This is a genomic window from Psychrobacter sp. SZ93C1 (assembly GCF_015864635.1).
Taxonomy (GTDB): domain Bacteria; phylum Pseudomonadota; class Gammaproteobacteria; order Pseudomonadales; family Moraxellaceae; genus Psychrobacter; species Psychrobacter fozii.
This window is the reverse complement of record NZ_JADYWY010000007.1, coordinates 173,015-226,024: the sequence shown is the minus strand read 5'-3', so window position 1 is coordinate 226,024 and position 53,010 is coordinate 173,015. Positions and strand designations below refer to the sequence as shown.

Below are 53,010 nucleotides of genomic sequence, written 5' to 3'. Positions count from 1 at the left end.
CCAGCAGTGAAGCCAGTACCTTGGTCAAACATCAACGATGCACCAAAACCACTATCACGGTCATCATCATCAGATACAAAAGATTCATCAGCACCATACTGAAGTGCAAGTTCTAATGGTAGACCATTGTATTTAGGTGCAATCCATACGATTGAGTTATTAACACGACCACCATCAGCCATGGTTACTGCATCAAGGATATCGTCTTCCATGTCAAGGTTACTAACACCTAGATTGTCCCAAAAACCTTCAGTAACAGTTACGTTATTGATGTAGTCAGTCACTGAGTAGTTACGACCGAAACGGAACTGACCTAAGGTTTTGTTGTCTAGACCAAGGTAAGTATCACGGCTTCTTAAAGCAACATTATCATCACCACTGTCATCGATAGCAATGCCATACTCTAACTGATAGATAACATCAGTGTTAGCAGTCATTGCTTCAGAGCCTTTGAAACCAAGACGTGAGATGTTTGAGTTGATTTGTACTGAATCGCTATCTACATCATATTCTGGAAGTGATGAGTCACGCTCAGCATTTACATAGTCAGCAGTAACGAATGCTTTACCATAAATAGTAGGGGCTGCATTGGCTGCAGATACAGATAAAGCAGCAACTGCTGTAGCTAAAAGTAGTTTTTTCATGGGTGTATCTCCACTTTACAATTTTAGTAATAAGCTAGCTATTATTAGCTGGTGCTCATAATGGTATCGTCACAAATCCTCAAAGATATAATGTGTAACTGGCTACCGAGATTAGTCAGGAACAAGTGTGGCGAATTGCTATTGCAGTAAGATCAAAAACCATGACTCACATGACTGGGATTAAAACAACGTAACTGCCATGTAACCTTTGGTATTTATTGCTCCTTGCGTAACATCCGTTACCAAACTCATACTTCGAGTACAAGCATAACAACTTTGACATAATTTGCAACATGTTTTTTTGCTTTTTCGATACATCCATTATCAAATAAAAAATGCTTGGCTGTATTTGAGCGATCACTAAAAAAAATTCTATTGACTCAACAAGATACAGAAAACATTGATTAATATCATTACTGATAATCTTAAATAGCAATAACGAATATCAAGTATTTAGCCAAAAAAAGCGCTATTTATTTAACAATAAATAGCGCTTATAAAATACTGCTTGTCTTATTTTTGTCACATTTGACAGTCACAAACGAGCAAGATAGTACAATATACCATCCTGCTCATTAGCTTAAGCCTGCCTAAAAAATGATACTTAATTTATCATTTTAGGTGTTTGCTTTTAGATCAAGACGTGCCTGATGCAACAATGGTTCAGTGTAGCCACTAGGCTGCTCACGTCCTTTAAACACTAAATCACAGGCTGCCTTAAACGCATAAGAGTTTTCAAAATCGCTAGCCATTGGTTGATAATCACTATCACCAGCATTTTGTTCATCAACGACTTTTGCCATACGCTTCATGGTCTCAAGCACTTGCTCCTCAGTGATCACATTATGATGCAGCCAGTTAGCGATATGTTGACTGGAAATACGTAGCGTGGCACGATCTTCCATAAGACCAACATCATCGATATCAGGTACTTTAGAGCAACCAACGCCTTGGTTTACCCAGCGTACGACATAACCTAGGATACCCTGCGCATTGTTCTCTAATTCTTGCTGCTTTTCTTCTTTAGACCAGTTGGTGTCTTTCGCTAATGGAATGGTCAAGATATCATCCAAGCTTGCACGCTCACGTGATTTTAGGCTGTCTTGTACTTCTGTCACATTTACTTGATGATAGTGCATGCTGTGCAAGGTTGCCCCTGTTGGTGACGGTACCCATGCCGTACTAGCACCAGACTTAGGATGCGCGGCCTTGGTGTCCATCATCTCTTTCATTTCATCAGGCTTCGCCCACATGCCTTTACCAATCTGAGCAACACCCTGTAGACCTGTCTCAAGGCCAACATCTACGTTCCACTGCTCATAGGCTGGCTGCCATGCTTGTGACTTCATCTCACCTTTTGGTACAAATGGGCCTGCATTCATACTGGTATGCATCTCATCACCTGTACGGTCGAGGAAACCAGTATTGATAAAGATCACTCGCTCTTTGGCTTGGCGAATGGCTTCTTTTAAGTTGACCGTCATGCGACGTTCTTCATCCATGATGCCGATTTTAAGGCTATTGCGCTCAAGCCCTAGCAAGTCTTCTGAAGCGTTAAACAAGTCATTGGCCATTTTGACTTCTTCAGGGCCATGCATTTTTGGCTTAACGATATACATTGAGCCTTTGCGTGAATTCGATAGTGGGTTTTTACCTTTTAAATCATTTAAAGACAATAATGGCGTGATTAAGCCATCCATCAATCCTTCGAAGATTTGTTCTTGACCATTACCCAAATCTACTAAGATTGCTGGGTTTTGCATCAAGTGACCGACGTTACGAATGAGTAGTAACGAACGACCCGGTAGGATAAGTTTGCCACCATCTGGCCTAGTGTATTCGCGGTCTGGATTTTGTTGACGAGTACGCGTCTTGCCACCTTTTTCGAAGGTTTCTTGCAGGTCAGCATTCATCAAACCAAGCCAGTTGCGATAGACTTCAACTTTTTCTTCAGCGTCAACCGCAGCGACTGAATCTTCACAATCTTGAATGGCTGTAATCGCTGACTCAAGTAAGACGTCTTTGATATTTGCAGGATCATCTTTACCAACTGGATGATTGGCATCGATTTGGATTTCGGCATGCAGATTGTTGTTCTTTAATAAAATACCTGTTGGTGCTGCGGCATCACCCACAAAACCGACAAATTTTTCAGTGTCTTTTAGCGAAGTGCTGCTATCACCTTGGATAACTGAAAGCGTGCCATCAACCACTGCAAAGCCTGTCGCGTCATTGTATGAGCCTGATGCTAGCGCAAAGTTTTCATCTAAGAATGCTTTTGCATAAGCGACGACAGCAGCACCACGAGTCGGATTATAGCCACCTGTTGCTTCTTGACCATTATCATCACTGATGACATCGGTACCATATAAGGCATCATACAAACTACCCCAACGTGCATTGGTTGCGTTCAGTGCGTAACGAGCATTGCGCACTGGTACGACCAGCTGTGGCCCTGCGATATGAGCAATCTCATCATCGACGTTTTGTGTGCTAACTTTGAAGTCATCGCCTTCTGGTAATAGATACCCAATCTCTTGTAAAAATGCCTTATATGTAGGGTAATCGATTTCGCCGTCTTTGGCAGGGTTGTCTAAATGCCACTGATCAATCTGTGCTTGAATTTTGTCACGAGTCGCAAGCAATGCCTTGTTGCGCGGGGTAAACTCTTTGATGACTTTTTCGAAACCTGACCAATAACTGTCTGAGTCAACACCGACTTTCGGTAGAACTTCGTTTTCAATAAAGTCATACAATTGCTGGTCGATGGCAAGGATGCCTTTTTGAATACGATTGGCGTTAGAAGACTGGCTCATGTTGTTATCCTTATCTGTTCGTGAGAGTGTAAATACGAAGTTGCTACCGCAATGATTGGACATTGTCGGTCTTAGACATCTATTCCAAGTTTAGATGCAGTACGAATCAAACCTGTTGTTCTATCATATAAGTTTGTCATGAATAGCGCTTTAAACATTTGTGCTATGCTACTAACATACATTTTTTGCTGCGTTGAAGCACGCTTGCTAATAACATTATAGAAAACGATACAGATCATAAATATAGCCATTTATTTCAAACGGTCTATACCTGTGTATCAATAGCTTTATGTCATATTGGCATGAGTTATAATGCTCACTATCCATCACTAAGCGATGACTGATATATCAATAGTAAGAAAGATTCTGCTTTAGCAAAATCTTATCCTACTATCAAATAAAGAAATAAACAAGAAAACACCATTCACTAAGTAAATGTTGGGGTTGTATAATTATGATGACCTATAAGCTGTCGAGCCTAAAGTCTATTCTCAGTGATTTTATATGCACAGATAATTAGACCCAGATAAACAGTAAGTAATCATTACTGTATCGACTTATAGTTATTAGTTATCTATCCCATTTTTATGTTTAGCCAATACGTATCAAATACTTAACCATGACAGAGACTATGAACAAAGAAAATATGAAACCTATTAACAGCAGTGATAACGCCTTAAACGATGAACTTATGAACGACAATGCTATGGTAAAAGACAGCATAGAAAAAGACAGTGTTGATATCACTCAGCTACGTACGCCCATCAAGGTAGACCTATCGCCTATTTATAATTTCTTGGGTGCTCGAACCACACAGGCTTGGGTAGATGCGGCGATTAATAACTTGCCATTAATCATTCAGGATCATGCCAATTGCGAAAAAAAAGCAGCAGGCACCGCCATGAATCTCATATTCCGCTATGAGTTTTCCTATGATTTACAGTGTAAGCTGGCGCAGTTGATACGTGAAGAGATGCTACATTACGAGCAGGTACTAGGCATCATGAATGACCGTGGTCTGGAGTGGAAATATCTCAGTGCTGGGCGCTATGCAAAAGGCATGTTGAAGCACAAGCGCACTTACGAGCCAGCAGCGATGATCGATGTGCTAATCATTGGGGCATTCATTGAAGCACGCTCTTGCGAACGATTTGCGTCGTTGGCTGAGGTTATCAATGATGAGCGCTTGGCAAAGTACTATCGTTACTTACTTAAGTCAGAAAGTCGTCATTTCGAAGATTATTTGGCCTTGGCTCAATCACTGTCTGAAGACAATATTGATGAAAGAGTGGCTTTCTTTAAAGAAGTGGAATCAGAGTTGATATCCAGTCCAGATGCCGAATTGCGCTTTCATAGCGGTACACCTGCTTAGATATCGCTAGCAATCGTTTAGACAAATAAAAAAGGTTCTACTAGAGTTCAAGATATTTAGCTTGAACTCTAGTAACACCTTTTCTGATTCTGATTAGATCTGTCTATTGACGTTTTTGCTTATGACACTCTTTGTAGAATCCAGAACCATCACAATAAATAACTATTTATCGTCTTTCATTAGCGGACTGTCATACTGTTTACGGTTTTTGGCAATATTATGTGGGTCGTGATCGTCCGTCGCTCTTTCTGCAGCAGCAGGATTGGCTTTCTGTAAGGCATCATCAGCGACAATGCCATTGTTATCATCTGCATCTTTTAGTTTATGATTCTGATTCACTGCCTTATCGTCTGGCATGCTCATAATGACACCTCACTCTCGTCGTTATTATTATTGTCTTATCTACATATAAATTACTAAGTAAATACTATCTGTCTTTTTCATCAGGGTTCAACACACGTGATTGCGCATTATCAGCATTTGCATAACGGTTTAGATTATTGATACCTTCACTTTTAGAAGGCTCACTGCCAACTGTATGCTCATTAATACCGTCATCAAAAGCATTGCCCTCTTGGTCACGGCGATCAGGCTGACGAGCAGGATTATCGTTGTCATTTACGTGTTCTGAACGAACAACCCCTTCTTCAAACGTGTCCGTTCCTTTGTTCTCAGTGATATTCTTTTCTATCTGGCCAGCTGATAATGCTGATTTTTTATTTTCCATGGTCATATCCTTATTATTTTTATTCGTCTCTTTTTAACGGCTATGTTGCCTATTATTAATAGGCTATTTGTCATTAAAAGCTGTTTATCATCAAAGATTGCTAATTAACAAAGCTACTTATCGGATTCATTCGACATCAGCCAATCTTTACTCGTTACCTTTTTGGCTCAAGTCTTGGACATTCAAGTCCGCAACATTTTTGCCACCCGCTGGTAAGTCTTCTTCTTTTCGGGGATCAGCATATATTTCATCTGTTTCTTGTGAGTCTTGCTGTGGACCATCAATGTCTGGCTCATGCTTGCGCCCTTCATAACTGTCCTGCACATTATTTGGATGTGATGCTGCCAAATCATTGACTACTACTTTTTCTTCATTGTTTGACTGACTATCAATTGTCATAGCATGTTCCTCTCGTTGATATGTTAAACGTTAAATAAAAGCATTTATTACCATAACTATTTATCAGTGCGTAGTTCATCTTCGATAAAAGAGGTTTGCTCTTCTTCACTCAACGATTCAGGTGCATCTATTTTTTTATCACTCTTGAGATTTTGTACAATTTGTTTGCTGTCAGCGTTTTCTGCTGCTTGTTTGATATCTGAGCTGTCGTTGTTTGTCGTACTCATAATGATTTTCCTATTTTTATAATTCATTGGTTTTACTTGTTTTTTATATAGCTACTTATCTATTAGGACTGATATTGATTATAAGTAGAACGTTGTGCACCTCACCAGTGTACTGCCGTATCAATATGTGAATAAATGTGAGGTTACAAGACAGTTTGTAACTTGTATCTTGTAACTTATGTCAATCATTTGCCCAAATAAAAACCAAGCGCCAGTACTTACCAGCGCTTGGTTTTGTTAACTCGTTTAAAACTATTTACAACATCAAAAATATATCTACAAGAGTGCGCTAGACTGAATCTCCCACCCCATTGATAACCTTTAATAGGTGTTCTTGGGCGATATACGGCGTTTCACCCGCTACTGGTTGCAGATGTGTCCACACACCATTGCCATCCAGTGTCCAAGCTTGAGTATTGTCTTTTAGGTAACTGAGCAATCCATCTTGATAGACTTGCTTAAACAGTTTTTTGTCTTCAATAGGAAATGCCACTTCTACGCGATGGAATAGATTGCGATCCATCCAGTCAGCACTGCCGCAATATAGACGCTCATCACCATTGTTATAAAAATAATAAACACGTGTGTGCTCTAAAAACCGGCCAATCACAGAGCGTACAGTAATATTTTCAGACAGACCTTTTACTTGTGGACGTAAGCAACATATAGAGCGCAAAATCAGCTCGATTTTGACGCCTACTTGTGAGGCATCATACAACTTAGCAATTAGACGACGCTCAGTCAGGGCATTAACTTTCACGATAATGTGAGCCTTCTTGCCTGCTTTTGCATGTGCGATTTCAGCATCGATAAAGCGTATTAATTTATCATGTAGCGTAAATGGGGCATGCAGTAGCTTTTTGAGATTGGCAGGCTTGCCCATCCCTGTCAGCTCTTGGAATATTTTATGGACGTCTTCTGAGATGTCAGGATCTGCGCTAAACAAACCATAGTCGGTATAGACTTTTGCGTTGGCAGCATGATAGTTACCTGTACCCAAATGCACGTAACGGCGGATACGGTCATCCTCACGGCGAACGATGAGCATGAGCTTGGCATGGGTTTTATAACCGACGATACCATAGACCACGACTGCGCCCGCTTCTTGCAGATAATTAGCAACGGCAATATTAGAGGCTTCGTCGAAACGCGCTCTCAGCTCGATAACAGCGGTCACTTCTTTACCATTACGGGCAGCAGCGGCAAGTGCTTTGACGATTTCTGAATTGGTACCTGAACGATATAGCGTTTGCTTAATCGCTAGCACTTTTGGATCACTGGCGGCTTGCCATAATAAATTGATAATTGGCGAAAATGCATGAAAAGGGTGATGTACGAGCACATCCTTTTTGCGCATCGCGGCAAACATACTGGTCGCTTTGTCCAGTTTGTCCATCTCACGGCGGAACTCTTTCGGTATCACATGAGTGAACGGCTCATAGCGCAGCGCTGGAATATTAAAATCAAACAGCAACCGTGTTAAGTTAACTGGACCATTGACACGATATAGCTGATTATCATGTAGCTCAAACTCATTGAGTAGATAATCACTGATATGCGTCGGACAGTCCATGGTGACCTCCAAACGAACCTTGTCACCAAAGCGGCGGTTTTCTAACTCACCCTCTAGCGCTTTGGCAATATCTTCGACATCATCAGCCAGATCTAAATCGGCATTACGGGTCAGCCTGAACTGATGACACCCTGTCACATTCATACCAGGGAATAGCTCTCCAATATGCTCATGAATGATGGCAGATAGCATGACGTGATGCTCTTTACCGCCTGTCAATTCATCAGGTAGACGAATCACACGTGGCAGACTGCGCGGCGCTGGCACAATCGCAAGATTGATATCACGACCAAACGCATCTTTGCCTTCTAAGGTAGCGATGAAATTTAAGCTTTTATTAACCAAACGCGGGAACGGATGCGCAGGATCAATACTAATCGGCGTCAACACTGGCGATACTTGCTCAGTGAAATAGCGCTTCATCCAAGCCGACTGCTCTGCATTCAGCTCATCGCGTTTTAGATAACGGATGTCTTCCTTAGCAAGCGCGGGCAAGACATCTTCGTTAAGAATGCGATACTGCTCATCGATAGCATCATGCATGACCGTGGATATCTCATTCAGTACCTCACTAGGGCGCATACCGTGGACACTGGTCGAGACATCACCGATATTGAGCTTTTGCATCAGGCCTGCGACCCGAATCTCAAAAAACTCATCGATGTTTGATGAGAAAATAATCAAGAAAAATAGGCGCTCAAGTAGCGGATGGCGGGGACTGGCCGCCTGCGCTAATACACGTAAATGAAACTGCAATAAAGACAGGTCACGATTAATATAGCTGCTCGGCGAGTAGCTACCGTCTTCTGAACGCTGCCATGCCACTGTGGTCAAATTCTCATGGTTACCCTCTGTATGGGTTTTATTATCAACAGCCACAACGTCATTCACATTGCTATCACTACTTTGCTCTTTATTCACATCTAACACGTCATTAGTCCTTTTACTGTATCGATACGCCATCATCTGTTATAGGGTCATTAAACTCGGGCGACTATGGTAACACTGCGTTTTTCATACGCTTTTTAACGATGCTCTGTTTGTTACGTAATCGTCTATCGCCTTGATTGTCTTCGTAATATTTTGGGTTGGTCAACATAGAAATAAGCAAAGCTGACTCATCACGGTTGAGGTTGGCAGCCGACTTATCAAAATAATGATGCGCTGCCGCGTCGATACCATAAATACCATTACCAAACTCTGCCACATTGAGATACGCAGCCAAGATACGCTGCTTGTCCCATAGCGTCTCAATCATCACGGTAATTATAGCTTCTTCGCCTTTACGCGCGTACGAGCGATGCGAGGTCAAAAATAAGTTTTTTGCGAGCTGCTGAGTAATCGTTGAGCCGCCAGCAGACGCCTTACCTGTCTCTTCATTTTTCTTACGTGCAGCTTTAATACCTTTGAAATCAAAACCACTATGTTGGCTGAACGTCGAGTCCTCACTTACTATCGCCGCTTGTTTGGCAGATTTTGCAATGGCATCATAATTAGCCCACGTCTGAGTGACCGTGCCACCCGTTAGGCGATGCGACAACATAAACATACTGTTATTGATCGGCTGCGTTTTCCAAATTAACAGCAGTCCAGCGACTAGCACGTGAAATGCCACGACTAACAGTATCAATACCAATAATAGTCGTTTGAGAAATTTGCCAAAACTTGCCATGCGCGATATCCAAATGTTAAAAAAGGTAATAAGATGAAGTAATAAGTCAGTAATGAAAAGCAGCAGGTCATCTTACCTAATCTCACAATCGCTGTCATTATTTACCCTACTTCTTTATCATGTCATAACAGTGAAACACTATGTTAATTTTTGACTAAAATTCTAAGACAAGCTTTTTGTGACAAGTATTAAAACAAGAGAACAACTATGTACGATGATAATAATATAAAAGAACTACGAGCACGGATCATTGAAAAGTCCCCTAGCCTTAATGCCTATCAGGATAAATGGTGGTTGCTAGGCACGTCTGGCTGTCATCTATGTGATGTCGCCGCGCAACTGCTGACACAGTTTCAAGCAGTACAGCCCGTTACCTATCATGATGTCGATATCGCTGATTTTGATGAATCCCTGATGATGGAATTTGCCACCACGATTCCTGTTATCTTGACGCCGTCAAAGCGATTAAATTATCCGTTTTCGGTACTGGACTTACAGCAACTACTCAGTCAATAATATTAAAACAGTCATAAAAACCAGATAGTGGGAACGCCATGAAAGATCTAAAGCCTATTTTAAAAAAGATTACTGAAATCGAAGACTTGCGCCGAATCGCCGAACGCAAAGTACCACGTATGTTTTATGATTATGTCGATTCAGGCTCATGGACCGAAACCACTTATCGTAGTAATGAAACCGACTTTGACCGTATCAAGTTACGCCAGCGGGTCTTGGTCGATATGGACAACCGCAGTCTGGCCACACAAATGATTGGCGAATCCGTCAAGATGCCAGTCGCCATTGCTCCAACAGGGTTTACCGGTATGATGTGGGCAGACGGTGAAATTAAGGCCGCACAGGCTGCTGAAAAATTCGGCGTGCCCTTCTCACTCTCAACCATGAGTATCTGCTCAATCGAGGACGTCGCTGAAAACACCAGTGCGCCGTTTTGGTTTCAGTTATATGTAATGCGCGATCAAGACTACGTCGCTAATCTGATTCAGCGGGCGAAAGATGCTAACTGCTCAGCACTGATTCTGACTGCTGATTTACAAGTACTTGGACAACGTCATAAAGATATTAAAAACGGTTTGTCCGCACCGCCTAGACCAACTTTTGCCAATATCGTCAATCTCATGACCAAACCGCAATGGTGTAAAAATATGCTCGGCACCAAACGTCACAGCTTTGGCAATATCGTTGGTCATGCAAAAGGCGTAGACGATCTGTCCTCACTAACCGCTTGGACAGAAGAGCAGTTTGATCCGCGGCTGAGCTGGGACGATGTCGCCCGTATCAAAGATGCATGGGGTGGCAAGCTCATTATAAAAGGCATCATGGAACCTGAAGATGCCATCATGGCCGCTCGTAGTGGCGCTGATGCACTGGTCGTCTCCAATCACGGAGGCCGTCAATTGGATGGTGCGCTGTCTTCCATCTCTGCGCTGTCTGACATCGTGCAAGCTGTCCATGCCGAAAATAGCGATATAGAGGTCTGGTTAGACAGTGGCATTCGCTCTGGTCAAGATGTATTAAAGGCTATATCGCTTGGTGCAAAAGGCACAATGATTGGACGAGCATTCTTGTACGGGCTTGGTGCTTATGGTGAAGAGGGCGTACGCCGTGCACTTGAGCTCATCTATAACGAATGTGATATTAGTATGGCGTTCTGTGGTCATACCGATATCAATAACGTCACAGATGATATCTTGGTAAAAGGCACTTATGAAAACCTCAAAATTCCTAATTATTAGAAACACCATCTTTATCACTAAAACTGTCAGTCATTCACTTGCCAAGCTTTAAAACGCGCTGGCAGGTTGATGCATAACATTATCTGACCATACCCTTTATACTCTACTCACAACCTTTCATTAATAGTTAGCTTTTATGACCATTCAACAGTTATTCAAAACAGCGCCCGTCACCACGTTATTGTTAGTCAGCTTTATTGGCTTATTTATTGTGCAAGTGCTGACAGGCGTCGATGCCAATAATCCCTCCACTGAGGCCTTGCTAAAATGGGGCGCGAATGCGTTGCCTTACACCATGCAAGAACAACCATGGCGGCTGGTGAGCAGTGCATTTTTGCATATTGGCTTGATGCATTTGTTGTTTAATGGCTTTGCCATGTATTTCTTTGGGCAAGTTGCCGAGCCGATGTTTGGTTCAGCCAAGTTTTTGGCATTGTTTTTATTGTCCGCAATCGGTGGCAATTTACTCAATAGTTATGTGACATGGCAGAGTCTTTTGGATGGTACGGGACAGCCTGGACTGTCGGCTGGTGCCTCTGGTGGTATTATGGGTATTGGCGCGGCATTATTAATCGCTGCACTGTTTAAAATATCAGTGAATGGCATGGTGCTCAATCTCAAAAGCTTGATATTTATCATGGGCATTAACTTGGTTTATGGTTTTGCCGTACCGGGTATAGATAACGCGGGTCATATCGGTGGTGCTATTACCGGACTAATCATCGCACTGTCTTTCGCGATTGCTTACCGTCAGCGTTTGGCTGTTACGCTACAAAACGCGGCTATCTATCAAAACCAAAATTTACACCGTTATCAAACGACCTACATCAATCAACCGCCTAGCATCGATAGTTACTCAGCTCGTCAGGCTACTGATTTAGATACGACCGATTCACGTAGCGATGATACTTATGCTCAAAGTAATACTGGAACGGATGCAGGGTCAGATATCAACACTGCTCATACCAGCAGCATCCCATCAAAAACACCTATCAAACCCTCGTTTATCTGGCAGTTATTGCCATGGCTAGCGATGTTATTGATCAGTATTGGCTTTGTCTGGTGGTGGCAAGATATTCACTATCAGATACTACAAATATTAAAAGCTATTGAGTAAACGTCCATACTTATCTATCATGGCTCAACGGCTTCTTAGTTTGGTTTTCCCTACTCGCTTATTGCTACCTAATTGTTTTATCTTATGACGACCACTCCTTTACGAGATTCTCTTATGTTTACACTTGCAGCGCTACCTCATATCTCTACGCGTACTATGTTCAATGCGTTAACCGCTACTGCGCTACTCAGTGTGGCTAGCCTGTCTAACGCTGCGATTTTTAATGACAACTTACCGACTGACAAAGATGCTGTACTAAGCGTCGGCGTCAACGTCATGGCGGTCAAATCAGCTTATGATCTGGAAGATGATACCGAGGTAAATGTGTTACCAGGTGCATTTTATGACAATAACAGATTTTATATACGCGGCGCGCAAGCGGGTGTCTACGCGATCAATGATGGTGTCAATCAGTTGTCTGCCTATGCCAAACTCGCTGGTTCTGAGTTTGATCCTGATGATGCCAATGGTGCGCTTCAAGGTCTAGATAAACGCAAATCATCAGCAGAAGCGGGTCTGAGCTATCAGCGTCGTACGTCTGTTGGCGGCATCCGTGCTCAGATAGGGACTGATGTGTTAGATCGTAGTGGCGGCAACACGGCTCGCTTGACGTATCTTGCTAGAATCACTAAAGGCAAGCTGACGGTCTATCCGAGCATTGGTTTTGAGTATCATGATGCTGACTACAATGAATACTATTATGGCGTCAGTGATGAAGAATCAGCGGAAACAGGCGTTGACGCTTATAAATCTAATTCGAGTGTGAACCCGTATATTAATATTAGTGCCAACTATGACTTCAATGATCGTTGGGCAGGGTTTGCCAATCAAAGCGTGAGCTATGTCCCAAATGAGCAGTACGATAGTCCAATGGTCGACTCACGTACTGAAGCGGCGACAACGCTTGGTTTGCTTTATAAGTTCTAGTTAGGGTTAGATATTTGATTTGATGTGAAAAAGCTGAGCATTTTGCTCGGCTTTTTTTGGTTTAAGTCGAGCTGTTATAAACTCAAACGCTCTGCTGGCTTTTTTATCGTACTTTATTTAAGTTTTGCTCTAAATAGAAGCGCCAAACCGTACTTATGAATAATAATATGTATGAGCCAATCCAACACCCGAATCCCCAAACTTTCAGTTCGATTTCTGAATCATGAATTCCTTTATCGCCTGTTGCTACTATGGTTGTGATAAAAAAAGTAGATAACCCAAGCATAAAAGTAAAAGCGGCAAGGTTAATCGGGTTTTTATGGCGAAACGTCAGGTATATAGCTAGCAAAAAAGTGAGGTTACTATAAGCTTGGAATACTAAACCGACCCAACCAAATAGAATACCCATTACTAAAGTCTCATAACCAAAATAGGTTTCACCATCGTAATGTAGCGCAGGTAAACATAGAGATAGTAGCCACACGTACAGAGCTATTTTAGACAGTGTTGGAGGGTTGGGACAAGTATGATCAAGGCTCATGAGTTATCCTTACCTATTCTACTGGAGCAATGGTTGTTTGATCTAATAGCTCCTAATATACCTATCTAACACTCCTTACTTTGCGTAAAAGCTATGTTTTTGTCGCATCCTCTTCATCAAAAATTCATAAGCATAAAAAAACCTTGTCGCGTGATGTGGTAAGGTCTTTTTTTATAATACTTTATTTTTGACAATCGTCATGGTATTAGTCCTTAGTGATATTGGAAGTAGAGTTAGTGGTATTAGAGAAGCGGATGGTATTGCCAAAATCACCTAAATAGTTGTAAATATAAATCTCGCGTCCTATCAGTAAAGGAAATTCTATATATTTTACGGGATGGCAGTCTCGTCGATGTGCTTCCATATAATCAATAAACCCCTTATATGTCTTCCCTTCCCAGTTTTGATTTCGACGAAAACTTCTCGCAAAGATTGAAATATGTTTATCTTTATAGCCATCTATAGATACAGTCAAAATCTTCATATTTATTTTTTTATCAATAAACGTACTTTCATAATACATACATCCTTGTTTGAAGTTACTTGGGTCCTCCGCTAACTTGTCGGCTATCAAGCGATATCCCCAAATTTTCATAAACAAACCCAGATAAATTAAAAAAAATATTATATAGATGCCAACTTGTTGAGATTTGGTGTATTGCTTTATATAGTTACGTAGATTTACTATCATTTTATATTCGCTTAAAAATATGTTGCTGTAATTCGTACACTATATTCACTGGCATCTTGTCTAGTAGACCTCTTGCAAAAGTACCGTTTCACTGACTTCCCCCAATATACTTTTAGAGGGTAGCGATTACTTATGCAAGGTCTTTTTTTTAATACTCTATTTTTAACAATCGTCATAGTATCAGTCTTTGGTGATATTGGAGGGACTCATGGTGTCACCAAAATCACCTAAATAATTGTAGATATAAATCTCGCGTCCTATCAATAAAGGGAATTCTATGTATTCTACAGGGTGGCAGTCTCGTCGATGTGCTTCTGCATAATCAATAAACCTCTTATACGTTTTCCCTTTCCAGTTTTTATTACTAGGAAAGCTATTCGCAAAAATATGAATGTGTTCACTTTTATAGCCATCTATAGATACAGTCAAAATCTTCATATTTATTTTTTTATCTATAAACGTACTTTCATAATACATACATCCTTGTTTGAAATTACTTGGATCTTCCGCTAACTTATCAGCTATCATATTAAATCCCCAAATTTTCATAAACAAACCCAGATAAATTAAAAAAATATTATATAGATGCCAACTTGTTGAGATTTGGTGTATTGCTTTATATAGTCACGCAGATTTACTATCATTTTATATTCGCTCAAAAATATGTCATCGTAACTTGTATATTATATTCACTGTTGTCTTGTCTAGTTTATTAAATATAAAAGGGGTCTAATATAGCTCTAACTGCAGTGGTATCCTACTGGTTTAGATGAATAAAGAACACAGCCAAATCAGAAAGCAAAAAAAGACCTTGCCACATAGCGTGACAAGGTCTTTTTTATTTCTAACTTCTCAATGGAATCTAAGCATTACTTTTTAAATACGCTAACATAGTGTCTGCATCTGATACTTCAAATGGGTCTATTGGGCAGTTGTCGCCAAAATCAGCTTCCTTAAACACTTTTTTAACTTCTTTATTGTCGACAACCATCGAATAACGCCATGAGCGCATACCAAAGCCAACATTACTCTTATCAACAAGCATGCCCATTTTACGAGTGAACTCACCATTACCATCAGGAAGTAAGAAAACGTTTTCACGGTTTTGCTTTAGACCCCATTGGTACATGACGAACGCATCATTGACAGAAATACAAACTATTTCATCTATGCCTAATGCCTTAAACTCATTATAGAGCGCTTCATAACGGGGGAGATGGCTGGTTGAACAAGTTGGCGTAAACGCACCTGGTAGAGAAAACACAACCACTTTTTTATTGGCAAATAACTCATCTGTGGTTAGATCATACCATGTGAATGGGTTGTCTCCTCCAATAGAGTCATCACGAACACGAGTTTTAAAAGTCATATCAGGTACATGGGTAATCATTGTTTACTCCGATTTAGGTTATTGTCTTTTTTATTTCTAAATTCTCAGTCGAACAAATATGACGCTGCTACCAGAAAAACGAATGCAAATGGTACTTATCGTACATTAAGCAATGTCTGACGCCGTAGCAGGTCACTACTTGATCTACTGCTTGGTCTACTGCTTACTTAGGGTTCACCATATCAGTAGGAATTACCCACTCATCAAACTGAGCTTCAGTTAATAGCTCTAGCTCAACCGCAACTTGCTTCAACGTTTTGTTTTCTTTATAAGCAGTTTTAGCGATTTTCGCAGCATTCTCATAACCTACATGACGGTTCAATGCAGTCACTAGCATCAATGAGTTGTGCAAGAAGTCATCGATTTTATCTTTTACTGGCTCAATACCAACGGCACAGTTTTCATTGAAGCTGTTGCAGCCATCACCCAATAGTTTGATAGATTGCAATAAGTTAAACGCGATAACTGGCTTATACACGTTTAGCTCAAAGTTACCTGATGCGCCAGCCATGCTGATCGTCACATCGTTACCCATGACTTGAGCAACAACCATCGTCAATGCTTCTGACTGAGTTGGGTTTACTTTACCCGGCATGATAGAAGAGCCTGGCTCGTTCTCAGGAATCGTCAATTCACCTAGACCACAACGAGGACCAGATGCCAACCAACGTACATCGTTAGCGATTTTGTTCAAGCTAGCTGCTAGCGTTTTTAGTGCGCCTGACGCAAACACTTCTGCATCACGAGCCGCTAGTGCTTCAAATTTGTTCGGTGAGGTAACGAATGGCAAGCCAGTCAAAGTCGCTAGTTGCTCAGCTGATTTTACTGCATAATCAGGATGGGCGTTTAGACCCGTACCAACTGCAGTACCACCTAATGGCAATTCATATAGACCTTGCAACGCATTATCAATACGTACCAATGAGTGATCAAGTTGGCTAACATAGCCGCTGAACTCTTGACCTAACGTCAAAGGCGTGGCGTCTTGTAAATGCGTACGACCGATTTTTACGATGCTATCGAATTCTTTGGCTTTTGCAGCTAGCGTATCACGCAATGCTTTTACCGCAGGGATCAATAAGCTATTGATCTGACGAGCAGCCGCCACACGAATCGCCGTTGGGAAGCTGTCGTTGGTAGACTGTGCATGGTTTACATGGTCATTTGGGTGAATTGGCGTGTAGCTGCCGCGCTCAGAACCAGCGATTTCATTGGCACGGTTGGCCAATACTTCATTCATGTTCATGTTTGACTGCGTACCAGAACCCGTCTGCCATACAACCAATGGGAACTGATCCGTTAGACCACCGTTGATGATTTCGTCAGCGGCTTGCACGATGAGATCACGCTTGTCATCTTCGATACGCTCTAGGCTTGCATTAGTAATCGCAGCGGCTTTTTTGACCAGTGCCATTGCTTCAATCATCGGACGTGGCAAAGTCTCGCCACCGATTTTAAAGTTCTCACGGCTACGCTGAGTTTGCGCACCCCAATAAGCGTCAGCTGGGACTTCCACGTTGCCCATGGTGTCTTTTTCGGTACGAGTTGCCTGATTCTGTGTCGACATAACTACCCTCTTTGATGGTTTGTTGTTTTATGACTGCTTCGTAAAAAATGCAACAGCTGCTGCACATAAAGGAGAATACGATATAAAGTGGCGTTATGATAGCATGACTAGGGCGTGTTGAATATTCACAAATAGCCTTGAGCAATGTCTAAAAGCACCAGTCACCATCAACTCAATAAATTATCGGATAGTATAACTATGCATCCTGAACCAAAAAACGTAGCGGCGGAGGATTCGGCAGTTAGCAATCCGCCCAGACGGCACTTTACTCGCCAGCGCCGCCAGTTAAGCGACGGCACGCGGAGACAATTTGCTCAGTCTGCAAGCTTGCATCTATCTAAGCTACAGCAGCGCTTGCCAACGAATGCACGTATTGGACTATATTACGATGGCTTTGGTGAACTGCCTACTCAGCCAATATTGGACTGGTGTCAACGCTTAGGCTATTTTCCTTACTTACCAGTCGTCGGCTCACTTGGCCGTACTAGCAATGGATTTGAAGATAAACATCTACGTTTCGTACCTATTTATCATTCAAAACTACTCAACATACCGACACGTATACATCGATTAGGTATGAAGCAAAACCATCATCGCCGTCTACTTTGGGCGCGCGAATTGGATGTTATTATCTGTCCGCTAGTAGCGGTCGACCTAAACGGCAACCGTATGGGCATGGGTGGTGGGTTCTATGATACGACGCTTGGCAAAAGCTATCGGTCGGGCGCTAAAAAGCCATTAAAAATTGGCTGGTGTTATGACTTTCAAGTGGTTGAGCAATTAGCGCGGCAGCCTTGGGATGTGCCATTAGATGGCTTAATTACGCCAAGCAGCATAAGGTGGTTTTGATGAAAAATGATAAACAAGCGATGCATGCTAACTCTAGCGCTGATAATGTGGATGAGTATTTGCAGACATTAGGCAATGAGGACGCTAGAGAGCTGCGTTACTACAGTCAAGAACAACCCTTTAGCTCTGAGGAGATGACAAGGCTAGTCAATGAAGAGCGTCTAAATAAACTGATGGCCCAAAGCGATGAATTTTTGAGTAGTTTGAACGGTGAGATTAAAGATTTTGATGATTAGGTATGACACATGAGCACAAAAAAAATTTCTATGAGGACAGTCGCTAGCTACTTTAAAGCTCAGAAACTACGAATATTTTTCGCTATTTTATGGGCTTTGTTTGTCGGTCTTATTATTACTTCAGGCTTTGAGCCAAACCCTCATGCGCTACAGATGCTTGATGCTCCTGAGCCGCATTCATATGATATAGAGCTCGTCGTCATATTGGTGGTTGCGATGCTTTTTCATTTAAGCTTTCTCGTTACTATCGATGTATACATGCGTAGCCAGTGGAAGTTTTTTACCATGCTGATTATTACCACATTATTTTTACTTTGCTTCGGTATGGTGGCAATGCATGCACCGCCGTCACTAGGCTTTATGGTTTTTGGACTTTCTTATCTTTTCTACTGTTTTCGGTTATTTGCTTTTGTCAGGCTTGCTCATTCTTTTTACGTTGTGTATTCCGTAGAACCTAGGAATGAAGATAGGAAATTTCATACCTAATTAAAAATACAAGTTACCCTACAACATCACAATCCAACCAAGTATCAATAATGAAATGCTTTAACGGATAAATACTTATTTTTATATCAAACTATTGTTTATAAATTACCTATAAACTATAATTATTGGAAATAATTATCATTACCAAGTAGGCGTCATCCGTCATGAAGAGCAAAACAAAAAAAGAATTTATATCACCAGCTTCACTCAAGGTTATTTTTTACCTTTGGGTAATATCATTTCTGCTAACGCCTGTTGCTTATATATATGACTATAGTGGTTTTGAGCTTGCCGAACTTAAAAGCTTTGGCTTCACTCTAGCTGGAGTCTATACTTTCGCACTCATAACTTATGTGGAAATACAACGGACAAAACAGCGCAACGACAAACCATTCTCACGTATTCTTATTCACATATCCTACGTTTTCTCAGGGATACTCATGTTTTTGTTTGGTCTATCATTCCTAGACTATAGGCATGGTAATTTAGCGCTAGATCATGTCTACGATCCAGTTTTTCAGCTAGCTTTCTGCTACTTTCTACTTAAAACCATAACAGAAATGAAGAGCGGTTTAGTTTATAAAGAGTCGCCTGTGCTTTCATAGTAACGCTTACCTCTGTATCTCTTATTAAAATAAAACAAGACTTATTTCTAAGTCTTGTTTTATTTTATCTGCTGTTATTTAAAGGCCGTACTCTGTACGTTTACAACACCATCGCGGCTATCCAACCAAATATCAATAACGGAATATTATAGTGAATAAAGGTTGGCACCACACTGTCTTTGATATGGTCATGCTGTCCATCGATGTTTAGACCAGACGTTGGCCCAAGAGTCGAGTCTGACGCAGGAGAACCTGCATCGCCCAACGCGCCAGCCGTACCGATAATCGCAACGGTTGCCAACGGCGAGAACCCTAACGAGATACATAGTGGTACGTAAATCGCGGCCAGAATCGGAATCGTCGAGAATGACGAGCCAATACCCATGGTCACAATGAGACCAACCAATAGCATAATAAATGCCGCGATTGCTTTATTACCCGCAAACATTGACGCCGCACCATCGACCAATGGCTGAATCTGCTCAGTTACTTTCATGACTTCCGCAAACCCTTGCGCCGTAATCATAATAAAGCCAATCATCGCCATCAACTTGATACCGTCATTAAAGACCGAATCGGCTTCACGCCACTTGACCACGCCAGTGGCCATAAAGACACCAAAACCAAACATCGAACCTAGTAATAGCGAATCGGTATAAAGCTGTACGACAAAAGCAGTCACAATCGCTGCCAGTGCAACCAGCGTCTTTAGCTTGCTTTGCGACTGTGCATCAGCCGCCGTTTTGCTCAACGCATCACCCTCTACGACCGCATCATGTGCCTCTTTATCTATGGCAACTTGTTGATACGCGCGTGGCTTACGATAACTGATAAAGACAGCAATCAGCAAACCAATAAACATGCCTAAGGCTGGTATCGCCATCGCTTTAGTGACAGAGATATCACTAACATCAATGCCCGCCTCGCCCACGTTTTTGAGCATGATTTGATTGAGGTAGATATCACCAAAACCATATGGGATAAACATATAGGTGGTGACCAGACCAAAGGTAATCAAACAAGCAATCAGACGTCTGTCAATGTGCATGCGATTGAATGCTAGTAACAGTGGCGGTACCAATAAAGGAATAAAGGCGATATGAATAGGGATTAAGTTTTGGCTAAAGCAGCTCATGGTAATGAGACCTGCAAACAGCATGTACTTAATCATGCCACTGGTGCCGCCTGCATCAATGCGCTTGATGACAGATCCTGCCAGTGATTGCGGCAATCCCGAATGAGCAATGGCGACCGCAAACGCCCCAAGTAACGCATATGACAGTGCAATCTCTGCACCATTGCGGATACCTTCTTGAAACGCCTCTAAAGTCTCAGTAATACCGAGACCTGCTATTAGTCCACCAGCCAGCGCACCAATTAATAAACTGAGCACCACGTGCACTCGCGCAAGTGACAGCCCCAACATGATGATGACTGCCAGCAGTACCGCATTGATTGCCATGTGTTGCCTCGTATTCTATTTGCTTTGGTTCAATGTAAACTTATTGATATCTCATAATTTATGGATATCGCCGTCGTCTCAAAAATGCTTTTTCTCGAATGTGTCTCTAAAGCGTTCTACTCTAAAACACACCGTTTAAGACGCGCGACAGTTTACCTTATTTTGCCTATAAAACCTATGCGAAGAACCCAATAGATATTTGATAGATGCTATTTATAAGTGTTCTCTAAGCATCTGTTATGACTGCTTTCTATGACTCTTGTATGGCTACTTCCGATATACTGACTCTCACCAGTGACGCATTAAGCTCATAACCATATGACGCTCTGTATTCAGTTAGATATAAATATTTTGCAAAGTTAAGCAGGTGAGTTTGAGTACAAGCCTTGCAATTTTATCTGTGAGCACCATTTATCTAAACATGAACCACGAACTTGACTTTACAAGTCTGGTGAACGAGGAAAAATATATGAGTGAACATAAAATAGCCCAAGACAATATCGATATAGATATCGACGTTTCATCTACTGTTGCTGATGATAACCAGCCAGACACCTTGTCTAGTCATGCGTCAGAAAGCGAGTTAGAGACAGCGTCTGACAGTATCGAAGATATTACACAAGACGAAGATACTGCCAAAGACGACGATAGCGAAGACAGTACTAGTGAAGACGACAATGCTAAAGACAGCGTTGAAGACGATACATACTTACCTTTATTGGCATTGAGAGATGTGGTCGTCTATCCACATATGCAAATTGCCTTGTTCGTAGGCCGTGCGCCATCGGTCAAAGCCGTTGAGCTGGCACAGGCTGAGTACGGTAATAAAGTACTGGTCGTGGCGCAAAAAGACTCGCTGACCGAAGACATTGATCAAGACAACTTATATCAATACGGTACGGTATGCCGCATCGTCAGCACCATGCCGCATGACAGCGATGAAAATTGCATCAAGGTATTAATCGAAGGTCAGTATCGTGCGCGCGTTGACAACATAGAAGACCACGACACGTTATTGATGGCGAGATTTGAGCGTGCTGACCTCGATGTCAGTATGGATGAGAGTCAGCAAAAGAACACCATTCAAGCGCTGACTACATTGTTTGAAAGCTATGCTGATGCACGTCTGCGTAATGCCCGTGAGCTAACGCGCGTGGCCAAACGCATCGATGACCTACTTGAGTTGGTCTACTTCATCTCAACTCGTGTGTCGATGGATCTTGATATCAAACAGTCGTTCTTAGAAAAAGACGATATCAAAACGCATATAAATACCTTAACTGAATACTTGGTCAAACAAAGTGCTGAGCAAAATATCGAGCAAGATATCCAAGAAGCTGTCCGTCAGCAAATGGAAGAGAATCAGCGCGAGTACTTCTTAAACGAAAAAATGAAAGCCATCAAAAATGAGCTGTCAGATATGAATGACGGCGCATTCGATGGTGATGATGATGTCGCTGAGCTTGAGCAGCGCTTAGAAGATGCTGACTTGCCAGAAGATGTCCGCAAAAAAGCGGAGCAAGAGTTTAAGAAGCTCAAGATGATGCCACCTGCATCGAGTGAATCGTCAGTCGTACGCAACTATATTGAATGGATTTTGGACACGCCGTGGAATGCGACGACCAAAGTATCTATCAATTTAGACAAAGCCAAAACCGTATTAGACGAAGATCATTATGGCCTGCAAGATGTAAAAGACCGCATCTTAGAATATCTCGCCGTGCAATCACGTGTGAAAAAACTTCGTGGCCCGATTCTATGTCTCGTCGGTCCTCCTGGTGTTGGTAAAACCTCATTGGGTGAGTCGATTGCACGTGCCACGGGTCGTAAGTTTGTGCGTATGGCGCTTGGCGGCGTGCGTGATGAAGCGGAAATTCGTGGTCATCGCCGTACCTATATCGGTGCGATGCCAGGTAAAATCGTTCAGTCACTGGCCAAAGTCGAAGTCAAAAACCCGCTATTCTTATTGGATGAAATCGATAAGATGGCGCAAGATTTCCGCGGTGATCCAGCATCAGCATTGCTTGAAGTGTTAGATCCCTCACAGAACGATACGTTTAACGACCATTATTTGGATATGGACTTAGACTTGTCGCAAGTGATGTTTATCTGTACGGCAAACAGCATGGATATTCCAGCGGCACTTCTTGATCGGATGGAAGTTATTCGTCTGCCAGGTTATACCGAAGAAGAAAAAGTAAATATCGCACAGAAGTATCTGGTGCCAAAAGCGATTAAGAATAATGGTCTCAAAGAGGGTGAGATTGAGATTGTCGAAGCGGCGCTGCACAGCATCGTTCGCAGTTACACGCGTGAAGCAGGTGTGCGTAACCTTGAGCGCGAAGTGAATAAAATCTGTCGCAAAGTCGTTCGCGGTTCAGTTGAGACACATGGCGCTCGTGCTCCTAAAAAAGCAGAACGTCAGCTAATCGTGGTCGATGACAAAAACATCGATGATTATCTTGGTGTCCATCAATATGACTATGGTCTGGCTGAAGAAGAGCCTGAGATTGGTCGTATTACTGGTTTGGCATGGACGCAAGTCGGTGGTGAGCTACTCACTATCGAAGCAGTCGCCATGAAAGGTAAAGGCGAGCTTAGCTTTACGGGTTCGCTCGGCGATGTCATGAAAGAGTCGATTCGCGCGGCTATGAGTGTGGTTCGTGCTCGCGGTGAAAGCTTAGGCATTGACTATGAGACATTTAAAACAACAGACGTCCATGTGCATATGCCTGAAGGCGCCACGCCGAAAGATGGCCCATCAGCTGGTGGTGCACTGACGACAGCACTAGTATCTGCCTTGACAGGCATCGCCATTCGTCCAGATATTGCAATGACAGGTGAGATTACCTTACGTGGTAAAATCCTACGTATCGGCGGTCTGAAAGAAAAACTACTTGCAGCACATCGCGGTGGTATCAAGCACGTATTGATTCCAGCGACCAATGAGCGTGATTTGGCGGATATCCCTGATAACGTGAAAGAAGGCTTAACCATTCAGCCAGTCGCAACGATTGAAGAGATATTAAAGGTTGCTTTGGTGAGCATGCCAGTTCCAATCAAGCCTGCTAAAGTAACGGTCGATAAAACTAAAGGTAAAGCATTGCACAGTTAATAAGTGTTCTGTTATTAGCTCAATCTGACAGATTCTAAAAAGCCGCTCATCATATGATGGGCGGCTTTTTTATGTATGTTCATTATTTATTCTTGGAACATTCAATTATTATTCAATAATGTACTGCTTATATATCTAAATTCGTTTAATCTCAAAAAATATTTAGCTAAGTCTGTTTTTCAAACCCATACGATACTTACATTTATTAACTGATTGTTGCGCATTTGATGAATAACTATAGGGTTACCTTGGCTATACTAACTCCGATGTTAACGAATATTGATACGAGTCTTAATAGAACAATAACCATAGATATTCGAAATTTAATGACGACTAAAAATAATGACTAAAACAATTGGAGAAAATAATGAATAAAATGATGCTTGCAAGTACTCTATTATGTGGTTCAGCTTTAGCGATGACTGGTTGCCAAACAGTAGAGGGCCAAATGCAAACAGGTAACCCTTTGAGCCAACCTACTTTAAAATCAACCATACACACTGTAAGTGGTGATAAAAAAGAAGTTGGTCAAGTATTCTTACGCCCAGTTGATGACGGCGTACAAGTATACGGTAAGCTGATGAACCTAAAGCCAGGTCAGACAGTGGCGCTACATATCCATGAAACAGGCAGCTGTGCCGATATGGGTAAAGCGGCAGGTGGTCATTTCAATCCGGACAACAAGCCACACTCTAACCCAGACGATATGAATGGTCATGCTGGCGACCTACCTAACCTAACCGCCAATGAAAATGGCGTTGCGACCATCAACTATATAAATAAGAAAATATCTGCTAATGAAGCGGGTAAATATAGTGTTAATCGTCTAGCCTTTATCGTTCATGGTGGCACCGATGACTATACCAGTCAGCCAGCGGGTAACGCAGGTGACCGCGTCGCTTGCGGTATCATCGAAAAGAATTAATAGTGTCTGAGCTTGGCTATTATTGATATCAAAAAAACCCTCTTAGAATCTAAGAGGGTTTTTTTATTATCGATAGAAAAACATTTATTCTTCTACCCACTCGCCTTTACGCCAGTACACACCCCAACGGGTGGCTTTGCCGTTTTTCTCAGAGCCGATATACTGCTCTTTTTTCTTACGTGACCAACGTAGAATCGTTGCGTTACCCTCAGGATCTTCGTCTGGGCCTTCGAATAGATACTGGAACTTATCTTCCATCTTATCTTTGATTTCTCTTAGTTCAGCGAGCTTAGGTGCACGTGTCTCCCTTACTTTCGGGAACTTAGACGCTGCTAAGAACATTCCAGCCGCGCCTTCACGCAAGATGAAATAGTCTTCATGCTTGACCGATTTCAGCTCTGGTAAGTGAATCGGATCCATACGCGGTGGTGCTGCTTCACCTGTTTTTAGTACTTTACGCGTATTGTCACATTTCTGACAAGCGAAGTAAGGACCAAAACGTCCCGTCTTCAGCTCCATCTGTCCATCACATTTATTACAATCGATGGTAGGGGCATCTGAACCCGGTACTTCGAACTTGCCTTCTTCTAGAATATAGCCGTCGCAATCAGGGTTGTTACCGCAGATGTGCAGCTTGAGACCACCATCCACGATATAGCCGTTCATCGCTGTGCCACATTTCGGACAGCGTTTTTTCTCCATCAAATCTTTGACTTCGGCCGCTTCGTCTTCTTCACCTTCGGCATCATCGAGATTGGCGAAAGCTTCGACTGGCATTAAGTTTTTAGTGCCTTTACAGCGCTCTTTCGGTGGTAAATTATAACCAGTACAGCCTAAAAATACACCTGTAGAGCCAGTACGCAGCTGCATTGGACGGTCACAAATATCGCAATGGACGTCTGGTACGTCGGTCGGATCATTTGGACGCATGCCGTCTTTTTCTTTAGCACGATCCAGAGTCGTTTTGAACTCGCCGTAGAAATTATCAAGTACGTCTTTCCAGTCTTGCTCACCTTCTGCCACGTGATCAAGCTTGTCTTCTAATGCGGCCGTAAACGTATAATCCATCAAATCTGGAAAACTTGCTGTCAGTCTGTCAGTAACGATATCGCCCATTTTTTCGGCGAATAAACGCTTATTCTCAAGCTTCACATAACCGCGATCTTGAATGGTCGAGATGATAGAAGCATACGTCGATGGACGACCGATACCTTTTTTCTCAAGCTCTTTGACGAGACTGGCTTCGGTGAAACGAGGTGCAGGCTTGGTAAAGTGCTGACTCGGATCTAGCTTATCTAGCGTTAGCTTATCGCCTTTTTTGACATCAGGTAATAGCGTGTCATCGGTCTTGGCTGGTGGCAATACTTTGGTATAGCCGTCAAACACCATGGTACGACCACGGGCTTTTAGCTCAACATCATCAGCACCAACAAACAAGTTCACTGACAGGTATTTTGCTGGTAGCATCTGGCAAGCCACAAACTGACGCCAAATCAGCTCATATAGGCGTATTGCATCACGCTCAACCCCTTTAAGCTGAATAGACTTCATATTGACGTTAGAAGGTCGAACGGCCTCATGCGCCTCTTGTGCGCCTTGTTTATTACCATAAAAGTTTGGCTTTTCTGGCACATACTTTGCGCCATAGCTGTCTTCGATATAACCACGTACCGCCGCTAGTGCATCACCAGACAAAAAGGTCGAATCGGTACGCATATAGGTGATATGACCAGCTTCATATAAGCGCTGCGCCAAAATCATGGTTTTCTTAACTGAAAATCCTAATCGCGTACTGGCGGCTTGTTGCAATGTTGAGGTGATAAATGGTGCACTAGGACGTGACTGTGTTGGTTTTTCTTCACGTTCTTTAACGATAAAGTCATTTGCATTAAGGATAGCTAATACTTTATCAGTCTGCTCTTTATTCACCAGCTTAAGCGTCTTGCCACCTTGCTTGGTCGCTTCTAGGCGTATACCAATTTGCTCAGCGTCTTTTTTACTATTGGCAATATGCGTGTCTGCATGAATCTGCCAGTACTCTTCTGGAATAAAAGCGCGAATCTCATGCTCACGCTCAACTACCAAACGCATGGCGACTGACTGTACACGACCTGCTGACAGACCGCGCGCAATTTTTTGCCACAATAGTGGCGATACCATAAAACCAACCACACGATCCAGAAAGCGCCGTGCCTGTTGAGCATTGACGCGGTCAATATCAAGCTTGGATGGTTGTTTGAAGGCATTTTGGATAGCAGATTTGGTAATCTCGTTAAAGACCACACGCTCATACTTACTATCAGCACCGCCAATGACTTCTTTTAGATGCCAAGCGATTGCTTCCCCTTCTCTATCCATATCCGTTGCGAGATAGATTTTGTCAGCGTCTTTGGCTAGCGCTTTTAGCTCTTTGATGACTTTGGTTTTGTTTGGCAATACTTCATAGACTGCTGCCCAATCGTGCTCTGGGTCTACGCCCATGCGCCTTACTAGGGCTTGCTGGGTTTTTTCTTCTTTGCTTAGGCTCTCATCTTTTTTGGTCGTTGCTGCTTTTTTGGCGCTCTTGCTCGCACCAACTGGTAAATCACGAACGTGACCAATACTTGAGCGTACAATAAAGTCATCACCAAGGTATTTATTAATAGTTTTCGCCTTGGCTGGTGATTCTACGATCACCAAAGACTTACCCTTTGGGCTGTCAGCAGTAGTTGCTGTACTTTTTTTGGCTGCGGTTTTTGCCATATTTTACGACACCATAATATAAGTAAATTAAAAGTAAGAATAAATTCAGCGGCATGGCAATTTATAATAATTGGTTATAATAGCTCAGCGAATTATTGTATTGAGGCGCATTAAACATTCGACCATGGCGCTGATAGTTACTCATAAAAACAGTTATAAAACAAACAATAACCATAATATAAAGATATAGTTATAAAGACGTTACACTGCTAAGCGCTAAACTGTCAACTGAAAATGACTGGGAGTCTATCAAAAGCGCTTGCATATTGGTTATTAATGGAGATTAAAAAATCATTTACTACCCTGCTTAAGTTTTCTGTACTTCTATAGCCCATTTTTCCAAATTTTCTTTTAACGCTAGCAGGTCTTTTTCAATCAATGAGTGATGATAAGCAGGATTGCTTAATGGACGTACATAAGCGATATCTTCCCAATAAATAATAATGCTATTGGCTTTGGTCCATAAGCCTTTTATAAACGGCTCAATACTGACTGGCAAATCGAGTGGTACTTTATCCAAGCTAAAATTGGTTTTTTTGACCGTGGTATCCGCATGACCATAATTGGAACGAATGGCACTTGGAATAGTGAGTTTGGTCGTATCTCTCGTCGTATCGACAAAACTACTATCTGGACGCCACTGACCATCAATCACTTGATAACGTGTATGCGGCAATTGCGTGTCATCTAGCACCAAGCAATATTGACCCATCATGCCACGGCCATACTCGTTGTCTTTGCCTTTAATCCAATCAGGACAAGCAACCAGTTTTGGATTGAGCTGTAACCGACGCGCCGTCATGCGCAGTCTATCCAAGCGCTGATCGATACCGTTCGGTTTGAGCGCCATCATACTCCCTAATACAAATAGTACAATGAGAACGCCAATAAATATGCCCATGATGGTCTGACCTTTTGACTGAATTAAAGTAATACTATATAGATGCTTATAATGAGCACGAACCACGAAAAATCAAGCATGATGAGCTAGCAGCCATTCAACGGTGACTCATTTAAGCCACAGTATCACCACTATATATATTGATATATCAACTACTTAGTAGCACTGAGAGCCAGCCTAATAATAAGATAGAAAAAGTGGTCAGCCGCAAAAAGTGCTATGATAAACCATAATTTTAAATGCGCGCAGGTTTATTATGAATTATCTTATTAAGCGAAACGCATCGACTACCGATATTTCTCACAATTTGATCAATAAAGTCATGAGTAAATCCGGTATCTCTATATCACTGGTCGGTGCTGCATTACTGACCTTATCAGGTTGTGCAACCACTCAAAGCCTCACACCGCAGCAATGCCAAGCCAGTAACTGGCAAGAAGTCGGCTATACAGATGGCAGCCGTGGCCGTTCAGGCGCTTATTTCGGCCACTATGCAGGTAGCTGTGCAAGTATAGGCGGTGCGACACCCAATCGGATACAGTGGGAACAGGGGCGCCAGCAAGGGCTCAAAAATTACTGCACCGAGCTCACGGCTTACAAACTCGGCCGCGAAGGTTATGAGTGGCAAGCGGTCTGTCCACTTGAAGGTATCGAGAAGTTAGAAGAAGCCTACTCACAAGGACGCTACTACTATATCCGCCAGCAAGATTTGGACTATTTACGCTCACCTTATCCTTTCGGATATGGTCACTTTGATCGCAGATATCGCCCACTGGGGCATCGCTGGTAAAAAAGAAAACCTCACTGAGTACTTAATTTGAGGTTTAAGTACTCAGTGAGGTTGGAGAAAAGTTTATTATTTTTATTTTATTATTATACTAGCTACCTATCTTTCTACCTATCTAATGGTTGGCTATCTAACAATCGTCATATGACGATCCCACCATTTATACACTCACCTTATTCATTGACAAAGGCTATCTTGGTCAGCCCTGCTTCGCTGGCAGATGCCAGTACTTGTGCAACCGTATCATATTTGCTTTCTTTATCCGCACGCAGCTGAATAGAAGGGTTTTTGCCTTGCGCACTTTCTTGTTGCAAGCGCTTATCTAGCTCTTCTATCGTGATAGGATCACTGTCCCAAAACACGCCTGCATCCTGATCGATACTGATCTGAATCGCTTCTGGTGGTGGTTCATTGACTTGTGCACTCGTCTCCGGCAGGTTAAGCGGAACAGTCGGATTAAGAACGGTCGCAGTCAACAAAAAGATAATCATCAAAACCAGCATGACATCGATAAGCGGAATGAGGTTCATCTCATTCATGCCTTGGACGTCATCATCACCTAACTGAAATGCCATAATTACTCTCAATATATGCTTACTATGTGTGCTTAGTCAGTAATTGTCTTCACTGTTTATCTCATCGTTACTTATACGATGATAGGAAGCACTGTTACCCGCTAAAGGTAACCGTCGCTATCCCATGATACCGTCTATAACTGCGAAGTAGACACATTACGATACTGTTTATTAGTATTGCTCGTTTGGGTGTCAGCTGAGCTTTTCAATGAAGTTACTTGCTCGGTAGGCTGCGTGCTCGCTACTGCTTTTATATTCGCAGAATCCGCCAGCAAGTCATGCGCTCTATCATTTGCATGATACATTACACGGCGATTGATACGCACAGCGAGGTTATAAAAGACCACTGCTGGAATAGCCACCGCAATACCCAAGCCTGTCATGATAAGAGCCTCACCGACTGGCCCTGCTACTTGACCCAATCCTGCTTGTCCGCTCGTACCGATATTATGCAGCGCATGAAAAATACCCCATACGGTACCAAACAAACCAATAAACGGTGCAATCGCTGCCGTCGTACCAAGGATAGGCAGACCACGCTCACTAGAAAAGCGATAGCGCCCGATATGTTTGAGCAACGCCTGCTCTATCACCAAGCGACGAGTGGGCGCATCTACTTCTCTCAACCCAGTCTGTTTGGCTTGGACTTGATGAGTTAAATCATCGGCAACCGTCGCCGCCAACTTACGGCTTTGTAGTACACGAATGATACCCGTCACCCAAGAGATAAGGGATAAAGCGAATAGTACAAAGAACAAGGTTTTGGTCACCATGTCACTATATTGCCAGTATTGCATAAAGTCCATGTCAGACTCCTTCGTCTTTTGTGTTATGGCTTAGTATTGATACGTTTTGTCGTGTTATACATCTATTAATTAAAATCATGATAAGAGTTAAAACAGATAGTTATAGATTTTGAAGCTGCTTGTCAGAAAATTACTTTTACTGAGGTTACTTTTATAAATAAATAATACTAACTATCAGGTAGTAGACTTCATATAAACCTTTATTGGACAACAACTGACATAGTAACGTTACCCACGACAGCTACCCCGCCTCTTATAAAAGGCTTTATTTTACTATTACCCATTCTCCTTTTAACTTCCCGAACTGCATCTCGATCCTTACCACTAACATTTATACTTTGAATCACACCTTGTTTTGTCACAGTAAACCGTATCGTCAAGGTTTGGGATTTACTAGAAATACCTGTAAAATCTGGCGCTACTATCCATGATGCGTCGCTACCACTAAAACTCTGTGGCGTATTGCTTGCAGCAGCTGCGGCTTCTGCATCAGCCTTTGCCCGTGCATCCGCTTTTGCCTGCGCATCGGCGGCAGCCTTAGCAGCAGCGGCATCTTTTATTGCTTGTGCAGCAGCGGCATCTTTTATTGCTTGTGCATTGGCATTGGCTCGTTCTTTCTGTTGAGCTAATAACTCATCTCTTCTCGCTTGCGCTGCTTTCGCTGCCAATATTTCAAGCTGCTTATCAGCCGCTTGCGTATCAGGGCTCTTTTTGGGTGTAGTGTCTTGTTTAGCAGGTGGCGGCGTCAATTTGGCAGGTTTAGGCTTCTCTACTGGTTGCTTTTTCTCAACAACTTTAGGCTTGGGTGCAGCAACTGGCTTCGCTTTTGGCTTAGGTTTAACCTCTCTGACTGGCTCTGGATCTTCTTTCAGATTTATCTCTTCAACCTCCACAGGTGGCGGAGGTGGTGGAGGCGTAATCAGCTCTATCTCAATAGGTGGTGTTACCTTTTCTGGTTCTACTTTCATCTCAGGCGTTTTGACCGCCGCTAATGCTACTGCCGTCAGCACATGCAATCCCACAACTACCGCAATAGTCGCAAGCGTCAACTTAGGTGATGGCGCGTCTAAATTCGTTGAACTCATAACACCCTAATATTAATTAACTGAGATAGAATGGCGTAGATAATAATGCAAACGATAATTATTATCAATAATAAATTGAGATAATTGCTCTTTTATTAATACAATTATAACAAACCGAGTCTACCTTGTTAATAAAAATCATTATCATTTATATTGATAATGAATCTCAATTGCCTTATCATTGCGGTTCTTGAGTTGTTTATCGAAGATTACTTATTGAATACTATCTCTTATTTTACACCGTAAGATAATTAAACAATTTAAGTTATAAGTGCACAACCACCTCATAAAAACTATAACAGTTAAATAAATACCGCCGAGCATTGTCTGGTATATACATCACATTGGACAAACTCATTTCATTTTTATATGGGTAATCATTTTTTTAACAATCTGCCCAAACTGCTAATATACCGAGTTATTTATGTCTATCGCTTTATTGTCTAACCGCTCTCCTAGCACCTTTTTTAAACGCCCATTACTGACTGCTATGACGACCGTACTCGTTGCTAGTATCAGTGTGGCAGGCTGTAGCTCACCAGAATCAACGGACTCTGAGCCAACAGATACCACGACTGAAAATCAAACTGCCGACAACAGCGCTGCTAGCACTATCACAGTGGATACCGTAAAAGGAGACGTCGAGTTAGCGGTAAACCCATCGCCAATCGTGGTGTATGACATGACATTGATGCAGGATTTGGCAGCGCTTGATGTGGCTATTGATGGCGCGCCAGCCACAACACCTCTAGATAACTTACAAGCCAAAAATCAACCAGCACCTGCAGGCGTCGGTACGGTATTTGAGCCAGATCTTGAGGCATTGAATGCTATGCAGCCGAAAGCTATCTTAGTTGGCTCACGTATGGCTGAAAAATATGACGAGCTCTCTAGCATTGCCCCAACGCTAGACATGTCTATCGATACGGCCAATATTTATGAATCAAGCAAACACCGCTTGGCCGATTTAGGCGCATTGTTTGGCAAAAGTGAACAAGCCGTTAAATTACAACAAGACATTGACGGTTTGATTGAAGAAACCAAAGCCGTCACCAAAGATAGCGGTACTGGCCTAGTGGTCATGGTTAATGGCAATAAAATGTCTGTCTATGGTGCTGAATCACGCTACGGCTTTATTCATAATGTCGTAAACGTACCCATCGCTGATGATCAAATCAAAGAAGGTCGTCATGGTCAGCCAATATCTTTTGAATATTTACAAAAGACAAATCCAGACTGGTTATTTGTGGTGGATCGTAGTGCGGCTATCGGCGAAGACAGTGTCGGTGCAAAAGCGGTATTAGACAATCCACTAGTGGCACAAACCACTGCATGGAAAAAAGACCAAGTGGTTTATCTAAGCCCAGATTCTTACCTTGCATTTGGTGGCTATTATCAGTGGATGCAAGATTTGACGACCATCAAAGATGCCTTTACTAACGCTAAGTAAACGCCATCATTGCTTAATTAACTGTTGTTGATGGCCGTTTTTAATGACCGTTTTTATACCTCATCTGTATGCCAGTAGCCGTTATGTCGTTATTTTCACATCGTGCACAGCCCAGCGTTAAAACCAGTACTTCTTCGCCAGCCGCATCAACGGGTTGGAAAAGAAGTACTAGTAACAGTCTAAATGCTAAACATCGCCGTGCCACCATGCCACCATGGTTAATCAACACGGGAAGCCTCATTATTATGGGGCTTTTGGTGTTATTGAGCTTATCTATTGGTGTCGCAGATTTTTCGTGGTCCGGTTTTCTACGCAGCCTTATCAATCATAGCGCCAACTCTGATAGCTCGCTATTTTTAGTCAGCCGACTACCTCGCACTATTGCGATTATCTTGACCGGTATCTCGATGGCAGTTGCAGGGATGATTATCCAAGTAGTGCTAAAAAACCGCTTTGTTGAACCCTCAATGGTTGGTGCCACTCAGAGTGCAGCGCTTGGATTATTGGTAGTCAGTCTACTGTTTCCAGCCAGCGCACTCATTATCAAAATGGGTGTGGCGACCGTCGCAGCAGTATTTGGCATGATGCTGTTTATGCTGCTTATTCATCGGATTCCACCGACAGATTTTTTGATGATTCCACTGATTGGTATTGTCTTTGGTGGCATTCTCGAAGCAGTAACGACCTTTATCGCTTATCAGACTGAGTCATTGCAGATGCTCAGTGTTTGGCAGTTTGGTGATTTTTCTGGTGTACTAGCCGGACGCTATGAGTTGCTATGGCTGACCGGAGGTCTGTGTATATTGGCCTACATCATTGCTGATAAGCTCACCATCGTAGGATTGGGCGATAATATCGCACTGAACTTGGGTATTAGTAAACGGCAGGTCACTTGGCTTGGCGTCGGCATGGTCGCGATGATGAGTGCTGTCGTCGTGGTCACGGTTGGGATGATTCCTTTTATCGGCTTAGTCGTGCCCAACATTGTCAGCCGATTGATGGGAGATAAGTTACGTCGTAGCCTGCCAGCAGTCGCATTACTCGGTGCATCCGCTGTCCTACTCTGCGATATCATTGGTCGCTCTATCCGCTATCCATTTGAAGTGCCCGTTGCGACGGTATTTGGCGTGGTTGGTACCGTGCTATTTTTGTGGCTACTATTGCGCGCTCCGGCTGATCGATAAGCTTGATATTTATGCTTGATACTACAGGATTCGCGTATGTTTTCACCGTCTACGCCTCGCTCTGAAAAAACGACCATGGCTAAAACTAATACGATAAGAGACAGCTCTATAGAAAGCAGTGCCTTGGAAGATAGCACTTTGAAAAACAGTGCTTTGGAAAACAGTACCTTAGAAAATACGGCTACTGCCACAGCTTGGCAGAGTCGTCTGGCACAACTTTGGGCATGGATCGTCAATCATCCAAAGTCGATTGCCGCCGCTATCTTGGTCATCTCGATGCTGCTATTTTTGACACTCAACGTTAATGGACATTGGGACTTTGCCCTACCATTACGTGGCAAAAAACTGCTGGCATTAATTGTGGTCGGCTATGCTATCGGAGTGTCGACACTACTGTTTCAAACCTTAACGCACAACCCTATTCTAACGCCTTCCTTGTTAGGCTTTGACTCACTATATATCTTACTGCAAAGCCTACTGGTGTTCTTTTTGGGTGCGATTAGCTTTACCAGTATCGACCCCCTCGCCAAATTCACACTTGAAATTGTCTTGATGTTTGGCGCGTCATTATTGTTATTTAAGCTGCTATTCTCAAAAAGCAGTCAGGATTTGACGCGACTAATATTGGTAGGCGTTATTTTTGGTGTGCTGTTTCGCAGTTTATCAACCTTGATTGCTAGACTGATTAATCCCGATGATTTTGTCATCGTGCAATCTAGTAGTTATGCGCAGTTCAATACGGTCAATCCACAATTGCTTGGCATCAGCCTAGTTATTTGCCTCATTAGTGCCGTATTTATCTGGCGATGGCGCTATCAATGTGATGTATTGATGCTCGGTAAATCACAAGCCATTAACCTTGGTATCCATTATCAACGTCTCGCATTTGGCCTATTGACCGTCATCGCTATATTGGTCGCCACGGCCACGGCTCTAGTCGGCCCTGTAACTTTCTTTGGCTTATTGGTATGTGCATTGACCAATCGTCTCGCCCGTCATATGTACCATAGCGAGCGGCTGATATTGGTCAGTCTGGTTGCCATGATTTGCTTGGTACTCGGTCAGACCATCTTTGAGCAAGTACTGGGTATGGCAGGTGTGTTATCAGTCGTGATTGAACTCGCGGGCGGCTTGGTATTCTTATTATTAATCTTTACGACACAACGTAAATAAAGACAAGAAGCACTATGATTAAACTAAATAATATTTCATACCACATTGGCAAACAGCAAATCCTGCATGACATTACGCTGTCTCTGCCAAGCGAACAAGTCATTGCTTTAATCGGCCCTAATGGTGCTGGTAAATCCACCTTGTTTTCCGTTATGGCACGCTTGCAACCGCTTCAGTCAGGGCAAGTGTGTTTTGGTGAGCATGATATTGTCAGTTGTCATGCTCGGACGTTATCCAAGACAGTGGCGATGCTTGGCCAAGACAATCAAGTGCAAGGTCGATTGCGCGTGCATGAGCTGCTGATGTTTGGGCGCTATCCCTATCATCAAGGGCAGCCAACCGCTGACGATCAGCAGAAGGTGCTAGAAATTATTGAGCGATTTGAGCTGGAGCTGTTGGCCGACCGCTTCTTGTCGACATTGTCCGGTGGTCAACGCCAGCGCGTACTGATTGCCATGATTGTTTGCCAAGATACGCCGTATCTATTGCTAGATGAGCCGCTGAATAATTTGGACATGTATCACGCTGGTCGCCTGATGCGTGAACTACGAGAGCTGAGTCACAGTCAGCAGAAGACCGTCGTCATCGTCTTACATGATATCAATCAAGCCGCACAATTCGCTGATACCGTGGTCACGATGAAAGAAGGCCAAGTGATGGCTGTTGGTCAGCCAGTCGATGTGATCACACAAGAAACGATGAAAGAGTTGTACAACGTCGATGTGACCGTGCTAAACCATCAAGGTCGTCCAGTGATTGTTGATGCGGTTTAAGGACCGAACTTTGCAAACGAAAAAAGGAATTGTCGATGCATAAAGCTTTATTGAATAATCGATGGATAAACTATAAAAATCTATCTATATTAATTTTAGTGATTAGCTTTTGCTTATTCATTTTTAATGCTTTAAATAAAGAGATAGCAAATACCTTTTTTTGGTTAGGAATCACTTTATATGCTTTAAGATTGGTGGTTATTCCTATGGATTTTACTCAAAACATCTCTTCAGTAGATTACACAAAGAACTACGATGAAAATAATACATGGCATAAATGGGTCATGCTAGGTGAGAGATTTTCTTCCTTTATTTTTACTGTCTTGATAGCATACACAATATTTTTGCAATTCAAGTGATAACTAGGGCATGCCTTTAATGCAGTACATAGCTATTTACTGAATTAAAAGCCTACCTTAGAAATCTGGCAATATTACCTACTCTTTTGCAACGCTTTTAAGCGCTGTTGACGCCCTTTCCACCATAGGTAAACACCAGTAATGGACAATATGGTCACAGCCAAACCTATCAATGCTAAAAATATTTGATACAGTAAATGGCCAATACCTTGACTAATATGCCCCATATGTAACGTCGATAGCCATTGATCAGTTTTGCTGCCAAATGATGAGCTTTGATAGCCAAAGTTGACGCGCTCGATGCTACCTGTCTTGGCATTGACCGTGATAGACGAAGCGCCGCCTTTTTTGCCGATATCTCTATCTGTTTTAAAACGCAGTTGCCATTGACCTTCATCCTCTACCCAGCGTATGCCCAATAGCTGCTGTACTGTCATGCCCTTACTTTTGGCCGCGATGTTCGCATGCTCACTGAGATAAGCAATGCTATTGGCTTTGTTGATGACATAAATAGCATCGACATTACTAGCCTCGTTACTCAAAGCCTCGCCCTTTGCAGCGTCAATCCTCGCACCCCTGTCTGCATTAGCAGTCTGTCCAACTTTCTCACGTGATTTTTTTGACTTTTCTTGTTTTTCGCCTCTGCCTTCGAGTCCTACGACTGCCTGCATGACAGGTCGATAGACTTGCTGTAAATTGAAGCCAACACTCGACCAAGCAATGACAAACAGCATTCCCCAAAGCCACAATCCAAAGGCATGGTGCAAGTCATAATTCAGTTTAAACAGATTGCTCTTGGTACGAATTTTCCATGCTGGTAACCAACGCTTGAGAAATGACGCACGTTTTTTAGAAGATGGTTTTTTTTGCGCGTTTTTCTTTTTAACTGCCCTCGGAAACGTTAAATAAAAACCGATAAAACAATTAATGGTCCAAACGACAGACACGATACCTAATACCCATTTGCCGATATCGCCAAGCAATAAATCGCGGTGCAACCAGAAAACTTTCCACATGGTATTGTGCAATGCCCATTGGTCTTTATCACGGGTTCCAATGATATTACCGTCATAGGGATTCACATACACTTCTTGAAACGGTGCTTTCGGTTGATTTTGGGCAGCCTTACCTCGGGCTCTATCTACCGAAAATACTGCCGACCTGTCTGCCGCTATCGACGTTGGCATGCTAGAAAAATTATGTTCTGGATAGGCACTAAGAACCCTATCATGAAGCACCGCAATAGGAAGATGCGGCGTGTCTTGGACATCAACCTGAGCCAGTTCATGATTGAACACATCGTCCAGCTCTTCATGAAATGCCAATAATGTGCCAGTAATACCAGCGATAATTAAAAAAGCTGCCATGGCAAGTCCCGTATAACGGTGAATCCAAAGACAGCTGAAGCGAAGATTGAATGACATAAATAAATCTGCTGTTGTATTGTGATAGTTATTGATTAGAGAATTTTAATTAAAAAAAACCATTTAAAAAAAGTTACTGACAGCACAAAAGGCCTGAACCAATAGCTCAGACCTTTTTTAATCGAACAAACCCTGTATCTACCTATTAAAAGTCAACGCTAACGTCAAACACATAAGTACGACCCGGCTCATTGAAGGTACGTGCACCGGCATCGGTACTAGTGCCTTCGCGATAAACACCCGTATCAAACAAGTTTTTGACACCCGCACCAACGGTAATCGCTTTTGTCAGATCATAGCGAGTGCTCACATTAGCAATGGCATACGGATCACGGTCGAGCGACAAGGTATCAAGATCGTCACCTGTTGTCACCGAAACATTAGGCGCTTCAATCGTGCCATAGTAGCTCACATCAGCGTTAGCATTCCAGCGAGGCGTAATATCCCAATCGACACCCGTGTTTACAGTAAATTTAGGAATGAGTGATAGCGGCTCGCCATTGTCTTTTCGCTCTGAGCGGAGAATGCCTGTTACGTTAGAAGACCATGACACCGTATCGGTAACAGGGACTTTTACAAACCCCTCTAAACCTTCGATAACAGCCTCGCCTTGATTTTCCCATAAAAATATAGAACGATCTGTCGCTGTATCTACCGCCACACGGTCGACACCAGCACCGATGCGATTATCATAGGCATTATGATAGTAGGTTAAGCCAGCGGACAACCCAGTGCCATCATCATAAGTAAAGGTCAGCTCTTTGTTCCAAGAAGTCTCACTTTCTAGATCAGAATTGCCCAAAACCTGACAGCCGCCGGCTCTGCCTTCATCTTTCACATATTGTGGACAACCATTACCACGGGTATAGTAGATATAATTTGGATCAAGCTGATACAGCGAAGGTGCTTTAAATGCACGACTGACACCACCCTTCACTGACCAATCAGGACTAAAGTGCCAAGTGCTGTTGATACTGGGCGACCAGTTACTACCCGCCTCGCTATGATAGTCAAAGCGTAGACCTGGAGTGATATACCAATCAGGTGTAATCTCGTAATTATCTTCTAAGTAAGCACCGACAAGATAGGCATCAGATATTGGATCACGCTTTTCAGGGTCAGTCTCTACATCACCAAACTCAAAACCATCGTCGAACTCTAGAGTAGAAACGACAGGGTTATCCAGCTTTTCACCACGGAACTCGGCACCGGCTGTTAAAGTATGACGGTCAAAATACATATCCCACTCTGATTTGGCATTGAGCGTGTCATAGGTTGCCTCTACCCATTCAAACGTTTCTCCATCGTCAGGTATGACAATCTGACCCTCACCACCACCAGCACTACCTTCACCCAAGCGCTCATTAACTGTCTTGGTATATTCTATGAAGCTGTTACTGCTGGCGTTATCGTACTCACCGCGGTGCGTGATTGCCGCGCCATAGCGCTGCATTTTATTGGTTGTTTCGCCTTCTAACTCATCCACTAGAGTCTCATTGATGGATTGGAACTGTGAGTCACCTGCCCAGCGATTCTCTTGGCGGCTATAGTTCACTTCAAAACCGACGGTATTCATCGCATCCATTGCATATTCGAACAGCTGACGCACATCGATATTTTCGACACCTTCAGTGCCTGCTGCAATAGAATCGTCTTGCGCTTCTGCTGCATTAATAGAAGGGTCATCCGCTTCACTATCGTGGTAACCAAGAGTGGTACGCGAGGACAGCTTGTCAGTCAATGCACCAGACATATTGACGTTGGTACGCCAGCTACTGCCTTCTAAATCGCTTTCTGGTGCTTCGTAATGTCCACTGACAGAAAACTCCGTTTCTGTTGGGCGCTTGGTAATGATGTTTACGACACCGCCCATGCTACCAGAGCCATAACGGGCTGCTGCTGGTCCACGCAGTACTTCGATACTCTCAATAGCGCTTGGTGGTACCCATTGTGAGTCACCACGCGTGTCTTGCTCACTAGCACGGCCAGGGCGTACGGCATTGCGAGAGGTCACAGGACGACCGTCGATTAAGATAAGCGTGTTGTTTGGACCCATCCCACGCAAATCAATTTGACGCTGGTTACCACGTTGACCCGAAGTCGATGAACCCGATAGATTCACACCTGGCATTTTACGTACAATCTCTGAGATATCATTAGAAAGCGATGCTTTTTCGATGGCCTCTTCGCTAATGATAGACAACCCTGCCGCCTGCTCTAACTCCTCTCTAGCCGCTCGTACCACAATCGTGTCTAGTGTGGCTGTAGGCACTGCTTCCTGCTCAGTCGCTGCTTGCGTCACCATCTCATCGCTTTCTGCTGCAACAGCCGTGCTACTAAGAATAGAGGCCACAGCGATACTGAGCAAAACTTTGCCCGTCACTAAGCGTTGAGAGTTCTTTGGAGAAGTGAGGTATGAATGATCAGAGCGACCTGATTGGTTTAACATAAATAACGTTCCTTGAAGCACTTAGGCTCATTAGTACCTTTCAATTGCACCGACAGCGAATATTTTTAGCCACTCCGTAACAAACATGTCATGAAGTATGCGTATGCAAAGTGTGACTAAAGCATGGTCAAGTGGCTTAAATATCGATGTAAGACAAATTAGTAAAGGTAGGTACTGAGTAGGGTTAAAAGTTTGGTAACGCGACAACTGGCATAGACCAACTGCTTAAAATATGAATCACGATAAGTTCTCTAGAATAGGTACAGCAAAGAATTTTTAACTATTCTGTAATGAACGGAACACACTTTAGCAAGATAGAAAAGATAATGCAAACATTAATGATACTTATTCTCATTAATGTTTGCACACACTACTTAATAACTATATTAAATGTGAAATCAGTGCTTAATATACCTATAGAAACGCCTCATAATGCCGTCTGTATAAGCTAAGAAACGTCAAACTTTATCAGTACCTTCAAGTTCTATCAGAACCTACAAAACCTCAGTGATAGCCTGCATCGTTATATAAATGCTATGAATCAGATTCTGCATCCTGACGCTTAATCACTTTATGCTCATCTTCGCTATTGTCCAGTTTCCAATAGCTCGAAATATACAAATGGGTTTTGGCCACATTTCGGTCATGTTTGAAGTATTGACGTAGTGCTCGCATACTATTGAACTCACACGCTGTCCATACGGCAGCCTCGCCCTCTAACCAAGTCAGTGCTTTGACTTGCTCTAGTAAAGGATAGTGGCTATCGCTTGCCGCTGGATTGATCACCCAATGAATCTCTAGGTTTTGCGGTTTTTTAACAGACTGAATATCAGCGTCGCTTAGCACTTCTATGACGGCATAACCGACTGCGTCATCAGGTAGCTGTGCTAAATTCACCGTGATAGCTGGCAGTGCCGTCATATCGCCTACCAACAAAAACCAGTCTGCCTGATGATTGATCAGCTTTTTTTCACCAGGGCCGCCAATCAAAATCCTATCTCCTATGGCAGTTGTTTTTGCCCAGTGCGATGCCAGTCCTTCGGTACCTTGATGATTGAGACCATGTAATACAAAATCGACATCGATCTCACTGTCACGCTGTTGGACAATGGTGTAAGTGCGCATAATCGGTTTACGCCCTTCATCCTGCGGAAACATCAGCTTGATATAGCCGCTTTCCTGATCGGCGGGAAAACCGTCAAATGCCTCTCCGCCTAACGTAATACGGCGCATGTTGGGTGTGATATCGATAATACTTTTAACCTCTAAAATTCTAGGCGTTGGTTTGGCCATTTTTTATATCCTTTTCTATAAATTTATCTCTAACGTTTAGTGTCTGACAACAACTCAATCAATATTTCTTTAACAGGGGTAAAAATAGAACAGTCAATCTCATATAAACATTAAAAAGCCAGCCACCTCAAAAAGGTAACTGGCTGCTATTAGCTGTCAAATTGACGTGTTCAACATGAATAATCAAATGCCCGTTGTCTAGCTATCAAACCTAGCTATTAATTCTAGCTATTAATTCTAGCTATTAAAATTGATAGGTTAGAGAGGCTTTCACATTTCTTCCGATCGCATAATCCGTATAGTCCGAATCGTCTGAGTAGCGTGATGAATGATTTGCATACGTTTCATCAAACATATTGTAGACGCCTAGCGTTGCTTTCACGCCTGCTAACTGCTGAGGCGTGTAGGTCATGAATATATCATGTACGTCATAGCCTTCTTTTTCGGTATCTGTATCATCACCTGTATTAGGGTTGATAGAGGTCACGTACGTACTGCGCCAGCCTAAATCAAGTGTGTCAGTCGGAGCATATCCCAAGTTAACCATATACTTGTCACCAGAATCATTTTCATCTCCTGTGCCCTGTGACAGACTATAGCCAGACTCTTTACCTTCGCTACGCGCACGCGCATAGCTCAATCCCATATTGAAATTATTGGTACGGTAATCAGCTGAGAGCTCTACCCCTTTAATTTCATAATCTTCATCTGCATTAAACGAGCCTGCGCACGTGCCCGTATCAGAGGCCAGTCCTGTGGTGCAATCAAGGCCGCTTTCGTAAGAAATCCAGTTTTCCAAATCTGTCACAAAGTATTTACCAGAGAGGCGTAACGAATCATCTTCAGTGGTTAAGCCACGGAAAATAGTTGATACACCAACTTCAGTATTACTGCCAGTTTCAGGCTCTAAATCAGAAGAAATATATTTATCTTCACCATTTGTATTACGGATGGCTTCCTGTAAGTCAGGACCATTGAACAACTGGGTATAACTTGCAAATACATTGGTACTTGGCAACACTTGATAGCTAGCGGCAAAAGCGCCCACTACATTGTCGTACGTTTCACCATTTGCCACTTCTTCTGGTGCTTCGTAATGATCATAACGGACGCCAGGTGTTAGCGTTAACTTACCAATCTGCCACTGGTCTTCTAAATACACAGACGTGTTTTTTGCTTCATCATTACCCTGATGAACACCGTCGAACGAAGCATCAGACTCTTTTGTGTAATACTCAACACCAGTAATCAGCTTATGTGAGCCTAACTGACTTTCTATGCGACTGGTGTTTTCTATCTTGCCGCCTTTGGTGATCAAATCAACTTCAACAGCTCCATTGTCTTTATCGAGCTCTGTTTCAGATTGATAAATATTGGCTTTGATATCAATTAATTCATTGGCTGGTTGGTAACCATACTCTAATGTATAGGTATCACGGCTTTGTTTCCAAGGTACAGCAGGGTTCCAACCATTCTCATCAGTTAATGGGAAATCTGCTCGGTTTGCATACATGCCTTCATTTTCTGTACGGCTAAAGCTACCACTGACGTGATGATTGTCACCTAGGTAAGTACCAGCCTTTAACAAAATACTTTCGGTGTCACCGTCTGATGTTTGAATGTCGCGACCATCACCATCTTCACCTGCTTCGGAGGTGCGTTTGCCATAATAAGCCAATAAATCAACATTTTCTGTCGGTGCAGCAAATACGGTCGTTGATGTTAACAGCTCGTTATTATTGCTGGCGTAGCCGGTATGGACTTTTGCACCAATCTTTTGATCGACATCGAGCAAGTCCGCAGCATCAACTGTCTCAAAAGCAACCGCACCACCAATCGCATCATTACCTAGAGTGACTGAGTTATTACCAACTGAAACCTCAGAGCGCTTCAACAAGTCTGGATCAATGACCAAATCTCCAGCATGGTGGAACGCATAGCCTTCTTGACGAGCACCATCAACGGTCACTTTTAGATTCGTATCATCAAAGCCACGAATGCGCACACGTTGATTGATTGCCGTTGTACCGCCTACCGAAGCGCCTGGTACGCCATCTAAAAAGTCACTCAAAAGACTCGCTTGCCCTGCAGGTATATACTGAGCTGAATCAACAGAGTTCTTTTGCAAATCATCACGTACAGAGCTATTGGCTGTCACTGTGATGGTCTGTAACGTGACGTTTGGCACCTCTTCTACAGGAGCTGCACTAGCCGCTTGCGACCACAATACCGCAGCAACACCCATAGATAATACCGTTAATGGGCTAGAGAGCTTTGATGATTTTACTTCACGCATAACGAACTTACTCACTTTATTTACTATTAGGAATTAGAAGTTTTGAGACGATTTATTCAAACGTTGATTGTTTTGAATAACCGCTTCTATTAATGATTAACAACTGCTTTTTGCATGATAGGCATTCAGATGAATAGCCATTTTTACCATGCTAAATCTATCTCATAAATAAAAATGCTAATGATAATTGTTAGCATTTATTGAAGACAGGTATCCTAACTAAATATTAACAATTTAGCAATAAATACTATGATTAATTTCATATTTAGACAGATTTGAAGTCCTAACCTTTCATCAAAACATTCTGATTCCTTATTAATCAAAGCCTTATATAACAGTGCCTTCAACGTAAAACTCATATCCACATTCTTATAATAAATAACCATTATTTTAGAAATAAACATGCTAATGTTAAAAAAATGTTGCAATAACTAACCCTTTCCCTATACCCTTAGATAGTTGACCAATTAGTCAGGTTTGTAATAATGGCTATTTGCTAGACTCATAAATAACTAATAGCTACCTACTTTTATGTATTCACATAAAAATAAGTGCGACTCTTTGTGAGATGGCTAAACAATACGACTGCTTCTCTAAACTAGAATCAATTCAGTTGGAAAGTATGACAGGGCAACCGAGTGTAGAGGTATATTGAATACTTCAAACGAGGCTGACGCTGTAACGCATTTATAGTGCATTGACACTATCTATCATCGCATTGCTTAATAATCTCCATAGAGCTGGGACTGAAAGTCACCTTAGGAGGAAGCCAAGATGAGTGAGCACACTCAAGGGAACCCCGATTTATTGTATGGACTGCATGACCGTCCTGCTCCTGCAAAAGCATTTTTAGGGGCAGTACAACACGTACTTGCCAGCTTCGTTGGTATCATTACTCCATCATTAATCATAGGCGGTGTCTTGGGTTTGGGGGAACATATCCCCTATCTCATCAGCATGTCATTGATGGTTTCAGGTATTGCAACCTTTATCCAAACACGTAAAGTTGGGCCAGTCGGTTCAGGTTTAATGGCATTACAAGGCACCAGTTTTGGCTTCTTAGCCGCCGTACTAGCAGCAGGCTTTGTGGTAAAAAACAGGGGCGGTAGCCCAGAGGAAATTCTCTCTGTCATATTTGGGGTGTCATTTCTTGGTGCCTTTGTCGAAATTTTCTTAAGTCAGTTCATCACCAAACTCAAATCATTGATGAGTCCAATCGTGACAGGTTGTGTGATCGTGACTATCGGTCTATCACTAACTAAGGTTGGATTGACAGATTTGGCAGGCGGTGTCGGTGCTGAAGACTTTGGTAGTATGCAAAACCTACTACTAGGCGGTGGTGTGTTGGTCAGTGTGGTACTGATTAGTATCGTCAACAATAAGGTTATTCGCTCAAGTGCGATCTTTATTGGGTTGATGCTTGGGCTGATAGCTGCTGTCTTTATGGGACGTATTGATTTTTCTCTAGTCTCTGAAGCCCCTCTATTTACGATGCCTGTACCTTTTAAATTCGGTTTTGGTTTTGACTGGCAGGCTTTTATCCCTATTGCCTTTATGTATGTCATTACCAGTATTGAGACGTCAGGTGATTTGACGGCGACTTCAATGATCTCAGGCGAGCCAATCAAAGGCCCAGTATATGAGAAACGTATCAAAGGCGGTGTACTAGGTGATGGTGTTAACTCATTGATTGCAGCGGTATTCAACACATTCCCAGTGACGACTTTTAGCCAGAACAATGGTGTTATTCAGATGACGGGTATTGCCAGCCGCTATATTGGTTTTTATGTTGGCGCTATCTTATTCACCATGGGCATGTTCCCTATCCTTGGCGCTATCTTTACTCAGTTACCCAAGCCGGTCGTTGGCGGTGTGACATTGCTGATGTTTGCAACGGTAGCGACTGCTGGTATTCGCATCCTATCAACGGTGAACTTCACCCATCGCAATATCTTGATTATTGCAACTTCTTTAGGTCTGTCAATGGGTGTGGCTTTTGTACCTGATGTATTCGCACAAGCACCGCAGCTATTCCGTAATATCTTTGGTTCAGCGGTGACCATGTCGGGTATCGTCGCTATTGCACTTGATATGATTTTACCCAAAAATTACGGTGTCGAATTTGATACAGCAGAACAGCATTTGGACGATGGTCTAAAGCCGCTTAGACAAAAAATTTAACCTTCAATAATGAAAATAACGCTAGCGCATTAATAATGTACTAGCGTTATTTTTTATAATTTGTCCGTAAAAAATGGCAAGAAACAATCGTTATTCAAGACCACAGCCGCGTAAGATAAACGGCACCAAGAAGTCAGCGGCACGTGTTTCGTCCTGCTGGTCATAATCAGTCTTTTCCATCAAGCCAACGATTTCTGTTTCAAATTCAGCATAGCGTTGCGTCGTTGCCCAAATCAAAATCAATAACTGTAATGGGTCAGCAATGCCAATTTTGCCTTGCTCATGCCAGACTTTCATGACCTTTGCCTTATCAATCGCCCACTCTTTCATCGTCGTCGACATAAAATTATGCAAATGTGGTGCGCCGCCGATGACTTCAAGCGCAAACAGTTTATGTCGGTTTGGATTGGCAAAGGCTTGATGCAATTTGGTACGAACAAATTTTTCGATGACCACTTTAGGGTCACTATCAACTGTCATAGTCACTAAACCATCATTCCACTCTTGAATAATAGAGTGCAGCACCATCTGATATAGATTCTTTTTATTTTTAAAATAATAATGAATATTGGCTTTTGGCAGCTTGGCTCTATCAGCGATACTTTGCATCGTCGCACCACCAAATCCTTGCAGCACAAACTCTTCTTCAGCTGCCGCTAGAATGACAGCCTGATTATGCGCACGAATGCCTTGCTGGTTGTGCGGTGTCGCCGCCTCAAACGTCTCTTGTATGTTTATGTCGGTCTCTTGGGCCATATGAGTTATACCTGTCGTTATTATGATGAATAGATAGCAGGATTCGAGTAAGTAGCTCTATTTAATTTCTAATTTTTATGAAATATAAGCCACTTAAATAAAATATCCTGATAAAGTAGTTGACCAAATGGTCAGGTTTGAGCAGAATAGTAATATTAAACCAATTATTATTCGATAAATACTATTTCAGTATGTGATTTTGTATCTAGCAGCATGAGCGTATCACCATAAACCCAATGCCCGCCCATTCTAATCCATCACTGTTAAATGAAAAGGACATTACTGTGAAATTATCTTTACAGCAATTTAACGAACTCTCGCCAGCTGACGCAACCTCACATCTATTGACCTGTTGTACCAGCACTCACTGGGCGCAGACTTTAGTAAATAAACGTCCTTTCATCGACATGCACGCCGTGCTCGCCCATAGTGATGATGCTTGGATGCAATCTCAAACGGATGAGCAGAATCTATTAGAGGCGTTTGATGGGCATCCACAAATTGGTAATGTCGATTCGCTAAAAGAAAAATATCGCAATACGCAAGACAGTGCAGCACATGAGCAATCAGGTGCCAATGATGCTGAAGACGATGTCATTGCAGCATTGGCGCAAGGCAATCAAGATTATCTCGATAAATTTGGTTTTATCTTTATTGTATTTGCCACCGGTAAGAGCGCTCAGCAAATGCTGGATCTACTGTTAGCACGGCTACCAAATGATCGCGATACTGAACTCGTTAATGCCGCTGCCGAACAAAATAAAATCACGCGTTTACGGTTACAGAAACTGCTGAGCGCCGCGTAAACCTTATCTGCCACACATATATAAACGGAGTTATTATGTCAGCCACTCTCTCATCACATATCTTAGACACTCATCTAGGCAAACCAGCGGCTGATGTCGCCGTGACCCTACATCGTATTACCGATAGCGGCGAAGCCACTCTATTGGCAAACGGTATCACCAATGCCGATGGCCGCGTGTCTCCTGACAGCTGGCAGTTTGGCTCAGAAATTGATAGTAGCGAATCTGATTTGAGTCATGGCCGTTATACGCTGACTTTTGATACGCAGTCTTACTTTGATACACAGCAGCTCACCGCATTTTATCCGCAAGTCATCATCGATTTTATGGTGCGTGATGCCAATCATTACCACATACCGTTATTGCTTAGCGCACATGGCTACAGCACTTATCGCGGCTCGTGACTGTATTTGATGGCATTTGATTTGAGGTCATGACGACGAAATGACGGTGCAAGAGCACATTACCGTACATCACAGTACATCGGTATATTAAATAACAAAGCATATCGAACAAAAAAACGCTGACGACAGAACATTGTAAAAAAGGACATTTGCCACATGGGCGCTTATTATCTCGACTGGTTAAATTTATTTTTCCGCTGGTTCCACGTCATCGCTGGCGTAGCATGGATTGGGGCTTCATTTTATTTTGTTTGGTTAGATCTCAGTCTACGCAAGCCTCCACAGTGGAAAACGGACAAAGGTATTTCTGGTGACCTATGGGCGGTACATGGTGGTGGCTTTTATGAAATTGCCAAATATAAGCTCGAACCTGAACAGATGCCCAAAACGCTGCATTGGTTCAAATGGGAGGCTTATACCACTTGGCTGACGGGTATGGCCATGCTGTCTATCGTTTACTATGCCAATGCTACAGCCTATCTGATTGACCCAAGCAAAGTTGCCTTTGGTAGCAGTGTTGGTGCTATCTCGACCAGCTTGTTGTTCTTATTCGGTAGCTACTTTATCTATGAAGTCATTGTCCGTAGTCACTTGGGCAAAAACTCACTTATCTTTAGTAGCATTATTTTTATCCTATTGATTATCGCTTGCTGGGGTTCGTACCAGTTATTTAGTGACCGAGCATCGTTCATCCATATCGGTGCCATTTTAGGTACGGTTATGGCGGGTAACGTCTTCTTTGGTATCATGCCCGCCCAACGAGCGCTAGTCGATTGTGTGAGGCGCGGAGAGAAACCGGGCAAGGAAGTAGCCGATTTGGCACTACAAGCCAAAAACCGCTCACTGATGAATAACTACTTCACCCTGCCGCTTATTTTTATCATGATTAGCAATCACTATCCGATGATGTACGCTCATGCTCACGGTTGGTTGATTTTAGTCTTTGTGTGTATCATCACTGCCATTGTGCGTCATTACTTTAATCAAAAGCATTTGGACAATCATAAGCCGCGCTATTTGGTCATTCCTGCGGTATTGACCGTACTGCTAATTATTTGGATGCGTCCTGAGCCAATTGAACCATTGCCTGTTGCCACCGCTGCAGTCGCAGCTGAAACGGTAACACCTGACAGTGTACCACCAACTACTGAGAGTGCAGTCGCCAGTTCTGTTGTAAGTACTGATGCCATTTCTGATGAAGCTGTCTCCAATGAAAGTGTCACTGCCGATGTCGTGCCCGTAGCTGCTTCTGCTGACGATGCTATGATGAATGTCGTGCACACGCGCTGTAGTACTTGTCATGCAGCACAGCCTACTCAGCAGGGATTTGCCGCGCCGCCAGCAGGTATAATCTTGCAAACGCCAGCAGACATAAAAATGCATAAGGCCAAAATAATCACTGCCGTACAAACAGGCTATATGCCATTGGCCAACCTCACTCAGTTGACGGATGAAGAACGTCAGCAGATGGTTGCTTATGCGTCAGGATTATAGATAACGGTCGATAGATACAGATCGTATAAATCCAAAGTTATACATTACTTTGCTGCAGTTGCTCTAGTTTATTTAAGGCATTTAAGATATTGAGGATACATTTATAATGAGTAAAAAAATAACCAGTGATTTCAATCAAGACACCTACCCTCGCGACTTAAAAGGCTATGGTGATAAGCCACCAAAAGCCAACTGGCCGGGCGGTGCCAAAATCGCTGTTCAGTTCGTTCTCAATATTGAAGAAGGCGCAGAAAACAGCGTCATTCATGGTGATGGTCAGTCAGAGCGGTTTTTATCGGATGTTTTGGGCACGCCAGAGTTTAACAATCGCCACCAGTCGATTGAATCAGCATTCGAGTACGGTAGCCGCGTCGGTGTGTGGCGAGTATTGGATACCTTTAAAGAGTATGGTTTGCCTATTACCACTTTTACTTGTGCTGCCGCTGCCGAAAAAACACCGCATATCATCGAACGCGTATTAGAAGATGGACACGAAATTGCCAGTCATGGTCTACGCTGGATTACTTATCAAAATATGTACCGCGAAACCGAGCGTGAGCACGTGCGCCGCGCGACTGAGATATTCGAGAGCATGATTGGTGGTCAGCCGCTTGGTTGGTACACTGGTCGCGATAGCCCCAACACTCGTGAGCTGGTCGCCGAGCAAGGTGGCTATATTTATGACTCTGACTCATACGCGGACGAGCTGCCATACTGGCTCAACGTTAAAGTAGAAGACGGTAACAAAATTGCACGCAAACCGCATTTGGTTATCCCTTATACGCTAGAAACCAATGACATGCGTTTCGCTTCTAGCCCCGGATTTACCAACGCTGAACCTTTTTATCAGTACTTAAAAGACAGCTTCGATACCTTATATGAGGAAGGCGCGCATACACCTAAAATGCTAACGATTGGTTTGCATTGTCGCATCATTGGCCGTGCTGGTCGTATTACTGCCCTCAAAAAGTTTTTGCAATACATCACTAGTAAGCCTGACGTGTGGGTATGCCGCCGCGATGACATTGCCAAACACTGGTATAAAAACCATCCAGCCACTGCGGACAACACGGCAAACTGGCTGTAACCCTACGTTTAGACACCCATTTATCGCAGCACACCATCATTATCGCAGCACACAATCATTATCGCGGCACAACACCATTAAGGAATATTAATAATGTCAAAAAAAAGCACTTACTACGCACCAACTGGCGGCTTACCTCCACAAACGCAGCTACTATCAGATCGTGCTATCTTCACCGAAGCTTATGCGATTATTCCCAAACGTGTACTAACTGACATTGTTATTAGCTACCTGCCATTTTGGGAAGGAATGCGGATGTGGGTAATTGCACGTCCTTTAACTGGCTTTTCAGAGACCTTCTCACAATACATCGTTGAAGTAGCGCCAAACGGAGGCTCTCAGAAGCCTGAGCTAGACATGAAAGCCGAAGCCGTATTGTTTGTCGTTGAAGGTGAAATGGATATTACCATTGAGGGCGAAGCGCATCATTTAGAAGCGGGCGGCTATGCTTTCTTACCGCCAGAATGTAAATGGACGGTGAAAAACAACAGCGACAAGCACGTTAAATTTCATTGGATCCGCAAAGCCTATCAGTTTGTAGACGGTATTGAGGTGCCCGAAGCTTTTGTCACCAGCGATCACGAAGTTGACGCTATTGAGATGCCGGGCACAGATGGCGTATGGGCAACCACTAGGTTTACAGAGCAGTCTGATATGCGTCACGACATGCATGTAAATATCGTTACTTTCCAACCGGGTGGCGTGATTCCATTTGACGAAACACATGTGATGGAACATGGGTTATATGTACTAGAAGGTAAAGCCGTCTATCACTTAAACGGTGAATGGGTAGAAGTAGAGGCCGGTGATTTTATGTGGCTACGCGCATTTTGCCCACAGTCTTGCTATGCCGGTGGACCGGGTCCATTTAGATACTTACTCTATAAAGATGTGAATAGACATATGCCATTTATTCGTCCAGAGCGATAAGTCGTCTCTTTTTTGTATTAACCTGACTATAAATAAACAATATAGACGCATCATCGTTTATTTGAGTATGTCATTTATTCTCAAGTGGTGATTTAGGTCGCGTACTGGTTTATGATAAATTAGCTCATAATAATTATAAACAGTGATTGTAAATAGTAATCACCAAAAGTAAGGCAAGTCATGAGTACTCTTATGAAGACTACGATCGTTGCAAAACCTTTAACCAAAGCTGATTTTGCGCCCTACGGCACCGTTATCGAACCCTATGATAAGGATGAGCAAACGCCTGAAAACAGCTACCATATCAATAAAGGCTACGCATGTCGCCATCATGCCATCGCCGAGGCTAAGCTTGATGGTGGTAATGTGGGCATGAGTATCTTCCGTGCCAAAAAACGTGATTTCCCTATCTGCTTATCGGTGATGGAATACCATCCGTTTGGCACGCAGGCGTTCTTTTCCATGAATGCTCAGGACTATGTCGTTGTCGTTGCTCCCGCAGGTACGCCACCTCAATCTGCTGATGATTTGACCGTGTTTTATGCCAAATCTCATCAAGGGGTGCAGTATGACGCCAATGTTTGGCATCACCCCCTACTCGCACTGGGTCATGACTCTGACTTTTTAGTGATTGACCGTATCAATGGTGAAGGCAAAAATTGCTATGAGCTTGATATAGACGGTTGGCAGGTACAAATTGAGCTTGCCTCAAAGTAGGTTTGAGCGGTATTAATAAGAAATGATAGACAGGCCAGCTAATCACCATTAGCTGGTTTTGTTTATTTGGTAGATTGAATCTTATGACAATATTTGCGACTGTCATTTATAAGCCAAGATACATTCTATTAGCTGTCTTGTTTTTTATGTACTATTATACTAGAATACTGAAACAAGACTAAAGCAATACAGTCATCTATCCCATTATGAAGATTAAATACTATGAGTACTGACCCTTATTCG

Annotated in this window: 49 protein-coding genes (1 of these 49 running past the window's edge); 25 read left to right on the top strand and 24 right to left on the bottom strand. The window is 42.8% G+C overall.

Annotated features, from left to right (window positions below; genetic code table 11):
- Both I6E83_RS10695 and I6E83_RS10690 read right to left on the bottom strand, forming a co-directional pair.
- Positions 1–644, bottom strand: a 644-nt coding sequence (locus I6E83_RS10695) for a porin (protein WP_197101816.1), incomplete at its 3' end; no start/stop codon positions are given.
- 617 nt (positions 645–1,261) lie between these two features.
- The gene (locus I6E83_RS10690; protein WP_197101814.1) at positions 1,262–3,460 is read right to left on the bottom strand and encodes a malate synthase G; all 2,199 of its coding nucleotides are present in this window, start codon (positions 3,458–3,460) and stop codon (positions 1,262–1,264) included.
- Positions 3,461–4,166: 706 nt separating this feature from the next.
- Between I6E83_RS10690 and I6E83_RS10685 the strand changes: the two genes are divergently transcribed.
- Positions 4,167–4,832 (top strand): tRNA-(ms[2]io[6]A)-hydroxylase, encoded by a 666-nt coding sequence (locus tag I6E83_RS10685; RefSeq protein ID WP_227680922.1) that lies wholly within the window; start codon positions 4,167–4,169, stop codon positions 4,830–4,832.
- 162 nt (positions 4,833–4,994) lie between these two features.
- Here I6E83_RS10685 and I6E83_RS10680 read toward each other — a convergent pair whose 3' ends face one another.
- From I6E83_RS10680 to mtgA, 6 genes are all read right to left on the bottom strand, one after another.
- The gene (locus I6E83_RS10680; protein WP_197101810.1) at positions 4,995–5,195 is read right to left on the bottom strand and encodes a hypothetical protein; all 201 of its coding nucleotides are present in this window, start codon (positions 5,193–5,195) and stop codon (positions 4,995–4,997) included.
- A 64-nt stretch (positions 5,196–5,259) separates the two neighbouring features.
- Positions 5,260–5,559 carry a hypothetical protein gene (locus I6E83_RS10675; protein ID WP_227680915.1) on the bottom strand — a complete coding sequence of 100 codons (300 nt, stop codon included), beginning with the start codon at positions 5,557–5,559 and terminating at the stop codon, positions 5,260–5,262.
- A gap of 147 nt (positions 5,560–5,706) precedes the next feature.
- Positions 5,707–5,958: a hypothetical protein gene (locus I6E83_RS10670; RefSeq protein WP_197101808.1), complete on the bottom strand. Its 252-nt coding sequence runs from the start codon at positions 5,956–5,958 to the stop codon at positions 5,707–5,709.
- A gap of 56 nt (positions 5,959–6,014) precedes the next feature.
- A complete protein-coding gene (locus I6E83_RS10665; RefSeq protein WP_197101806.1) occupies positions 6,015–6,185 on the bottom strand; it encodes a hypothetical protein in 171 nt (56 codons plus the stop codon).
- Between the two features lie 289 nt (positions 6,186–6,474).
- Positions 6,475–8,649 carry a polyphosphate kinase 1 gene (ppk1, locus tag I6E83_RS10660; protein WP_413787063.1) on the bottom strand — a complete coding sequence of 725 codons (2,175 nt, stop codon included), beginning with the start codon at positions 8,647–8,649 and terminating at the stop codon, positions 6,475–6,477.
- A gap of 103 nt (positions 8,650–8,752) precedes the next feature.
- The gene (mtgA, locus tag I6E83_RS10655; protein ID WP_197101804.1) at positions 8,753–9,430 is read right to left on the bottom strand and encodes a monofunctional biosynthetic peptidoglycan transglycosylase; all 678 of its coding nucleotides are present in this window, start codon (positions 9,428–9,430) and stop codon (positions 8,753–8,755) included.
- Positions 9,431–9,637: 207 nt separating this feature from the next.
- On the opposite strand from mtgA, the gene I6E83_RS10650 reads away from it, so the two are divergent.
- The 4 genes from I6E83_RS10650 (at position 9,638) to I6E83_RS10635 (ending at position 13,228) form a co-directional block, all read left to right on the top strand.
- Positions 9,638–9,946, top strand: coding sequence for a glutaredoxin family protein (locus tag I6E83_RS10650; protein ID WP_197101802.1), 309 nt, complete (start codon positions 9,638–9,640; stop codon positions 9,944–9,946).
- Positions 9,947–9,984: 38 nt separating this feature from the next.
- Positions 9,985–11,184 (top strand): alpha-hydroxy acid oxidase, encoded by a 1,200-nt coding sequence (locus tag I6E83_RS10645; protein WP_197101800.1) that lies wholly within the window; start codon positions 9,985–9,987, stop codon positions 11,182–11,184.
- A 136-nt stretch (positions 11,185–11,320) separates the two neighbouring features.
- Positions 11,321–12,301: a rhomboid family intramembrane serine protease gene (locus tag I6E83_RS10640; protein WP_197101799.1), complete on the top strand. Its 981-nt coding sequence runs from the start codon at positions 11,321–11,323 to the stop codon at positions 12,299–12,301.
- Positions 12,302–12,415: 114 nt separating this feature from the next.
- Positions 12,416–13,228: a MipA/OmpV family protein gene (locus I6E83_RS10635; protein ID WP_197101798.1), complete on the top strand. Its 813-nt coding sequence runs from the start codon at positions 12,416–12,418 to the stop codon at positions 13,226–13,228.
- 103 nt (positions 13,229–13,331) lie between these two features.
- On the opposite strand, the gene I6E83_RS10630 is transcribed toward I6E83_RS10635, so the two are convergent.
- The 5 genes from I6E83_RS10630 to fumC all read right to left on the bottom strand — a co-directional run bounded on the left by I6E83_RS10630 (position 13,332) and on the right by fumC (position 17,417).
- Positions 13,332–13,769: a hypothetical protein gene (locus I6E83_RS10630; RefSeq protein ID WP_197101796.1), complete on the bottom strand. Its 438-nt coding sequence runs from the start codon at positions 13,767–13,769 to the stop codon at positions 13,332–13,334.
- Between the two features lie 205 nt (positions 13,770–13,974).
- A complete protein-coding gene (locus tag I6E83_RS10625; protein ID WP_227680914.1) occupies positions 13,975–14,364 on the bottom strand; it encodes a hypothetical protein in 390 nt (129 codons plus the stop codon).
- 276 nt (positions 14,365–14,640) lie between these two features.
- Positions 14,641–15,009: a hypothetical protein gene (locus tag I6E83_RS10620; protein ID WP_227680913.1), complete on the bottom strand. Its 369-nt coding sequence runs from the start codon at positions 15,007–15,009 to the stop codon at positions 14,641–14,643.
- A gap of 313 nt (positions 15,010–15,322) precedes the next feature.
- Positions 15,323–15,850 (bottom strand): peroxiredoxin, encoded by a 528-nt coding sequence (locus tag I6E83_RS10615; protein WP_020444073.1) that lies wholly within the window; start codon positions 15,848–15,850, stop codon positions 15,323–15,325.
- A gap of 163 nt (positions 15,851–16,013) precedes the next feature.
- Positions 16,014–17,417, bottom strand: coding sequence for a class II fumarate hydratase (gene fumC, locus I6E83_RS10610; RefSeq protein ID WP_197101792.1), 1,404 nt, complete (start codon positions 17,415–17,417; stop codon positions 16,014–16,016).
- A gap of 198 nt (positions 17,418–17,615) precedes the next feature.
- Here fumC and I6E83_RS10605 point away from each other — a divergent pair, with 198 nt between their 5' ends.
- The 4 genes from I6E83_RS10605 to I6E83_RS10590 all read left to right on the top strand — a co-directional run bounded on the left by I6E83_RS10605 (position 17,616) and on the right by I6E83_RS10590 (position 19,593).
- The gene (locus I6E83_RS10605; RefSeq protein WP_227680912.1) at positions 17,616–18,266 is read left to right on the top strand and encodes a 5-formyltetrahydrofolate cyclo-ligase; all 651 of its coding nucleotides are present in this window, start codon (positions 17,616–17,618) and stop codon (positions 18,264–18,266) included.
- On the top strand, positions 18,266–18,502 hold the full coding sequence (locus I6E83_RS10600; protein ID WP_197101787.1) for a hypothetical protein: 237 nt from the start codon (positions 18,266–18,268) through the stop codon (positions 18,500–18,502). The genes I6E83_RS10605 and I6E83_RS10600 overlap by 1 nt, the downstream gene beginning before the upstream one ends.
- Positions 18,503–18,511: 9 nt before the next feature.
- The gene (locus I6E83_RS10595) at positions 18,512–18,988 is read left to right on the top strand and encodes a hypothetical protein (protein ID WP_197101785.1); all 477 of its coding nucleotides are present in this window, start codon (positions 18,512–18,514) and stop codon (positions 18,986–18,988) included.
- Positions 18,989–19,152: 164 nt separating this feature from the next.
- Positions 19,153–19,593, top strand: coding sequence for a hypothetical protein (locus tag I6E83_RS10590; protein ID WP_197101784.1), 441 nt, complete (start codon positions 19,153–19,155; stop codon positions 19,591–19,593).
- 100 nt (positions 19,594–19,693) lie between these two features.
- Here I6E83_RS10590 and I6E83_RS10585 read toward each other — a convergent pair whose 3' ends face one another.
- Positions 19,694–21,055, bottom strand: a complete 1,362-nt coding sequence (locus I6E83_RS10585; protein WP_197101782.1) for a Na+/H+ antiporter family protein — start codon at positions 21,053–21,055, stop codon at positions 19,694–19,696.
- 469 nt (positions 21,056–21,524) lie between these two features.
- Between I6E83_RS10585 and lon the strand changes: the two genes are divergently transcribed.
- Together lon and I6E83_RS10575 are read left to right on the top strand one after the other, a co-directional pair.
- Positions 21,525–24,170 (top strand): endopeptidase La, encoded by a 2,646-nt coding sequence (gene lon / locus I6E83_RS10580; protein ID WP_227680911.1) that lies wholly within the window; start codon positions 21,525–21,527, stop codon positions 24,168–24,170.
- Between the two features lie 367 nt (positions 24,171–24,537).
- Positions 24,538–25,095: a superoxide dismutase family protein gene (locus I6E83_RS10575; protein WP_110923168.1), complete on the top strand. Its 558-nt coding sequence runs from the start codon at positions 24,538–24,540 to the stop codon at positions 25,093–25,095.
- An 84-nt stretch (positions 25,096–25,179) separates the two neighbouring features.
- On the opposite strand, the gene topA is transcribed toward I6E83_RS10575, so the two are convergent.
- Together topA and I6E83_RS10565 are read right to left on the bottom strand one after the other, a co-directional pair.
- On the bottom strand, positions 25,180–27,837 hold the full coding sequence (gene topA / locus I6E83_RS10570) for a type I DNA topoisomerase (RefSeq protein WP_110923169.1): 2,658 nt from the start codon (positions 27,835–27,837) through the stop codon (positions 25,180–25,182).
- A gap of 307 nt (positions 27,838–28,144) precedes the next feature.
- Positions 28,145–28,738, bottom strand: coding sequence for a hypothetical protein (locus I6E83_RS10565; RefSeq protein ID WP_110923170.1), 594 nt, complete (start codon positions 28,736–28,738; stop codon positions 28,145–28,147).
- Between the two features lie 256 nt (positions 28,739–28,994).
- Between I6E83_RS10565 and I6E83_RS10560 the strand changes: the two genes are divergently transcribed.
- Positions 28,995–29,528, top strand: coding sequence for a DUF2799 domain-containing protein (locus tag I6E83_RS10560; protein ID WP_227680910.1), 534 nt, complete (start codon positions 28,995–28,997; stop codon positions 29,526–29,528).
- Between the two features lie 170 nt (positions 29,529–29,698).
- On the opposite strand, the gene I6E83_RS10555 is transcribed toward I6E83_RS10560, so the two are convergent.
- The 3 genes from I6E83_RS10555 to I6E83_RS10545 form a co-directional block, all read right to left on the bottom strand.
- Positions 29,699–30,100 carry an ExbD/TolR family protein gene (locus I6E83_RS10555; RefSeq protein ID WP_110923171.1) on the bottom strand — a complete coding sequence of 134 codons (402 nt, stop codon included), beginning with the start codon at positions 30,098–30,100 and terminating at the stop codon, positions 29,699–29,701.
- A 134-nt stretch (positions 30,101–30,234) separates the two neighbouring features.
- Positions 30,235–30,906 (bottom strand): MotA/TolQ/ExbB proton channel family protein, encoded by a 672-nt coding sequence (locus tag I6E83_RS10550; protein WP_197101780.1) that lies wholly within the window; start codon positions 30,904–30,906, stop codon positions 30,235–30,237.
- Positions 30,907–31,106: 200 nt separating this feature from the next.
- Positions 31,107–31,991 (bottom strand): hypothetical protein, encoded by an 885-nt coding sequence (locus tag I6E83_RS10545; protein WP_110923173.1) that lies wholly within the window; start codon positions 31,989–31,991, stop codon positions 31,107–31,109.
- 424 nt (positions 31,992–32,415) lie between these two features.
- On the opposite strand from I6E83_RS10545, the gene I6E83_RS10540 reads away from it, so the two are divergent.
- The 5 genes from I6E83_RS10540 (at position 32,416) to I6E83_RS10520 (ending at position 36,930) form a co-directional block, all read left to right on the top strand.
- Positions 32,416–33,441, top strand: coding sequence for a siderophore ABC transporter substrate-binding protein (locus I6E83_RS10540; protein ID WP_110923174.1), 1,026 nt, complete (start codon positions 32,416–32,418; stop codon positions 33,439–33,441).
- A 206-nt stretch (positions 33,442–33,647) separates the two neighbouring features.
- Positions 33,648–34,625, top strand: a complete 978-nt coding sequence (locus tag I6E83_RS10535) for an iron chelate uptake ABC transporter family permease subunit (RefSeq protein ID WP_227680921.1) — start codon at positions 33,648–33,650, stop codon at positions 34,623–34,625.
- Positions 34,626–34,661: 36 nt separating this feature from the next.
- On the top strand, positions 34,662–35,798 hold the full coding sequence (locus I6E83_RS10530) for an iron chelate uptake ABC transporter family permease subunit (RefSeq protein WP_197101778.1): 1,137 nt from the start codon (positions 34,662–34,664) through the stop codon (positions 35,796–35,798).
- 14 nt (positions 35,799–35,812) lie between these two features.
- A complete protein-coding gene (locus tag I6E83_RS10525) occupies positions 35,813–36,571 on the top strand; it encodes an ATP-binding cassette domain-containing protein (RefSeq protein WP_197101776.1) in 759 nt (252 codons plus the stop codon).
- 35 nt (positions 36,572–36,606) lie between these two features.
- On the top strand, positions 36,607–36,930 hold the full coding sequence (locus I6E83_RS10520) for a hypothetical protein (RefSeq protein ID WP_197101774.1): 324 nt from the start codon (positions 36,607–36,609) through the stop codon (positions 36,928–36,930).
- 74 nt (positions 36,931–37,004) lie between these two features.
- Here I6E83_RS10520 and I6E83_RS10515 read toward each other — a convergent pair whose 3' ends face one another.
- The 4 genes from I6E83_RS10515 to I6E83_RS10500 all read right to left on the bottom strand — a co-directional run bounded on the left by I6E83_RS10515 (position 37,005) and on the right by I6E83_RS10500 (position 44,392).
- Positions 37,005–38,354, bottom strand: coding sequence for a PepSY-associated TM helix domain-containing protein (locus I6E83_RS10515; RefSeq protein ID WP_197101772.1), 1,350 nt, complete (start codon positions 38,352–38,354; stop codon positions 37,005–37,007).
- 145 nt (positions 38,355–38,499) lie between these two features.
- Positions 38,500–40,803 carry a FepA family TonB-dependent siderophore receptor gene (locus I6E83_RS10510; protein ID WP_197101770.1) on the bottom strand — a complete coding sequence of 768 codons (2,304 nt, stop codon included), beginning with the start codon at positions 40,801–40,803 and terminating at the stop codon, positions 38,500–38,502.
- A gap of 534 nt (positions 40,804–41,337) precedes the next feature.
- Positions 41,338–42,096 carry a siderophore-interacting protein gene (locus tag I6E83_RS10505; RefSeq protein ID WP_197101768.1) on the bottom strand — a complete coding sequence of 253 codons (759 nt, stop codon included), beginning with the start codon at positions 42,094–42,096 and terminating at the stop codon, positions 41,338–41,340.
- A 244-nt stretch (positions 42,097–42,340) separates the two neighbouring features.
- Positions 42,341–44,392 carry a TonB-dependent receptor domain-containing protein gene (locus tag I6E83_RS10500; protein ID WP_197101766.1) on the bottom strand — a complete coding sequence of 684 codons (2,052 nt, stop codon included), beginning with the start codon at positions 44,390–44,392 and terminating at the stop codon, positions 42,341–42,343.
- A gap of 774 nt (positions 44,393–45,166) precedes the next feature.
- Between I6E83_RS10500 and I6E83_RS10495 the strand changes: the two genes are divergently transcribed.
- A complete protein-coding gene (locus tag I6E83_RS10495; protein ID WP_194197767.1) occupies positions 45,167–46,573 on the top strand; it encodes a uracil-xanthine permease family protein in 1,407 nt (468 codons plus the stop codon).
- 90 nt (positions 46,574–46,663) lie between these two features.
- Here I6E83_RS10495 and I6E83_RS10490 read toward each other — a convergent pair whose 3' ends face one another.
- Positions 46,664–47,329, bottom strand: a complete 666-nt coding sequence (locus I6E83_RS10490) for a TetR/AcrR family transcriptional regulator (RefSeq protein WP_197101764.1) — start codon at positions 47,327–47,329, stop codon at positions 46,664–46,666.
- Between the two features lie 284 nt (positions 47,330–47,613).
- Here I6E83_RS10490 and uraD point away from each other — a divergent pair, with 284 nt between their 5' ends.
- The 7 genes from uraD to I6E83_RS10455 all read left to right on the top strand — a co-directional run.
- Positions 47,614–48,135: a 2-oxo-4-hydroxy-4-carboxy-5-ureidoimidazoline decarboxylase gene (gene uraD, locus I6E83_RS10485; RefSeq protein WP_197101762.1), complete on the top strand. Its 522-nt coding sequence runs from the start codon at positions 47,614–47,616 to the stop codon at positions 48,133–48,135.
- Positions 48,136–48,170: 35 nt separating this feature from the next.
- Positions 48,171–48,539 carry a hydroxyisourate hydrolase gene (gene uraH, locus I6E83_RS10480; RefSeq protein WP_197101754.1) on the top strand — a complete coding sequence of 123 codons (369 nt, stop codon included), beginning with the start codon at positions 48,171–48,173 and terminating at the stop codon, positions 48,537–48,539.
- Positions 48,540–48,695: 156 nt separating this feature from the next.
- The gene (locus I6E83_RS10475; RefSeq protein ID WP_197101751.1) at positions 48,696–50,033 is read left to right on the top strand and encodes a urate hydroxylase PuuD; all 1,338 of its coding nucleotides are present in this window, start codon (positions 48,696–48,698) and stop codon (positions 50,031–50,033) included.
- A gap of 106 nt (positions 50,034–50,139) precedes the next feature.
- Complete coding sequence (gene puuE / locus I6E83_RS10470) at positions 50,140–51,120, top strand: allantoinase PuuE (RefSeq protein WP_197101749.1); 981 nt, start codon at positions 50,140–50,142, stop codon at positions 51,118–51,120.
- A 93-nt stretch (positions 51,121–51,213) separates the two neighbouring features.
- The gene (locus tag I6E83_RS10465; protein WP_197101747.1) at positions 51,214–52,050 is read left to right on the top strand and encodes a bifunctional allantoicase/(S)-ureidoglycine aminohydrolase; all 837 of its coding nucleotides are present in this window, start codon (positions 51,214–51,216) and stop codon (positions 52,048–52,050) included.
- A gap of 192 nt (positions 52,051–52,242) precedes the next feature.
- On the top strand, positions 52,243–52,767 hold the full coding sequence (locus I6E83_RS10460) for an ureidoglycolate lyase (protein ID WP_194197853.1): 525 nt from the start codon (positions 52,243–52,245) through the stop codon (positions 52,765–52,767).
- 222 nt (positions 52,768–52,989) lie between these two features.
- Positions 52,990–53,010, top strand: the beginning of a protein-coding gene (locus I6E83_RS10455; protein WP_197101745.1) for a Trp family transcriptional regulator. The gene runs 255 nt beyond the window's last position; the window shows 21 of its 276 coding nt (coding positions 1–21); its start codon is at positions 52,990–52,992; its stop codon lies off the right edge, out of view.

What these genes read in the sequence shown, in the direction of transcription:
- I6E83_RS10515 (WP_197101772.1), bottom strand. Translation starts at nt 38,354, where the DNA reads ATGTCATTCAATCTTCGCTTCAGCTGTCTTTGGATTCACCGTTATACG.
- fumC (WP_197101792.1), bottom strand. Translation starts at nt 17,417, where the DNA reads ATGTCGACACAGAATCAGGCAACTCGTACCGAAAAAGACACCATGGGC.
- I6E83_RS10685 (WP_227680922.1), top strand. Translation starts at nt 4,167, where the DNA reads ATGGTAAAAGACAGCATAGAAAAAGACAGTGTTGATATCACTCAGCTA.
- I6E83_RS10615 (WP_020444073.1), bottom strand. Translation starts at nt 15,850, where the DNA reads ATGATTACCCATGTACCTGATATGACTTTTAAAACTCGTGTTCGTGAT.
- topA (WP_110923169.1), bottom strand. Translation starts at nt 27,837, where the DNA reads ATGGCAAAAACCGCAGCCAAAAAAAGTACAGCAACTACTGCTGACAGC.
- I6E83_RS10605 (WP_227680912.1), top strand. Translation starts at nt 17,616, where the DNA reads ATGCATCCTGAACCAAAAAACGTAGCGGCGGAGGATTCGGCAGTTAGC.
- I6E83_RS10550 (WP_197101780.1), bottom strand. Translation starts at nt 30,906, where the DNA reads ATGGACTTTATGCAATACTGGCAATATAGTGACATGGTGACCAAAACC.
- I6E83_RS10520 (WP_197101774.1), top strand. Translation starts at nt 36,607, where the DNA reads ATGCATAAAGCTTTATTGAATAATCGATGGATAAACTATAAAAATCTA.
- I6E83_RS10590 (WP_197101784.1), top strand. Translation starts at nt 19,153, where the DNA reads ATGAAGAGCAAAACAAAAAAAGAATTTATATCACCAGCTTCACTCAAG.
- I6E83_RS10530 (WP_197101778.1), top strand. Translation starts at nt 34,662, where the DNA reads ATGTTTTCACCGTCTACGCCTCGCTCTGAAAAAACGACCATGGCTAAA.
- I6E83_RS10460 (WP_194197853.1), top strand. Translation starts at nt 52,243, where the DNA reads ATGAAGACTACGATCGTTGCAAAACCTTTAACCAAAGCTGATTTTGCG.
- I6E83_RS10535 (WP_227680921.1), top strand. Translation starts at nt 33,648, where the DNA reads ATGCCACCATGGTTAATCAACACGGGAAGCCTCATTATTATGGGGCTT.
- I6E83_RS10505 (WP_197101768.1), bottom strand. Translation starts at nt 42,096, where the DNA reads ATGGCCAAACCAACGCCTAGAATTTTAGAGGTTAAAAGTATTATCGAT.
- I6E83_RS10640 (WP_197101799.1), top strand. Translation starts at nt 11,321, where the DNA reads ATGACCATTCAACAGTTATTCAAAACAGCGCCCGTCACCACGTTATTG.
- I6E83_RS10665 (WP_197101806.1), bottom strand. Translation starts at nt 6,185, where the DNA reads ATGAGTACGACAAACAACGACAGCTCAGATATCAAACAAGCAGCAGAA.
- I6E83_RS10690 (WP_197101814.1), bottom strand. Translation starts at nt 3,460, where the DNA reads ATGAGCCAGTCTTCTAACGCCAATCGTATTCAAAAAGGCATCCTTGCC.
- I6E83_RS10560 (WP_227680910.1), top strand. Translation starts at nt 28,995, where the DNA reads ATGAATTATCTTATTAAGCGAAACGCATCGACTACCGATATTTCTCAC.
- I6E83_RS10500 (WP_197101766.1), bottom strand. Translation starts at nt 44,392, where the DNA reads ATGCGTGAAGTAAAATCATCAAAGCTCTCTAGCCCATTAACGGTATTA.
- I6E83_RS10595 (WP_197101785.1), top strand. Translation starts at nt 18,512, where the DNA reads ATGAGCACAAAAAAAATTTCTATGAGGACAGTCGCTAGCTACTTTAAA.
- I6E83_RS10565 (WP_110923170.1), bottom strand. Translation starts at nt 28,738, where the DNA reads ATGGGCATATTTATTGGCGTTCTCATTGTACTATTTGTATTAGGGAGT.
- I6E83_RS10525 (WP_197101776.1), top strand. Translation starts at nt 35,813, where the DNA reads ATGATTAAACTAAATAATATTTCATACCACATTGGCAAACAGCAAATC.
- I6E83_RS10600 (WP_197101787.1), top strand. Translation starts at nt 18,266, where the DNA reads ATGAAAAATGATAAACAAGCGATGCATGCTAACTCTAGCGCTGATAAT.
- I6E83_RS10495 (WP_194197767.1), top strand. Translation starts at nt 45,167, where the DNA reads ATGAGTGAGCACACTCAAGGGAACCCCGATTTATTGTATGGACTGCAT.
- I6E83_RS10465 (WP_197101747.1), top strand. Translation starts at nt 51,214, where the DNA reads ATGTCAAAAAAAAGCACTTACTACGCACCAACTGGCGGCTTACCTCCA.
- I6E83_RS10540 (WP_110923174.1), top strand. Translation starts at nt 32,416, where the DNA reads ATGTCTATCGCTTTATTGTCTAACCGCTCTCCTAGCACCTTTTTTAAA.
- I6E83_RS10645 (WP_197101800.1), top strand. Translation starts at nt 9,985, where the DNA reads ATGAAAGATCTAAAGCCTATTTTAAAAAAGATTACTGAAATCGAAGAC.
- I6E83_RS10620 (WP_227680913.1), bottom strand. Translation starts at nt 15,009, where the DNA reads ATGAAAATTTGGGGATTTAATATGATAGCTGATAAGTTAGCGGAAGAT.
- I6E83_RS10555 (WP_110923171.1), bottom strand. Translation starts at nt 30,100, where the DNA reads ATGGCATTTCAGTTAGGTGATGATGACGTCCAAGGCATGAATGAGATG.
- I6E83_RS10545 (WP_110923173.1), bottom strand. Translation starts at nt 31,991, where the DNA reads ATGAGTTCAACGAATTTAGACGCGCCATCACCTAAGTTGACGCTTGCG.
- I6E83_RS10635 (WP_197101798.1), top strand. Translation starts at nt 12,416, where the DNA reads ATGTTTACACTTGCAGCGCTACCTCATATCTCTACGCGTACTATGTTC.
- I6E83_RS10575 (WP_110923168.1), top strand. Translation starts at nt 24,538, where the DNA reads ATGAATAAAATGATGCTTGCAAGTACTCTATTATGTGGTTCAGCTTTA.
- I6E83_RS10475 (WP_197101751.1), top strand. Translation starts at nt 48,696, where the DNA reads ATGGGCGCTTATTATCTCGACTGGTTAAATTTATTTTTCCGCTGGTTC.
- I6E83_RS10490 (WP_197101764.1), bottom strand. Translation starts at nt 47,329, where the DNA reads ATGGCCCAAGAGACCGACATAAACATACAAGAGACGTTTGAGGCGGCG.
- I6E83_RS10630 (WP_197101796.1), bottom strand. Translation starts at nt 13,769, where the DNA reads ATGAGCCTTGATCATACTTGTCCCAACCCTCCAACACTGTCTAAAATA.
- lon (WP_227680911.1), top strand. Translation starts at nt 21,525, where the DNA reads ATGAGTGAACATAAAATAGCCCAAGACAATATCGATATAGATATCGAC.
- I6E83_RS10680 (WP_197101810.1), bottom strand. Translation starts at nt 5,195, where the DNA reads ATGAGCATGCCAGACGATAAGGCAGTGAATCAGAATCATAAACTAAAA.
- I6E83_RS10670 (WP_197101808.1), bottom strand. Translation starts at nt 5,958, where the DNA reads ATGACAATTGATAGTCAGTCAAACAATGAAGAAAAAGTAGTAGTCAAT.
- I6E83_RS10675 (WP_227680915.1), bottom strand. Translation starts at nt 5,559, where the DNA reads ATGGAAAATAAAAAATCAGCATTATCAGCTGGCCAGATAGAAAAGAAT.
- I6E83_RS10625 (WP_227680914.1), bottom strand. Translation starts at nt 14,364, where the DNA reads ATGAAAATTTGGGGATATCGCTTGATAGCCGACAAGTTAGCGGAGGAC.
- I6E83_RS10585 (WP_197101782.1), bottom strand. Translation starts at nt 21,055, where the DNA reads ATGGCAATCAATGCGGTACTGCTGGCAGTCATCATCATGTTGGGGCTG.
- I6E83_RS10510 (WP_197101770.1), bottom strand. Translation starts at nt 40,803, where the DNA reads ATGTTAAACCAATCAGGTCGCTCTGATCATTCATACCTCACTTCTCCA.
- puuE (WP_197101749.1), top strand. Translation starts at nt 50,140, where the DNA reads ATGAGTAAAAAAATAACCAGTGATTTCAATCAAGACACCTACCCTCGC.
- I6E83_RS10650 (WP_197101802.1), top strand. Translation starts at nt 9,638, where the DNA reads ATGTACGATGATAATAATATAAAAGAACTACGAGCACGGATCATTGAA.
- mtgA (WP_197101804.1), bottom strand. Translation starts at nt 9,430, where the DNA reads ATGGCAAGTTTTGGCAAATTTCTCAAACGACTATTATTGGTATTGATA.
- uraH (WP_197101754.1), top strand. Translation starts at nt 48,171, where the DNA reads ATGTCAGCCACTCTCTCATCACATATCTTAGACACTCATCTAGGCAAA.